43 protein-coding genes, 1 riboswitch and 1 other annotated feature are annotated in these 41,766 nt (G+C 49.4%); of the genes, 35 read left to right on the forward strand and 8 right to left on the reverse strand.

What is annotated here, in order from left to right; all coding sequences use genetic code 11:
* Positions 1-709: 709 nt before the first annotated feature.
* Entirely contained in the window at positions 710-886 is a 177-nt protein-coding gene (locus EDC14_RS26965; protein ID WP_165908275.1) for a hypothetical protein, read from the reverse strand.
* 126 nt (positions 887-1,012) lie between these two features.
* Positions 1,013-1,225 (forward strand) — a binding site (T-box leader).
* Between the two features lie 48 nt (positions 1,226-1,273).
* Here EDC14_RS26965 and EDC14_RS23790 point away from each other — a divergent pair.
* The 11 genes from EDC14_RS23790 to EDC14_RS23840 all read left to right on the forward strand — a co-directional run bounded on the left by EDC14_RS23790 (position 1,274) and on the right by EDC14_RS23840 (position 12,218).
* Positions 1,274-2,575, forward strand: a complete 1,302-nt coding sequence (locus EDC14_RS23790; RefSeq protein WP_243663098.1) for a homoserine dehydrogenase — start codon at positions 1,274-1,276, stop codon at positions 2,573-2,575.
* Positions 2,576-2,902: 327 nt separating this feature from the next.
* A complete protein-coding gene (locus EDC14_RS23795; RefSeq protein ID WP_165908276.1) occupies positions 2,903-4,660 on the forward strand; it encodes an ABC transporter substrate-binding protein in 1,758 nt (585 codons plus the stop codon).
* A gap of 12 nt (positions 4,661-4,672) precedes the next feature.
* Complete coding sequence (locus EDC14_RS23800) at positions 4,673-5,701, forward strand: ABC transporter permease subunit (protein WP_132017149.1); 1,029 nt, start codon at positions 4,673-4,675, stop codon at positions 5,699-5,701.
* Positions 5,702-5,713: 12 nt separating this feature from the next.
* A complete protein-coding gene (locus EDC14_RS23805; protein WP_132017151.1) occupies positions 5,714-6,748 on the forward strand; it encodes an ABC transporter permease subunit in 1,035 nt (344 codons plus the stop codon).
* Position 6,749: 1 nt separating this feature from the next.
* Positions 6,750-7,715 carry an ABC transporter ATP-binding protein gene (locus EDC14_RS23810; RefSeq protein WP_132017153.1) on the forward strand — a complete coding sequence of 322 codons (966 nt, stop codon included), beginning with the start codon at positions 6,750-6,752 and terminating at the stop codon, positions 7,713-7,715.
* A gap of 32 nt (positions 7,716-7,747) precedes the next feature.
* Positions 7,748-8,719: an ABC transporter ATP-binding protein gene (locus EDC14_RS23815; RefSeq protein ID WP_132017155.1), complete on the forward strand. Its 972-nt coding sequence runs from the start codon at positions 7,748-7,750 to the stop codon at positions 8,717-8,719.
* Between the two features lie 18 nt (positions 8,720-8,737).
* Positions 8,738-9,238, forward strand: a complete 501-nt coding sequence (locus tag EDC14_RS23820; protein ID WP_132017157.1) for a hypothetical protein — start codon at positions 8,738-8,740, stop codon at positions 9,236-9,238.
* A 388-nt stretch (positions 9,239-9,626) separates the two neighbouring features.
* Positions 9,627-10,196, forward strand: a complete 570-nt coding sequence (locus EDC14_RS23825; protein WP_165908277.1) for a carbohydrate-binding protein — start codon at positions 9,627-9,629, stop codon at positions 10,194-10,196.
* A gap of 363 nt (positions 10,197-10,559) precedes the next feature.
* Positions 10,560-10,781: a hypothetical protein gene (locus tag EDC14_RS23830; protein ID WP_132017161.1), complete on the forward strand. Its 222-nt coding sequence runs from the start codon at positions 10,560-10,562 to the stop codon at positions 10,779-10,781.
* 389 nt (positions 10,782-11,170) lie between these two features.
* Positions 11,171-11,434, forward strand: coding sequence for a hypothetical protein (locus EDC14_RS23835; protein WP_132017163.1), 264 nt, complete (start codon positions 11,171-11,173; stop codon positions 11,432-11,434).
* 130 nt (positions 11,435-11,564) lie between these two features.
* The gene (locus tag EDC14_RS23840; protein ID WP_132017166.1) at positions 11,565-12,218 is read left to right on the forward strand and encodes a D-sedoheptulose-7-phosphate isomerase; all 654 of its coding nucleotides are present in this window, start codon (positions 11,565-11,567) and stop codon (positions 12,216-12,218) included.
* On the opposite strand, the gene EDC14_RS23845 is transcribed toward EDC14_RS23840, so the two are convergent.
* Positions 12,176-13,372 (reverse strand): lactate racemase domain-containing protein, encoded by a 1,197-nt coding sequence (locus EDC14_RS23845; RefSeq protein WP_132017168.1) that lies wholly within the window; start codon positions 13,370-13,372, stop codon positions 12,176-12,178. The two genes, EDC14_RS23840 and EDC14_RS23845, sit on opposite strands and share 43 nt — an antisense overlap.
* 268 nt (positions 13,373-13,640) lie before the next feature.
* Between EDC14_RS23845 and rd the strand changes: the two genes are divergently transcribed.
* Together rd and EDC14_RS23855 are read left to right on the forward strand one after the other, a co-directional pair.
* Positions 13,641-13,802 carry a rubredoxin gene (gene rd, locus EDC14_RS23850; RefSeq protein ID WP_132017170.1) on the forward strand — a complete coding sequence of 54 codons (162 nt, stop codon included), beginning with the start codon at positions 13,641-13,643 and terminating at the stop codon, positions 13,800-13,802.
* 55 nt (positions 13,803-13,857) lie between these two features.
* Positions 13,858-14,178 carry a hypothetical protein gene (locus tag EDC14_RS23855; protein WP_132017172.1) on the forward strand — a complete coding sequence of 107 codons (321 nt, stop codon included), beginning with the start codon at positions 13,858-13,860 and terminating at the stop codon, positions 14,176-14,178.
* Between the two features lie 54 nt (positions 14,179-14,232).
* On the opposite strand, the gene EDC14_RS23860 is transcribed toward EDC14_RS23855, so the two are convergent.
* On the reverse strand, positions 14,233-14,715 hold the full coding sequence (locus EDC14_RS23860) for a DsrE/DsrF/DrsH-like family protein (protein ID WP_132017174.1): 483 nt from the start codon (positions 14,713-14,715) through the stop codon (positions 14,233-14,235).
* Positions 14,716-15,012: 297 nt separating this feature from the next.
* Here EDC14_RS23860 and EDC14_RS23865 point away from each other — a divergent pair, with 297 nt between their 5' ends.
* The 18 genes from EDC14_RS23865 to EDC14_RS23950 all read left to right on the forward strand — a co-directional run bounded on the left by EDC14_RS23865 (position 15,013) and on the right by EDC14_RS23950 (position 33,157).
* Positions 15,013-15,915 carry a DUF2156 domain-containing protein gene (locus EDC14_RS23865; RefSeq protein WP_165908278.1) on the forward strand — a complete coding sequence of 301 codons (903 nt, stop codon included), beginning with the start codon at positions 15,013-15,015 and terminating at the stop codon, positions 15,913-15,915.
* A gap of 29 nt (positions 15,916-15,944) precedes the next feature.
* The gene (locus tag EDC14_RS23870) at positions 15,945-16,436 is read left to right on the forward strand and encodes a YajQ family cyclic di-GMP-binding protein (protein ID WP_132017178.1); all 492 of its coding nucleotides are present in this window, start codon (positions 15,945-15,947) and stop codon (positions 16,434-16,436) included.
* Between the two features lie 18 nt (positions 16,437-16,454).
* A complete protein-coding gene (gene yqeK, locus EDC14_RS23875) occupies positions 16,455-17,027 on the forward strand; it encodes a bis(5'-nucleosyl)-tetraphosphatase (symmetrical) YqeK (RefSeq protein WP_132017180.1) in 573 nt (190 codons plus the stop codon).
* Positions 17,024-17,356 carry a ribosome silencing factor gene (gene rsfS, locus EDC14_RS23880; RefSeq protein WP_132017182.1) on the forward strand — a complete coding sequence of 111 codons (333 nt, stop codon included), beginning with the start codon at positions 17,024-17,026 and terminating at the stop codon, positions 17,354-17,356. The genes yqeK and rsfS overlap by 4 nt, the downstream gene beginning before the upstream one ends.
* A 258-nt stretch (positions 17,357-17,614) precedes the next feature.
* On the forward strand, positions 17,615-20,065 hold the full coding sequence (gene leuS, locus EDC14_RS23885; protein WP_132017184.1) for a leucine--tRNA ligase: 2,451 nt from the start codon (positions 17,615-17,617) through the stop codon (positions 20,063-20,065).
* 127 nt (positions 20,066-20,192) lie between these two features.
* Positions 20,193-21,458 (forward strand): SpoIVB peptidase, encoded by a 1,266-nt coding sequence (spoIVB, locus tag EDC14_RS23890; RefSeq protein WP_132017186.1) that lies wholly within the window; start codon positions 20,193-20,195, stop codon positions 21,456-21,458.
* An 88-nt stretch (positions 21,459-21,546) separates the two neighbouring features.
* Positions 21,547-22,344: a sporulation transcription factor Spo0A gene (gene spo0A / locus EDC14_RS23895; protein ID WP_132017188.1), complete on the forward strand. Its 798-nt coding sequence runs from the start codon at positions 21,547-21,549 to the stop codon at positions 22,342-22,344.
* Positions 22,345-22,357: 13 nt separating this feature from the next.
* The gene (steA, locus tag EDC14_RS23900) at positions 22,358-23,479 is read left to right on the forward strand and encodes a putative cytokinetic ring protein SteA (protein ID WP_132017190.1); all 1,122 of its coding nucleotides are present in this window, start codon (positions 22,358-22,360) and stop codon (positions 23,477-23,479) included.
* A 48-nt stretch (positions 23,480-23,527) separates the two neighbouring features.
* Complete coding sequence (locus tag EDC14_RS23905) at positions 23,528-24,421, forward strand: copper transporter (protein WP_132017192.1); 894 nt, start codon at positions 23,528-23,530, stop codon at positions 24,419-24,421.
* Positions 24,422-24,436: 15 nt separating this feature from the next.
* The gene (locus tag EDC14_RS23910) at positions 24,437-25,123 is read left to right on the forward strand and encodes a glycosyltransferase family 2 protein (protein WP_243663100.1); all 687 of its coding nucleotides are present in this window, start codon (positions 24,437-24,439) and stop codon (positions 25,121-25,123) included.
* A 6-nt stretch (positions 25,124-25,129) separates the two neighbouring features.
* Positions 25,130-26,023, forward strand: a complete 894-nt coding sequence (locus EDC14_RS23915) for an MraY family glycosyltransferase (protein ID WP_132017194.1) — start codon at positions 25,130-25,132, stop codon at positions 26,021-26,023.
* A complete protein-coding gene (locus EDC14_RS23920) occupies positions 26,020-26,856 on the forward strand; it encodes a deoxyribonuclease IV (protein ID WP_165908279.1) in 837 nt (278 codons plus the stop codon). Before EDC14_RS23915 ends, EDC14_RS23920 begins: the two co-directional genes overlap by 4 nt.
* A 3-nt stretch (positions 26,857-26,859) precedes the next feature.
* Entirely contained in the window at positions 26,860-27,321 is a 462-nt protein-coding gene (rnhA, locus tag EDC14_RS23925) for a ribonuclease HI (RefSeq protein ID WP_132017198.1), read from the forward strand.
* 145 nt (positions 27,322-27,466) lie between these two features.
* Positions 27,467-28,294, forward strand: coding sequence for a transketolase (locus EDC14_RS23930; RefSeq protein ID WP_279388793.1), 828 nt, complete (start codon positions 27,467-27,469; stop codon positions 28,292-28,294).
* A 30-nt stretch (positions 28,295-28,324) separates the two neighbouring features.
* Complete coding sequence (locus tag EDC14_RS23935) at positions 28,325-29,269, forward strand: transketolase family protein (RefSeq protein ID WP_132017200.1); 945 nt, start codon at positions 28,325-28,327, stop codon at positions 29,267-29,269.
* Between the two features lie 72 nt (positions 29,270-29,341).
* Entirely contained in the window at positions 29,342-30,454 is a 1,113-nt protein-coding gene (locus EDC14_RS23940) for a 6-phosphofructokinase (RefSeq protein WP_132017202.1), read from the forward strand.
* Between the two features lie 93 nt (positions 30,455-30,547).
* Entirely contained in the window at positions 30,548-31,549 is a 1,002-nt protein-coding gene (locus EDC14_RS23945; protein ID WP_132017204.1) for a ketose-bisphosphate aldolase, read from the forward strand.
* A 76-nt stretch (positions 31,550-31,625) separates the two neighbouring features.
* Positions 31,626-31,712, forward strand: a riboswitch (NiCo riboswitch).
* Between the two features lie 41 nt (positions 31,713-31,753).
* On the forward strand, positions 31,754-33,157 hold the full coding sequence (locus EDC14_RS23950) for a cation diffusion facilitator family transporter (protein WP_132017205.1): 1,404 nt from the start codon (positions 31,754-31,756) through the stop codon (positions 33,155-33,157).
* 145 nt (positions 33,158-33,302) lie between these two features.
* On the opposite strand, the gene EDC14_RS23955 is transcribed toward EDC14_RS23950, so the two are convergent.
* On the reverse strand, positions 33,303-33,650 hold the full coding sequence (locus EDC14_RS23955) for a hypothetical protein (RefSeq protein WP_132017207.1): 348 nt from the start codon (positions 33,648-33,650) through the stop codon (positions 33,303-33,305).
* Positions 33,651-33,921: 271 nt separating this feature from the next.
* On the opposite strand from EDC14_RS23955, the gene ylqF reads away from it, so the two are divergent.
* Positions 33,922-34,776, forward strand: coding sequence for a ribosome biogenesis GTPase YlqF (gene ylqF, locus EDC14_RS23960; protein ID WP_132017209.1), 855 nt, complete (start codon positions 33,922-33,924; stop codon positions 34,774-34,776).
* Here ylqF and EDC14_RS23965 read toward each other — a convergent pair.
* Complete coding sequence (locus tag EDC14_RS23965; protein ID WP_165908281.1) at positions 34,709-35,752, reverse strand: lysylphosphatidylglycerol synthase transmembrane domain-containing protein; 1,044 nt, start codon at positions 35,750-35,752, stop codon at positions 34,709-34,711. The genes ylqF and EDC14_RS23965 overlap by 68 nt on opposite strands.
* Positions 35,753-35,941: 189 nt before the next feature.
* Between EDC14_RS23965 and EDC14_RS23970 the strand changes: the two genes are divergently transcribed.
* Genes EDC14_RS23970 through EDC14_RS23980 form a run of 3 tightly spaced genes read left to right on the forward strand, consistent with a single transcriptional unit; the run spans position 35,942 to position 38,995 of the window.
* A complete protein-coding gene (locus tag EDC14_RS23970) occupies positions 35,942-36,634 on the forward strand; it encodes a ribonuclease HII (RefSeq protein WP_132017213.1) in 693 nt (230 codons plus the stop codon).
* Positions 36,621-38,675, forward strand: a complete 2,055-nt coding sequence (gene fliK / locus EDC14_RS23975) for a flagellar hook-length control protein FliK (protein ID WP_132017215.1) — start codon at positions 36,621-36,623, stop codon at positions 38,673-38,675. The genes EDC14_RS23970 and fliK overlap by 14 nt, the downstream gene beginning before the upstream one ends.
* On the forward strand, positions 38,672-38,995 hold the full coding sequence (locus tag EDC14_RS23980; RefSeq protein ID WP_132017217.1) for an EscU/YscU/HrcU family type III secretion system export apparatus switch protein: 324 nt from the start codon (positions 38,672-38,674) through the stop codon (positions 38,993-38,995). Before fliK ends, EDC14_RS23980 begins: the two co-directional genes overlap by 4 nt.
* 32 nt (positions 38,996-39,027) lie before the next feature.
* Here the strand turns inward: EDC14_RS23980 and EDC14_RS23985 are convergent, their stop codons facing one another.
* The 3 genes from EDC14_RS23985 to EDC14_RS23995 all read right to left on the reverse strand — a co-directional run bounded on the left by EDC14_RS23985 (position 39,028) and on the right by EDC14_RS23995 (position 41,601).
* Entirely contained in the window at positions 39,028-40,554 is a 1,527-nt protein-coding gene (locus tag EDC14_RS23985) for a YifB family Mg chelatase-like AAA ATPase (protein WP_132017219.1), read from the reverse strand.
* A gap of 13 nt (positions 40,555-40,567) precedes the next feature.
* The gene (locus tag EDC14_RS23990) at positions 40,568-40,963 is read right to left on the reverse strand and encodes a YraN family protein (RefSeq protein WP_165908282.1); all 396 of its coding nucleotides are present in this window, start codon (positions 40,961-40,963) and stop codon (positions 40,568-40,570) included.
* A 227-nt stretch (positions 40,964-41,190) separates the two neighbouring features.
* Positions 41,191-41,601, reverse strand: coding sequence for a phosphoribosyl-AMP cyclohydrolase (locus tag EDC14_RS23995; RefSeq protein WP_132017223.1), 411 nt, complete (start codon positions 41,599-41,601; stop codon positions 41,191-41,193).
* Positions 41,602-41,766 lie beyond the last annotated feature (165 nt).

Here is a 41,766-nt window from a genome sequence, read left to right on the forward strand (position 1 = left end):
AGGTTTTGTGAAGAACGGATCTTTGATAAATTGCTCAGAGCTTGCGTTTCTCATGTCCCGATTACCTATGCGGATCTAACTTTATAATCATCAGCTTGTTTAGCGACTGAATGAGCTTTCTCAGTCACCCAAAGCGATCCGTGATTCACAAAACGTTCTCCTTGAGCTCCTCGATCCGGTCACGTATCCGCCAAACGACGCCATGACTTATCCTTCGATCCCTTCGTGAGTGAGCGGAGCTAACTTGATAATCGTCTAAAAATAAAAGGGACCTACAATAACCTTATCTCTGGCTACCGCACCACGTTTCGTGGATACCTGCAACCTTTCGGCTACAAACACCCATTACACGTACTACGATAACCTTTGACCGACTATTATTGAGATTTAGGGATCTGCCTGCAATCTTTCGACTGCAAACACACCCGGTCACCCCAATAATAATCTGGGCTCGACTGCCACCGATAGGTTTCCCTACCCCGACGATCTCATCAACCGCCGGAATAAGTTGGCCCACCGATAACAATCTGGCTCAGACCCATATGGATCCCCTGCGGCTTGCGGCAGAACCCATATGAATCAGTTGCTCGACTGATAGCGACCCACATTGTCCTTGGGACGGAGCCGCTATCAATCTGCGCCTCGGCTATTGCAAATCCCTGAGTATAGAATCCCCGCTTCATTCGAAATTATACAAAAAAAATTTGCTTCATGGTTTACCTGATTGTCTCGTGGCTCGGTTGTCCCGGATCAAGAGAAGGATCCCTGAGATCATCCAGGCGGTGCCGAATCCAATCAGGAACCAGCCGACGCCGCCGGGGCGAGTAAAGTAACCGAGAAGGGTGACGACGATTCCGAAGCTGATGACGATATAATCGGTAGTCATTTTGCGCTCCCTTTCTTTTGCTTATGACAGACGAATTCATTCCATAGTTGTAGTTTGAACACCGTCAGGTTAAAAGTTCGGTAGGGTTATTGACTTTTTTGGAAAGTCGTGTTATAAATATACAAATATAAATCAATGATAGGGATATGTCCTTGGGAGTTGGTTCACAAGAGAGAGAAGGCCGCGGCTGAAAGCCTTCTTTGAAGCATTCCAGCGATACCACCCTTGAGTGGCGGTCGGAAATTGGAGTATGACTGCCCGGAACGGCCGTTACCCGTATCAAGTGGGTCTGCACCAAGAAAGGTGGAACCGCGGAAGCTAAAATCTTTCGTCCTTTCAATCGATAAGGATGAAGGATTTTTTTATTTTGGCGAAGGAGTGATAGACGTGCAAGATCATCATGTGAATGTGGGAATTCTAGGACTGGGGACCGTGGGCACCGGCGTGGCTCGAATCTTACTTACGCAACAGGATCTATTACGGACTCGTTCGGCTTTGACTTTTACCTTACATACGATCGTGGAATTGAATTGGGACAAAGAGCGGGATTTGGATCTCAGCGGCGTAGAATGCATTACGGACGCGCAAAAAATGCTCGAGAATCCCGAGATTGACATCATAGTGGAGACCATCGGGGGTTATGAACCAGCCTTCACTTTTATCGCAACCGCCTTGCGCAATCGAAAGCATGTGGTTACCGCCAATAAGGCTTTGATTGCCACCCGGGGCCGGGAATTATTCCAAATTGCCAAGGAGAACGGCGTGGATTTATTGTTTGAGGCCAGCGTCGGCGGGGGCATCCCGATTATTAAGGGCCTGCGGGAGGGACTGGTTGCGAACCAGATTGAACGCGTTTATGGGATATTGAACGGGACTTCCAACTATATATTGACCCGGATGCATCAGGAAGAGCTGGAATTCGGCCAGGCGCTCGCCGAAGCGCAAGCCAAAGGATTCGCCGAGGCCGATCCTACGCTGGATGTGAGCGGCGGAGACGCCGCTCACAAACTGACGATTCTGGCGTCGATCGCTGCTTCCGGTTTTGTCAACTATCAGGACCTGTATATCGAGGGTATTCAGAATATCACCAAGCTGGATATCAATTTCGCCAAGTCGTTTGGCTATACCATCAAGTTGCTGGCGGTAATGCGCCGGATGGAAAACGGACTGGACTTGCGGGTTCACCCGACCTTGGTGCCAAATAACCATCTCTTGGCCGCGGTGAATAATGAGTTGAACGCAGTCTTTGTCAAGGGCGATTTCGTCGGCAACACCATGTTCTATGGTCCGGGAGCCGGGGAACGGCCGACCGCCAGCTCCATTGTGAGCGATATCGTGGATCTGTCCCGCGACTTGTTGCTCAAAGAAGGGGAGCAGTTCAGCTGCCGGACCCTCAACCCCGAGCAGGGGATTCCGGTGGTGCCGGTGGAGCAGATCAGGAACCGTTTTTATCTGCGTTTCTTCACGCTGGATGCCCCGGGAATCCTGTCGAAGATCTCCGGCGTGCTGGCGCAGAATGGTATTTCCATCTCATCGATGGTGCAATTGGAGACCCACGGTAAGGATAATTATGTGCCAATTGTGCTATTGACGCACGAAGCTTCCGAACAAGCGATGAAACAGGCGTTGGATGCCATCGGTAAATTTGACTTTATTCAGGAGAATTATTTACGAATTCGGCTTTTCTAAAAGCGTTGCGATAAACCCCGTCCGAAGGTCGGGGCGTTCACAAAAGCTCAGAGAAGCAAGTGATAAAGTCGCTTTAAATCTGTTGACAAGTCGAGTCCAACTAAAAAGAGACTTTATCACATGGCTTCTAAAACCACTCATTTTCTCATATTTATTCATAGTAGGGAACGAATATCGCAAAAGGGCTGTCGCCGGTGATCTAAAGTGGCAGTCCTTTTCGCTTATATCCCGAAGTTCCCAATAACAACTTCCTCCTCGTTTGACAGGGATTTTGCGACGGATGTCGAATGTACCTCGAAACATTATCAATCGTGAAGGGTGATGAGCATGAAAAAAAACAGGCTGCTATTCCTCTCGATCTTGATGTTGGCGGCTTTCACCTTGGCCTTTGGCTTCCAAGCCAGTTCGGCTGTTAGCGAGTCGTTTGGCGATCCCAAGGCTATCCGGGGAGGCCAGCTTAATTTAAATACACCCGAATTCCCTAAATCCTTCAATTATTATGTCAATGGTGCGCTTGATGCGCATGAAGTTTTCGCGTTTGTCTATGACACGTTACTGGAGTGGAATCCGACTTCCTTGGAATACTCTCCGCTGTTGGCGAAATCTTGGAACATCTCCGCCGATAAAAAGGAGTTTACCTTCACCCTCGACCCCAGAGCTAAATGGGCCGACGGGCGGCCGGTGACCACCGCCGACGTCCAATTCACTTATGATACAATCATGAACCCTAAGAACCTCACTTCGGTTCAGCGTATGGCCATGGGACGATTCACTCCGCCCCAGGTGGTCGATAAATACACTATTAAGTTCAAGGCCAAGAATGTTCACTTTAAGAACATGGAAGTTTTGGCCGGCTTGAACGTTCTCCCAAAGCATCGCTTCGCCGGAAAGGATTTTAACAGGGCATTTAACATGAATCTCCCGGCGGGGAGCGGGCCGTATATGCTAAGCGAGGTTAAGGAAGGTCGCTATTATGTGATGGCCCGCAATAAAAAATATTGGGCGGCCAGTTTTCCCCAGCATAAGGGCATGTATAATTTCGACCGCATTAAAATCCGGGTGATCGCCGACACTGCCGCGTTCGAAGCTTTTAAAAAAGGCGATTTTGACATTTATCAAGGGATCTCCGCCAAGGATTGGGTGACCCGGACCCATGTGAAGCCGTTCCAGAATCACTGGATCATCAAACAAAAAGTCTATAATTACTCCCCGCAAGGGTTTACGGGTATGGCTTTCAACCAGCGGTTGCCCATCTTCCAGGACCGGCGGGTCCGCTTGGCCATCTGTCATCTGATTGACAGAAAGACGATTTTAGACAAGATTACTTTCAACCAGTATCAGCCGCTGACTTCCTACTTCCCTTCGCTGTATGGTTCCGACCCGTCCAATCCGCTGATCGGGTATGATTCTACCAAGGCGAAACAATTATTGAAGGAAGCCGGCTACACCCGGCTCGATAAAGACGGCTATCTCATCAATCCAAAAGGACAGCGGATGGAATTCACCATCTCCTATCAAGGTGAAAGCCTTGAAAAACATCTGACCTTAATCAAGGAAACTTGTCGGCAGGCTGGAGTGAAAGTCAATCTGGAACTCTTATCCTGGGCAACTTTATTGAAAAAAGTGGACGAGTTTAAATTTGAAGCGGCGCTATTCGCTTGGACAGGAACGCTCTTTGAAGATCCAGAGCAGCTTTGGCATTCGAAGCATGCGAATGAATCCGGCAGCAGCAATCTCCCAGGTTACAAGAATCCCGAGGTTGACCGGCTGATTGATTCCTTGCCGCCGATCTTCGATGTCGCGCAAAGAAAGAGCATCATGAAGAAGATTGATGCGCTCATCTACCAGGATGTGCCGTATGCGCTGTTTTGGGGAGCCAATTACAACCGGGTGCTCTATAAAAATATTTTTGGGATGCCCCGTACGGTTTTCACCAAGTACGGAGAGGGTATCATCGAAATCATTAGCTATTGGTGGATTGATCCGGCCAAGGAAAAACGTTACCGGGAAGCGGTCCGCCGGAACCGGGCGTTGCCCGGGGTTCCGGAAGAGATTTATTACGACCGGATCACCGGAAAAAAATAAAGGACCGAGCCAATGCGCGATTACTTGATCAAGCGTCTTTTGTTAATGATTCCGACTCTGTTGGGGATCACCATGGCCTGCTTCTTGATCATGCAGATGGTCCCCGGCGGTCCGGTGGAGCAGGCGCTCCTGAAGATGAAGCGGGCCTCGGTCAGTGAAGCCGGGTCCCCTGGCAGTGGCGCCATCAGTTCGGCTATGACCCGGGAGGAATTGAATAATATCCGCAAGTATTACGGATTTGACAAACCGGTGCTGGTCCGGTACTTCGATTGGCTGGGCAAACTGGCCCGGCTGGATCTCGGGACGTCCTATATCTATGAGAAGCCGGTGCTGGAGCTGATTCTGAATCGGTTGCCGGTCTCATTGACCTTCGGATTGACGGGATTATTCTTTACCTATCTCGTCTGCATTCCGCTGGGGATCCAGAAAGCCCTGCGCCACGGCACCGCATTTGACAGCGGGACCAGCATCCTGATCTTCTTGGGTTATTCGATTCCCGCCTTTGCCCTGGGCGTACTGTTGATCGTCCTGTTTGGCGGGGGGAGCTTTTGGAATCTCTTTCCCGTCAGCGGAGCGGTATCGGATAATTTCGAAGAATTATCCCTGCTGGGCAAGATCATTGACTTTGGCTACCATATGATCTTGCCGATTCTCTGCTATACCATCGGGGGCTTCGCTACCTTGACGTTGCTGATGAAAAACTCCCTCTTGGAGCAGTTGAATCAGGATTATGTCCGGACCGCCCTGGCCAAGGGGCTCCCATTTAAACAGGCCATCTTCCGCCATGCCTTGCGGAACGCTTTGATTCCGATCGCTACGAATATCGGGATGATCCTGAGTGTCGTCTTGTCGGGCTCGCTCCTCATCGAGAAGATCTTTACCATCGACGGAATGGGCCTTTTGAGCTATCAAGCCATTGTCGACCGGGATTATCCGGTGGCCTTGGGGATCATCGTGATCTCCAGCTTTTTAGTGCTGTTGGGCCGGATCATCTCCGATATTTGTTTGGCCTTGGTCGACCCGCGCATCAAATTCAAGTGAGGAGGCGGAAAGTTGTTCTCCCCAATCACGCTCCGCCGCATTCAAAAATTTAAGAAGCTGAAACGGGCTTACTATTCACTGTGGATTTTAGCAGTGCTCTATGGATTGTCGCTCTTTGCCAATGTCCTGGCCAATGATCAGCCGCTGGTCGTCAAATATGACGGAAAATTCTTTTTTCCGGCCTTCCGTTTTTATAATGGCGCCAATTTTGGTTTGTCAGCGAGCGAAGTGCCCCATTATAAAATATTGCAGAGGAGCGAAGCCTTCCGGAAAGAAACCGGCAATTTTATGATCTTCGCTCCGATCCCTTACGGCCCCAACGAGTCGTTACTGGAAACGGTGGGGAATCCGCCCACGCCGCCGAGCCGGGCCAATCTGCTCGGTACCGACGATCGCGGCCGCGATATCTTGACTCGCCTGATTTACGGTTACCGGATCAGTTTCAGCTTTGCGCTCTTAATCACCTTGGCCAGCATGATCGTTGGAATCGCCATCGGCGCGTTACAAGGTTACTGGGGCGGATTTTTCGATCTGTCGCTGCAACGTTTGATCGAGATCTTCTCGGCGCTGCCTTTTTTATACGTGGTGATCATTATCGGCAGCTCTTTGGGAACCAGCTTTTTGACGTTACTGCTCATCTTCATTATTTTTGATTGGGTCGGGATCTCTTATTTTATCCGGGCGGAGTTTTTAAAGCTCCGGGAGTCCCAGTTCGTGGAGGCTGCCAGGGCTCTAGGGGTGAAGGATTGGAAGATCATGTTTCGCCATATCCTGCCGAATGCGCTGACGCCGATCATCACGTTCCTGCCGTTCGATCTGATCGGCGCGATTACGGCCTTGTCGGCCTTGGACTTTCTCGGCTTCGGGCTGCCGGCCCCGACCCCGAGTTGGGGAGAACTGATGCGCCAGGGAATGGATAATATCTATTCGTACTGGCTGTCGGTGTATCCGGTATTGGCGTTGTTTCTCGTACTGCTGTTGATCGCCTTCGTGGGCGAAGGAATCCGGGATGCCTTCGACCCCAAGGAATATCAGAGGATGGAATAGCATGGCTGACTTGCTGACGGTAAAGGACTTAAAAGTAAGCTTTCGTACGGATGGCGGGATCATCCCGGCGGTGGACGGAGTTTCATTTTCCATGCGGCGCGGCGAAATTCACAGCCTGGTCGGCGAGTCGGGGTGCGGCAAATCCGTGACGGCGCTCTCTTTGCTGCGGCTGATCCCCAATCCGCCGGGCCGGATCGAAGGCGGCGCCGTCCGGTGGCAGGGCGAACGTGATCTGCTGGCTGAACCGTTGCCCGAGATCGTCCGGCTGCGCGGCCAAGCGATCGGCTTGATCTTTCAGGAACCATTGACGAGCTTCAATCCGGTGCAGCGAATCGGGGAGCAAATCGCCGAAGTGCTGCAGATTCATAGCGGAGCGACCAAGGTCGAGAGCCGTGAGCGGGTTCTAGCAATGCTGGCCCGGGTGGGTTTGCCTGACCCGTTGCGGCAGTATCAAGCCTATCCTCATGAACTGTCGGGCGGCATGCGCCAGCGGGCGATGATTGCCATGGCTTTGATCGGCCGTCCCGATCTATTGATTGCCGATGAGCCGACCACGGCCTTGGACGTGACGATTCAAGCTCAGATTATGGAGCTCATTCGCGAGTTGCAGGCGGAATTTCAAATGTCTGTCCTTTTGATCACCCATAATTTAGGGTTGGTGGCCGAAACCGCGCAGCAGGTATCGGTGATGTATTGCGGCAAGATAGTGGAGCAGGCTCCGGTCCATGACCTTTTCAAAAAGCCGCTGCACCCGTATACGCAAGGCCTCCTGGATTCGGTCCCCCAGATTACCGATGACGGAGAATTACGGGCGATACCCGGAATGATCCCCGATCCGCTCCAATTGCCGGCCGGCTGTTATTTTGAGCCCCGTTGCGGCCGGGCGAGGGAGATCTGCCGGCGGCAATATCCGCCGGAATCGGTTCAAGACGGCTGCCATCGGGTATCCTGTTGGCTGTATGAATAAAAAAGAATTCCAATCATCACAGGTGGGATAGCATGACCGATCTGTTGCAAGTGAACGATCTGCGAAAATACTTTCCGGTACGTTCCGGTCTCTTGGGCCGGGTCACGCGGTGGGTCCGCGCGGTGGACGGGGTCTCCTTTACCATTGGAGCGGGTGAAACCCTGGGCCTGGTGGGGGAGTCGGGCTGCGGCAAGACCACGGTGGGCCGGAGTATCTTGCGGCTCACCGAACCGACCGGCGGCGAGATCCTCTTCCGGGAGCAGGTCCGGCTCGACCGGTTAACCAAGGGCCAATTGCGCCAGTACCGCCCGGAACTGCAGATCATATTTCAAGACCCCTATTCCTCGCTGAATCCGCGCCGGATCGTGCTGGATCTGGTCGGGGAGGGCTTGAGCGAGCATCGTCGCGTCAAAAACAGCCAAGAAACGAAAGAGCGGGTGGTCGATCTGCTGGAACAGGTCGGATTGCCTAGCGGGATCCTGTACCGCTATCCTCACGAGTTCTCCGGCGGACAGCGGCAGCGTTTGGCCATTGCCCGGGCCTTATCGCTGGACCCCGAACTGATCGTCTGTGATGAAGCGGTCTCTGCGCTCGACGTCTCGATCCAGGCCCAAATCATCAACCTGTTGCGGGAATTGCGCGAACGCCTGGGTATCGCCTATCTTTTCATCGCCCACGACTTGGCGGTGGTAAAACATATTTCGCACCGGATCGCCGTCATGTATTTGGGACAGGTGATGGAGATCGCACCCACGGCGGAACTGTTCCGCCAGGCATTCCACCCCTATACACTGGCGCTGCTGTCGGCGATTCCGGTGGCTGATCCCGATTACCGGAGGCCGCCGCTTCAATTGGCCGGAGAAGTGAAAGCATCCGATCTGTCAACGGGCGGTTGCCGGTTCGCGCCGCGTTGCCCGTCCCGACTGGAAGTTTGTCTGAAGGAAGAACCGCCCTTCTGCGCGAAAGGCCCTGGACACTACGTGAAATGTTTTTTAGCGCAATAAGAGGAGCAGGATAGGAACATGGCCGATGTCATCATGTTACAATGGATCGACCGGATCCTCCAACCGGAACGTTGGTACGAAGTGGCTGACTTGAACTTGGAGGGATACTGCATGATCGCCACCAAGGAAGACCAACGGCTCGCGGGAACGGTTCGCGACCGGGAGAGTGGCGCCAGCCGGAGCCGGCAATTCGGGCGGAATCCTTTCAAACCGTACCGCGATTATTATGGGAAATTTCGCTTGACTACCAGGTTGTTGCCGGAGTCGGTCGAGGTCAAATTCGCCGTCGGTTATACCCTCAACTCCAAAGTGGTCACCGTCGATGATTATTCCAATCTGGGTTGGTTGCGGCTGGCCACCGGCGTGGCGGACATGCTCTATCCCAACTTGAGCGATCAAAAGCAATTGCTCCAATACATCATACAGCGCACTACGTATCCCCGTTTCGTGACCACCCGGGTCTATCACTATTTGCAAAACGAGTTATACCGGGAGTTGGCGGCGGCGATCAAAGTATAACGGAAAACAAACCGGGAAAACTGCGCGGGATTTTATCCATTGGCTGTCCGGAGCTTGATAAATGGCTTACTCCCTTGTTGAGGGGATCTGAACTTTCAACGATGATCAATCGGATGATGTTCGGATCTTTTTTATTGCGCATGAAGGCATAGAACCTGAGGGACCGGACGATATCCATTTATGGTATATCTAGGAACAAGGAACGGTCGTTTTTCAAAGGGTGAATAGGCCCTTTTATGGTCGGATACGTCGATGGAAAATTCCGCCATTCGTTTTAACCGTCAGCTGAAGAATTGTCGTAGAGTGATAGAAAACTGTCCCTATATTTTGTCAACTATTTCTTTTACAATAAAAAATGAGAAATGGAGGCAAAAGGGGAGGAGTTATTGTGAAAAAATACTGGCCACTGGCATTCTTCGGAGTTTTCTTATTGATCTGGGCATGTTCCATCTCTTGGGGCGCGGACCTGAAGGTGATCGTGGAAGCCGAAAACTTTTTGCGCGAGGAGAACGGTGCGGTGACCAAGACCGCCGGGCGGATCGAGTCCTCCGGCAATAACTGCCTTTTGGGTTGGAACAATAAAGGCCACGCCATCGAATGGGAGGTAGTCATCCCGGAAACCGGCCAGTACAAAATCGTCCTGCGCTATGCCAACGGCCGGAATTGGACCACATTGCGCAGCCTGACCGTGGACGGCCAAGTCCCGGCCAAGGCCTTCGAAAGAATCGAGTTGCTCCCGTCCGGCGGTTTCGCCAAGACCGAGAATAACTGGCAGAACCTCACGGTGGTCGATGAGCGGCACGAGCCGGTCCTGGTGGAAATGGCCCAGGGCAAACATCAGGTGCGTATGGTCAATCTAGGTGGCATTGGCAACGATGATGGCGCCACCAATCTGGACGCCATCGGTTTCCTCGGCAAGACGGTCGATCCCGATGTACTTGGTAAACCCGGTAAATAAAACCCGTGGGAAAGATAGGGCTAAAAAGCATAACTGTAAAAATGGGACCGTTTTAGAGCGTTGATTCTGAAACGGCTCCTTTTTTCTTGCCACGGTTAGCCGCGACTGCATTCCACACCTGCGGAGATGATATTTTTTTAGCTGGAGCCTAGTCACCAAAAACAGATCTAACTTTTATCGGAATATACCCGTCCAAACCAATTTGAAAAAAATCCTTGGAATCCGGAGTATTTTTTCCAAACTGAGTATCAACTTAAGCTCCGCTCACCCTCTGACTTTACCCGGTTTTAGCCGCACTTCCCGACTTATCCACAGCCAAAACCATTGACCGCATTAAACGGATCCGTTTATCCACAAAAATAGATGACTGATTCACAAAAAGAGCTTGCTGAACAACTGAGCAAGCTCTCCCATTCACAAAACAAGCTTGCTTATCCACAAAAAGAGCTTGCCGAGCGACTGAGCGAGCTCGCTTATTCACAAAACCAGCTTGCTGATTCACAAAACAAGCTCACTCATCCACAAAAAGAGCTTGCTAAACGACTGAGCAAGCTCTCTTATTCACAAAACGAGCTTGCTGAGTGACTGAATGAGCTTTCTCAGTCACCCAAAGCGATCCGTGATTCACAAAACGTGCTCTTTCAGCTCCTCAACCCGGTCATGTATCCGCCAAACGACGCTACTTATGACTATAAAGTTAAATCCGCAAGAAAGTCCGTAAGCATGAAGAGATTAGGTTAGCATCCAGCCTCTCTCCTGGCTCTCCACGGCGGTAATCCATCCATGGACCGCCGTGCTTAAACCATCCTGGTTCTGGCCCGGCGGTAATCCATCCATGGACCGCCGGACTTGAACCATCCTGGTTCTGGCCCGGAGGTTCCCCCTGCCTGATTCGGGAAGCTAGAGCCAGGATGGCTTAAGCTTGCGGCGTCCAAGGACGGACATCCCGTAAAGAGCTGAGGGTAGGAACATAGTTGAACCAGACCGCCCTGCTGCTGGCCGGTCTTTCGGCCCATGCGGAGCAGCTTGCCAAAAGGGGGCTCGACGCCGCCTTCGTCGCCCAATTCAATCTCGATCATAACAAGCACTTCAAAGCCCGCCTGATGGAGAAGACGACGGCCGAACGCGTGGAAAAATCGGCCCGCGTCGGCGAACGTTACAGCCTCGCCAAGTCTTTGATCAAACTGGAACTGCCTCCGGAAACCTGGCGGGAATTCGGGATCGTCGATCAGCGATAGGGGGACCGCCGCCAAAGGTTGATTTTTCTGAAGCGGTGTGCGGGGTCTTGGGATAAAGAGCCCTTTAAAATCGGGAATGCATCGCCAAATGATACCGGCCTTCATATGCTACAGGTATGGAGGCCAATCGATGAATACAGTGAAGAATTTGTTTCAGGCATCTTCATGGCTGGATGATCTGTGCCAAAGATATCCGATGCTGACGACGTCGCGGCATTCCTTGTTGAAGGCCATGGAATTGCTGCGGGCGACTTTTTTAAACGGCGGTAAGCTGCTGGTGTGCGGGAACGGCGGCAGTGCCGCCGACGCAGAACATTTGAGCGGCGAGTTGATGAAAGGGTTCTTAAAAAAGCGTCCACTCGTACCCGATCTGCGCAATAAACTGTTGGGGATCGGAGCCGAATCCAATTGGGTGGACCTGCTGCAAGAAGCCTTGCCGGTCATTCCGCTCAGCGTGAATGGGGCTCTGGTTACGGCCATCAGCAACGATTTGGGCGAGGAATTAATCTTTGCCCAACAAGTTTTGGGCTTGGGAAGGTCTGGCGACTGTCTGTTGGCGATCAGCACCTCCGGCTCATCGCTCAACGTGGTACGCGCGGTGTTGGTGGCGAAGGCGCTAAATCTGACCACCATCGGTCTGACCGGCGGCACCGGCGGCGAATTGGTCGCTTTATGCGACGCCACCGTGGTGGTCCCGGCGACGCTAACTTATCAGATTCAGGAATTTCATCTTCCGATCTATCATACCTTCTGCGCCGTACTGGAAGAATGTTTCTTCGACTGAATCAAGGCCAGCGGCGCGTGGGCGAGGATGATGCTGGAAGAAGCGGGCTCCTTGCAAATGGACAGCAGCTCGGCCGGGGTCCCCACCCAGGTGAGATCCTCCGGAAAGAGCTTGCGGGACTCCGCAATGGCTGCATGGTTGGTCAGGACTATCACCCGGTAATCTTGGAGCCGATTCCGCCAGTATTCTTTCTCATTTTCGATCACGAAGGGATCGAGACGCCAATGATGGCTGCCGATTCCGTGGCACGCTTCATTAATGACGATTGCCGTTTCGCCGGGTTTGAGCAACAAAGGGATCTGATGGAGCGTTTTAAAGGTTCCCACCATATTTTGGTGAAACGGCCGGCAATCCAGATACAGCCGGTCGCAGAGCTCCGGCGGTTGTTCCAGGGAGACCATGGGCAACAACTCGGCGATGGCCGACTCGAAAGACTGAAGATTAGCTCCGGAGTGAATTCTCACGATCTCGCCGGCGCCGTTGGAGATGAGATGCCAACAATAGGTGAACGGTAGCAGGGCGACGACCTCTTCAATCAATTGCCGCATCGGAGTGACGCGCTCGCCGGGGTGGCCCTTGGGCAATTGATGAAACGCAGCGATGGTCGCCAGACCGGCGACGCCCGGAACCAACAATTTTCCGCCGCCCGAGAATCCCGCCATAGGATGAATGTTGACCGTGGCGATGGCCAGGCGCAGATCCGCCCCAACAACATCGCGTTGAAAGATGAGAGGAATACCGGCCCTGCTGGTCCCCACCGGAACGAGCTGCGATTCATCCAGGCAATGATGGATTCGGGGAGTCAGCGTATCCCCGGTCTTATGTTCCAGGACCGAGGGATCCATCCTATCATGAGCTCCGGCCGCTACGATCACCCGGAAACCGGAGGGACCGCCCCGGATTGCTGAAATCTGGCGGTGAATCGCCGTAACCAGTCCGGCGGTATGAGTGACCCGGGAAGCATCTTCCACGACCAAGACAATCCTCCGGGCAGCCTGCAGCTGCCCGGCGATGCTCTGGAGATCCGTTTGGACCCGCGCCTCAATATCAACCGGACTCAAAGGCGGCGGATAAACGGGTCCAAGCAGAATGGCGGGTTCTTCCGGGACTATCGGCAAATTGAGTTTGGCGGAGCGCCATGGGATGCCAATCATCGAAAACTTCCTAATCAGAAAAAGATCATGGGTACTACGAATAGTATCCGCGGGAGTTGCCGGAATATGAAACCACCTATTGCCGGGATGAAATTGTTAAAAATTCATCAAATATGCAACGGAGGGTTGACTTCCCAATGAAGGTATATTAAAATTTAACCATGTTAAATGAAACCTCACTAGAACTTTCGTAACCTTTCGGGTATACTATAAATATCCTTTATATTTTGGCAATAAAAGGCTACCAACAATCCAGGAGGTAATGATCATGAAAAAATGGCAATGTACGGTCTGTGGTTTTATTTATGATCCGGCGGTCGGCGATCCGGATTCCGGCATCGAACCCGGCACGGCCTTTGAAGATGTTCCCGCCGATTGGGTCTGCCCGGAGTGCGGCGTCGGCAAAGATATGTTCGAGCCGGTTGATTGAGCTGAGTTTATCGTGAAGTCATTGCCGAGCTTCGGATGGCGGTGGAACGGAACTCTTGATTCTGATTGCGCGTTTTTGGCATCATCATCCGGGCCGGGCAATGGGACAAGTTGCAACTCATATGTGGCTTTCTTGGTCACATTTATGCCGCTCCGATGTGTTCGGCGCTCTGACTTTCGATTTTCAGGATGATTTAAATACCGCTTCGACCACCATGAGCCTTTTCGGCTTACGTTTTACGATCGCTTTTGTAGTGAAAGATGGTGGCTCCGGGGTATGGTCCCATTTGAAACGGCTCTACAAGTTGCGTTGGGTTTGGTCGGACATTCGGCAAAGCGGTTTTGGAGAAGGAAGCCAACTAAAAAGTCTTACTTGAAAAATGCTGGACCCTGTATTGATACTTGGTTCAGCATTGATATGACCTGAGAAATTAGATAAAAAAAGAAATTTGTGACTCGCGGGCGTTTTGGAGAAACTGATCAACGCCGGCGATTTGAAGATGATCGTAATGGATCAGCTCATCCGGCCGGATGCCTAAAAGTTTTAGAGAGGCTTCACAAGCTACGAAATGGATCTGCCGTTCCATTGCCATCCGAAAAAGGTCCGCTGCCGTCTGACCGTCTTTTTGACGGATTAATTTTTTCATGAGCCAGGGACCGACTCCTCCAAAATTCATTTTTGATAAACCGATCTTTTCAACGCCAACTGGCATCATCCTCTTAAAAAGGGCTTCCAGGAAGCGGTTGCTCTCAAGGGTGGTGCGCCGGAGCAAATTCATTCCCCAGAAGGTGAAGAAAATCGTGACTTCCATTCCTTGACCGGCCGCGCCGTTCGCCAAAGTCAAGGCCGCCATGGCCTTATCGAAGTCACCGCTAAACAAAATCATGCTTAATTTGGGCTTTGCTTCAGGCATTTCGTACCCCCTGGAGAATTTGGTTGGGCATGCTGGACAGTTTGAGGATTAATTTAGCATGTTCCGCCAGGAATTCTGGCAAGTTTTTCGAATATCGTTTAGAAGCGTTGTGATAAACCCTGTCCGAAGGCCAGGGTGAACACAAAAGCTCAGAGAAGCAAGTGATAAAGTCGTTTTGAAATCCTCTTGCCAGTCGAATCGTTTGGAAAGACTTTATCACATGGCTTTTAGTTTAGCCGACTGCACCGGCGATAAACTGGAATATCTTAGTCTATACTAAAGGACATGAATAACGTTATGATAAAATATCGCCAACTCAACCTCGATGATAAACCTGGCTTTGATCGGGCGCTCCAGTTGCTTCAACCCGCGTCATCCGATCTGACATTTACGAATCTCTTTATGTGGAAGCATAATTATGGTTTAGAGGTCTATTATGATTCAGCCACGGATTTTTGGATTCTTTTCGCCCGACCTCCGCTGCCCAAATGGAAACCGTTTTTCTTGCCGCCTATCGGCGCTTGGTCTGATTCGGGGAAATTAGGTGGTGCCCTCGCGCTGATGGAAGAAACGGCCCAACTTGAAAAATTCCCGCTGCGGATTCGTCGCGCGCCGGCCCAATTGTTAGAATCTTTACAACGGCTCGATTCGGCTTTTACCGCCAAGGAAGAACGCTATACTTTTGACTATCTTTACCGCAGCGCGGATTTGATTAACTTGGCGGGACGAAAATATCATGCCAAGCGGAATCACTTGAACCAGTTCATGCGGAAATACCATTGGGAATTTCAGACGATCACCCCGCAGATCGCCGCCGAATGCCTGGAGCTGGAGGAAGAATGGTTCAACATCTCCAAGCACCGGGAATCGCTAACGGATGAGGAATGGGCCATGGCCACAGTCTTCAATCATTTTTCGGAGTTAAAAGTCACTGGCGGCGTCATCCGGATCGACGGTCGAATTCAGGCGATCGCTGTCGGAGAACCATTAAATCAAAATACCGTGGTGGTTCATATTGAAAAAGCCAATACCGAGTTCGACGGTATTTATGTCGCGATAAACCAGCTATTTGTGAAGGAATGTTGGTCGGACTGGGAGTTTATCAATCGTGAGGAAGATATGGGGATCGAAGGCCTTCAAAAAGCCAAATTATCCTATCATCCTTGCGGCTTTGTGGAAAAATACAGCATCATGAAATAATCTGGAAAAACAGGAAGGAGCAAGGAAGAATGGCCACTGAATCTTCTTTCGATATCGTTTCGAAAGTCAATATGCAGGAAGTTGATAATGCGGTAAATCAAACTTTAAAAGAGATCAGTCAACGGTATGATTTTAAAGGGAGCCACAGTGAGATCGTGGTCGACGCGGACAATATGAAAATTACCGCGGAGGATGATTATAAATTAAAAAGCGTTATCGAAATTTTAAAGACAAAGCTTATCAACAGAAAAGTGCCGGTACGGAATTTGGATTACAGCAAAATCGAGGAGGCCAGCGGGGGCTCCAAGCGTCAAAACATTAAAATCAAACAGGGAATTGAGAGCGAGGCCGCAAAAAAAATAGTCAAGGACATCAAAGGGCTCAATTTGAAGGTGCAAGCCCAGATTATGAGCGATCAGGTGCGGGTGACCGGCAAAAACAAAGATGATCTCCAAAAAGTCATCGGGTTTTTACGAGAGAAAGACTATGGCTTGGAATTGCAGTTCATCAATTACCGCTGAAGGTCGCGAGGTCTACTGATGGATCGCACGGAGATAATCAATTATTTAAAGGAGCATGTGTCGTCCGCCCGGTTTCAACATTGTTTGGGGGTAGAAAAGACGGCGCTGGAGTTAACTTCCATGTTCGGTACCGCTCCGGAGCAAGCCAGTCCTGCGGCCTTACTTCATGATCTTTGCCGGGAGTATGCGCCAGATTCTCTATTGCAACTCGCAACCAATTTTGGTATAGTTATAGACGATATCCAACGCGCCGAGCCTTTGCTGCTGCACGGTTTGGTCGGAGCAGAGCTGGTCAGGAGGGAGTTGGGAATCACGGAGCCCTCGGTTCTGGAGGCAATTTCCTTCCACATTACCGGTGCTGCGAATCTTACGCCGTTGGCTCGTTCGATTTTTGTGGCAGATTTTATCGAACCGGGACGGAGTTTTGAATATGCCCGGGAATTACGCAGAAAACTACCGATGTTATCTGCCGATCAATTACTGTTGAGAGTATATAATCAAACAATTTGCTATGTGGTGAATCGGGGCTATTTAATCGATCCGAAAACTGTTGAGGGTCGGAATGAATTAGTGTTTAAGGGAGTTCAATGAATAAAATTTTAGCTATTGCCAAAGCAGCTGCGGAAGAGAAGAAGGCTCACAATCCGCTTTTGTTGGATCTGCGGGCCATTTCCGGCGTTACCGATTATTTTTTGGTATGCTCCGGCAATAATCCGATTCAAGTGCGGGCTATTGCCGATAATATTTTGGATCACTTCCAGAAGGAAGGGGTTCCGCTTCCTTTTAAAGAAGGTTATCATGAAGGACTCTGGATTTTATTGGATTTAGGTGAAGTCGTCATCCATATCCTGCGCCAGGAAGAACGGGAATTTTATGCTCTCGAACATCTTTGGCATGACGCTAAACCTTTGGTGTTATGATCCATTAGAAGAAAATATCTTCAAAAATCGATTTACGAATATTAGCTGCGAATAGGCCTAGTAAGTTTCTCTACAGAGATTCAGAGAGCCGTACATGGTGAGAATCGGCACTCCAGGGAGACTGAACTCAGCCTGGGAGCTAGCCCCGCCCGGGGTCACCGGGCTTTGAAAGGGTTCCTCGAACCGAATCAGGGTGGTACCGCGGATTGCTCGCCCCTGGCTGTGGCCGGGGTATTATTTTTTATAGGAGGATTTACAATGGGAAAAGTGGAGAAATATCATCATCTCGAAATTGAGCCGCGTTGGCAAAAAAAATGGGAAGAAGACGGTTTATATCAATCGGATATTCGTAACGATCGACCCAAATACTATGCGCTCACCATGCTTCCATATCCCAGCGGGGATCTCCACATTGGCCATTGGTATGCTTTTACTCCCTCCGACGCCTTCGCACGATATAAAAGAATGTCCGGCTTTAACGTGTTGTTTCCGATGGGTTTCGACGCTTTTGGCTTGCCGGCGGAAAATGCCGCCATCAAGCGAAAAATTCACCCGTTCCACTGGACCATCAAGAATATTGAGAACATGCGTATGCAGCTCCGCTCCATGGGGGCGACATTCGATTGGCGTCGGGAAGCAGTTTCCTGCTTGCCCGGATTTTACCGCTGGACCCAATGGTTCTTCTTGAAATTCTATGAAAAAGGGATAGCTTATCGCCGCTATTCGCCGGTAGATTTTTGTCCTTCTTGCAATACTACGCTGGCCCGGGAACAGGTTTGGGGCGAAGACCGTCATTGTGAACGCTGTAATACTCCGGTGATCAAAAAAGAATTGAATCAATGGTTCTTTAAGATTACGGATTACGCGGATGAGTTATTGGATTTCTCGAAGATCGAATGGCCGGAACGGGTTATTACCATGCAGCAAAATTGGATCGGTCGCAGCGAAGGCGCGGAAGTAGTTTTTCATACCGAAGCGGGCCAACCGATTAAGATTTTTACGACCCGTCCCGATACGCTTTGGGGAGTTACCTTCATGGTCCTCGCACCGGAACATCCTTTGGTAGCACAGATCACGACTCCCGATCAACGAGATTTGGTGAATGAGTATGTGGCACAGGCCGGCCGGCAAAGTGAAATTGAACGTTTGGCCACGACCAAGGAAAAAACTGGGGTGTTTACCGGAGCCTATGCCATTAACCCGGTGAATGGAGAACGAGTTCCTATCTGGATCGCCGATTATGTTATGATGGGGTATGGTACTGGCGCAATTATGGCGGTTCCTGCCCATGATGAGCGAGATTTCGCCTTCGCAACCAAGTATCAACTCCCGGTGAAGATCGTGATTGCCCCGCCGGGCTGGTCGGGGTCTGAACCATTAAGCAGTGCTTATACGGGAGTCGAAGAAGGTTTGCTGGTCAATTCCGGTCAATTCAACGGTACATTGGCGCAAGACGCCAAATCTCTAGTGACTCGATGGCTCGAGGAAAAAGGTCTCGGGACTAAAGCAGTCAATTACCGTTTACGGGACTGGTTGATCAGCCGTCAACGTTATTGGGGCGCTCCGATTCCTATTGTGTATTGTGAAAAATGTGGCACTGTCCCAGTTCCAGAAAAGGATCTCCCGGTGCTGTTGCCGGAAGACGCTGAATTTCTGCCGACTGGTGAGTCGCCGCTTCGATATCATGAAGGGTTCCGGAAGACAACGTGTCCGAAATGCGGCGGTCCGGCAGAAAGAGAAACCGATACCATGGATACTTTTATGTGTTCTTCCTGGTATCAGTATGCCTATTTAAGCCCGTATTATCAAGGGGATATTCCGTTCGACAGGAAAGAAGCGGAATATTGGCTCCCGGTCGATATGTATACCGGCGGAGTCGAACATGCTTGTATGCATCTTATTTATACTCGGTTTTTTACTAAAGCAATGCGGGACCTCGGCTTGGTCAATTTCGACGAACCCATGCTCAGACTCAGAAATCAGGGGATCATTCTGGGCGAAGATAGCGAAAAAATGAGTAAGTCCCGCGGCAATGTGGTGGCACCCGATGATTTGGTCCAAAAATATGGCGCCGATGCGGTCCGGACGTATTTAATGTTTGGCTGGCGCTGGGAACAGGGCGGACCCTGGGATAGCCGAGGCGCCGAGGGAATGTACAGGTTTATGAATCGAATTTGGGATTTGACTTTAGAGCCGGTGAGTCCCAACCAGAATGAAGAGAGCGCCAAAATATTACGGCGCAAGACCCACCAAACTATCGCGAAAGCGACTCGTGATTTGGAAGGTTTTTCATTCAATACCTATATTGCTGCACTAATGGAATTTTCCAATGTAATGGCCAAATATAAGGCGGACACTTACGGCTCTGAGGCCTGGAATGAAGCGGTACAAGCGATTCTTCTGCTTTTGGCTCCCGCTGCGCCGCATATTACGGAGGAGATTTGGAACCGTTTGGGCCTGGGTTACTCGATTCATTCCCAGAAATGGCCGGAATCGAACCCGGAATTGGCAGCTGAGGAAACAGTGGAGATCGTGCTACAAGTCAACGGTAAAATACGTGAAAAAGTTGTCGTTGCTGTGGGAAGCAGCGAAGCTGAATTGCGTGAAATCGGCGTAAATCATCCAACCATAGTCAAAGCTACTGAAGGAAAGACCGTAAAGAAAGTGATCATCGTTCCAGGACGTTTAATCAATATTGTTATCGTCTAAAAATACGAAAATCAATTACCAAAACAGTAAGCCCGGGGCAACCCGGGTTTTTTTTGTTTGAATAGAACCCCAGCGCTAAGGGGAATTTATCAGGGAGTTTTCGTATTTCAACGACGAGGTGGAAGATTTGAAAACCGGCAAAAAACTGAAACCGATTATCATAGGTTGCCTTGTTTGCGTTATCGGTTATCTAATGGTGATTAGCTATATTCAATCTACCTCTTTTCCAAAATATATTCAAATAAGCCCCGGTCAAAAATTAAACCTTCCGATTCACTATCCGCTCAGTTTTCATCAAAAAAAAACTGATCATTTTCGCTCTGGAACGATAGGGCATTACGATCTCCAACTCAAATTGTTAGGCGCCATTCCCATCAAAACTTTTCATGTTGTTGTCAAAAAACCATTACTAGTGGTTCCTGGAGGCCAATCAGTAGGAGTCCTTTATTCGAGTCGCGGCGTAGTAGTAGTTGGATTAGTATCCCTCAAAAATCAGGAGGCTAAGGAATGCTCACCGGCCCGGGATGCCGGGCTTAAACCGGGGGATATTATATTGGAACTTGATGGTAAACCGGTAAATGTCGTGGAAGAAGTGGAGGAGGCAATAAAAAAGTATCAGGAATCTCAAGCTAAAATCGTTTTGACCATTAAGAGAAACGAGCTGGTCATGCACTTGCCGATCCGACCTGTTTTAGCGGAGAACCCAACCGGATTTTCGAAGAAAAAATATATGCTAGGCATTCTGATTGAAGATCCCGCTGCGGGAGTGGGTACGCTTTCGTTTTATGACCCTCTGTCTGGACGGTTTGCGGGGCTTGGTCATCGTATCTCGGATTTTGCCGGGAAAAAAGAGATCCCTTTTCAAAATGGAGAAATTGTGGTTGCGAACATTACTGGATTAAAAATGGGGACCCCCGGTCGACCGGGGGAGAAGATTGGACTGTTTAATATTAATACCAGCCCCATAGGGAAAATTAATAAAAACACCCAATTCGGTATCTATGGAACCTTGTATCCTCATTTCAATCATAGCCAAGATCAAACGACTCCAGTCGCTTATCTTTCTGAAATAAAAAAAGGTGCGGCGGAAATATATACAGTCATTCAAGGAACAAAGGTTGAAAAATTCGAAATTGAAATTATTAAGGTTTACCCGCAGGATCGTCCCAGAGATAAAGGGTTAATCATTAAAGTCACGGACAAGAGGTTGTTGAATTTGACTGGGGGGATTATTCAAGGCATGAGTGGAAGCCCGATCATTCAAAACGGTAAATTAGTGGGGGCTGTCACCCATGTTTTTGTGAATGATCCAACGAAGGGTTACGGGGTCCTGGCAGAATGGATGGTACAAGAAATGAGCCGCAAAACAAAGAAAATGTCCAAAGCATCTTAGGATGCTTCTTTTTTTAGCTGAAATTACCCCATAAAAAGGAATTTGTGAATTGGATAGCGAAGTAAAGTAAAAAATGGGGGTGTAACATTTGCAAGCGATTAACATCGGGATAGTTGATGACAATCGGGAATTTTGTCAGTTGTTATCGGATTATTTTTCAACGAAACCCGAGATCAACGTAGTAGCGATAGGATATACCGGTTTAGACGCCATTTCCATTTTGCAACAACAAGAAATTCAAGTTTTACTTTTAGACATGATTATGCCTGAACTTGACGGCTTGGCTGTACTTCAATGGGTGAAATCCAATCAACTAAAGAACCGACCGAAAATTATCATTTTTTCCGCCTTTGCTCAGGAAGAAGTCGCCCGCAATGCTTTACAGCTTGGTGTAGATTATTATATACTTAAGCCTTTTGACTTGAATATTCTATCTCAGCGAATGATCGAGATCGCCAACGGCCCGTCCAAAGAGGTTATTTCCAATCGCCAACCAATTTACCCCAAAAATTCTGAAACCGCCTTCAATGAATTGGAGGTTGAAGTCACCAAAGTCATTCAACAGCTGAGAATTCCCCCAAATTTTAAAGGGTATTCTTATTTACGACACGCGATTCTGATGACCATTAAAGAGCCAGGATTGATCAACGAAGTCACAAAGCGATTGTACCCGATGATAGCCGAGCATTATAATACCACGAAGCACCGGGTGGAGCGCTCTATGCGTTTTGCCATTGAAACCGCTTGGAGTAAAGGCGATGTTGATGTGCTTCATGAACTATTTGGTTACTGCGTGGACGATAAAAAAGGAAAACCAACCAATGCCTCTTTTGTGGCGAAAATAGCGGATAAAATTCGTCTCGAAAAGAAAATGAGAGCCATCTGACGGAGGGATTGATTTGGATATCAAGGCGAAAGCCCGTCTCGATCCGCGGACCAAAAACCTTGTAAAGCGGATTCAACCGGGTGAAATCGCAATCATTAATCATGCCGATCTCGATCATGTCGCAGCAGATTCTTTAGTGAAAGCTCGAGTAAAAATGGTTGTCAATGCGAGTCCTTCCATTACCGGCCGTTACCCCAATTTGGGCCCTTCTGTTTTGCTCAACGAAGGGATCAATATCCTCGACAATGTTGGGAAGGACATTTTCCAGAAGATTCACGAGGGAGATTTCATTGAAGTTAGGGAAAATCAAATCTGGAAAGATAATATCATCGTCGCCCAGGGGCAATACCTCGAATCGGAATCGGTCAATAAACGGTTGCGGGAAATTCGTGGCAACTTGGCCGAAGAGCTAGAAAAGTTTTTACAAAACACTTTAGAATACGCTTCGAAAGAGAAAGATTTAATCCTTGACACTTTGGCAATGCCCGAAGTAAATGTTAAATTCGAGGGCAGACCGGTTTTGGTAGTCGTTCGGGGCCAAAATTACAGGGAAGACTTGACGATTATCAAGCCTTATATTGATGATGTCAATCCGGTTTTAATCGGTGTGGATGGCGGCGCTGACGCACTGCTTGAATTCGGTTATAAACCAGATCTCATTGTGGGAGATATGGACAGTGTCACCGATGAAGCTTTAAAAAACTGTCCAGAGATAATTGTTCATGCTTACCCTGACGGAAGAGCGCCTGGGTTAAAACGTATTGAAGACCTGAATCTAACGGCAAAGCTTTTTCCTGCTCCTGGTACCAGTGAAGATATTACGTTATTGTTAGCGTATGAAAAAGGAGCGGATTTGATTGTGGCGGTAGGAACTCATTCCAATATGATCGACTTTCTTGAGAAAGGCCGGGCGGGAATGGGAAGTACTTTTCTCGTCCGCTTAAAAGTGGGTTCTATTCTCGTTGATGCCCGGGGTGTTAGCAAAATTTATCAAGGCAGATTAAAACTTCGTTATTTAGTACAATTAGCGATGGCAGGAGTGTTGGTGATCATCACAGTCCTCTACCAGACGCAATGGTCGCGTGACTTTCTTCGCGCTTTATGGTTGCAAATGAAAGTACTATTTAATCTTTAGCTGAAGTGAAAAAACAGAAATCGTTCACTGTTATGTAAGGTGGTTAAAATGATTGTAGATATTCGTTATCACGTTGTTTCCTTGGTCGCAGTTTTTTTGGCATTGGGCTTAGGAATCGTTGTTGGGGCTAATCTGGGACGAAACGTCAACCTCGGATTCGAAAAACAGATTCAAAATTTAGAAACCACATATGAAAAAATTCGGGAAGATCAAAGGGTTTTACAAGCGACGATCGATGCCAAAGATTATGAATTGGAAGTAGCGAATCAATTTCAGAAAGCAATTGTCCCCAATTTAATCGGCAACAAATTATTGGGAAAACGAGTTGCGATTCTGCGCACCAATACTTCCGTAGACTTTCGTTATCCCAAACAACTTGTGGATTTGCTGCGCCAGGCAGGGGCGGAAGTCACTTCGATTACGAGCTTTTCGAAAGCAATGAATTTAAGCGATCCCCAATTCAAAAACGAACTTATCCAAGCTTTTGACTTGCATGAAGCGGATGATGCCAAACTTTTCCCGGCAATATATAATAAAATCGTAGATATTATCGTGAAAGGACAGGGTTCATCCCAGTTGGTTTATTTGCAAAATAAAGATATGGTTCAATTATGGGGCGATTATAATCGTGGATACGCAGATACGCTTATTTTTTGGGGAGGCGGAATGATTTTTGAAAATAACTTTCAGAAAGATATTGATGTTCCTTTGCTGGATGCCGCCCGTAATCAGGGTATAACCTTTATTGGGGTTGAACCAAGTTTCGCAGTCGATTCCTACATGAAATTATACCAATCCAAATGCCCGAATACGATCGATAATATTGATACTCCTCCCGGACAGGTTACGCTAGTTTATTTATTGGCTTCAGGAAAAAAGGGTCACTACGGAATCAAGGATACGGCGCGGGCATTGATTCCGGAGATAAGACTCAATTATTAATGGGGGTATATAATCGTGGAAGAGGGGAAAAAAGAACTGATCACCGTCTTAATCCCGGCTTATAATGAAAGCGCCAATATTGAGGCGACGATTACGGCGGTGAAGAATACCGGAAAAGTGGATCAGATCATCGTAATCAATGATTGTTCCAGCGATCAAACTAGTGAATTGGCTCGGCGGACCGGAGCTGATGTGTTGGATCTCCCTAAAAACATGGGTAAAGGGGGAGCATTAAATTACGGTCTTCAAAACGCCAAAGGTTCCATCATTGCCTTGCTGGACGGCGATTTGGGCAAATCCGCTGCAGAAGTGGAAAAGTTAATTGAACCAATTATCAATAACAAAGCGGATATGACGATTGGTAAATTTCCGCCCGCCTTGAGAAAAGGCGGGTTTGGACTGGTAACGACCTTAGCGAAGAAGGGAATCCGCTGGTTTACGGGGCTAGAGGTTGCCAGTCCGCTGTCCGGTCAGCGAGTCATGCGTTTGGCGGTAATTCAAGCGATTGGAGCGTTTGAGTCAGGATTTGGCGTGGAAGTTGGTTTGACCATTGACGTTTTTCGTCATGGTTTTCGAGTCAAAGAAGTTCCAGTTCAAATGACTCATGCCGAAACGGGCCGGGACTTAGCCGGTTTTTTGCATCGCGGCCAACAGTTTTGGGATGTCGTCGCCGTTTTAACCAAAAGACTATTCAAGAGGTGAGAACGAGTGGAACTTTCCGATTTTTTTAGGCCGCTGTTATTGTCTTTGAGCCGGTATTTATTGATTTTATTGGTGTCATACGTTTTAGCCTGGGGGACTATGCCGGTATTAATGAAAATGATTATGAACGCCGGCTTTCATAAACTAAATTACCAAGGTGAGCAAATTCCCGTCTTCGGAGGGTTGGTCTTCATTTCTCTCCTTCCTTTCATTACTGGAATCGGGTTGTTGGTTGGGGCCGCATCGTATACCAATGTGAAAGTCTTTTTGTTTTTGACCGTTATCTTTGGAATGGGTTTCATGGGTTTTTTAGATGACCAATTAGGCAATCATGCAGTCAAAGGGTTTCGAGGCCACTTAACGGCGCTAATTAAGAATAAGGAGTTAACGACCGGCGGATTTAAACTTTTGTTCGGGGCCGTTATCGCTACGGTTTTTAGTATCGGTTCCGCTGAATTGGTCCAAGGAGCTTGGTTCATCTGGCCGCTTCTGCTCAATTTCTTTTTGATTACCTTAAGCGCGAACACCATTAATCTTTTTGATCTGCGTCCCGGACGAGCCGGGAAGGTTTACATTTTAGGCTTTATTGTAATTCTCATTTTTAGTAAGCAATTCGAGGATTCCTTGGGATTATTTCTACCGATTTTGGCGATCATGTTAGTATATTTGCCTTATGACCTGCATGCCAAAGTTATGATGGGAGACCTGGGATCCAATATGCTCGGTGCTTCTCTGGGAATGATGATGGCGTGGATGTTCAGCGATCTTGGCAAAATAATTGCTGTAGCGTTATTGATCGTCATTCAATTAGCGGCGGAAAAGTATTCCTTTACCGAGATTATCGAGCGCTACCGCTGGTTAAAAACCCTGGATCAACTTGGGCGGAGGAAGGAAAATTGAAAATTGGGGTCCATGTTTCAATTGCTAACGGTTTGGCGGGTGCTGCAAAAACTGCCAAAAGCATTGGCTGTGATGGATTTCAAATTTTTGCGGGTAATCCGCGCGGTTGGGCGCGCAAACCGATCGCCGACGCTGGTTTTGCGTCATTCCGGACAGAAAGGGAGCGGGCCGAACTTTGGCCAGTGGTGGTTCATCTGTCGTATCTTCCAAATCTGGCTTCGAGTGATCAGGAATTATATGAGAAGTCGGTTCTTACTCTCGTTGAAGATTTTGAACGTGCGAATCGGTTGGGGGCGGACTTTTTCGTTTTTCATCCCGGAAAAACGAAAGCGGTGGATGACGGTTTGAGGAGAATTTCGCTCGCAGTCAATCAAGTCTTAGAGAGAATTTCAGGAAAAACCGTTCTTTTATTCGAAAATCAGGCCGGAGCCGGCGGCGAGGTGGCAGGTTCATTGAAAGAACTGGGCCAGCTTGTCGCGACAGTAAAATTTCCCGAAAGAGTGGGAATTTGTTTTGACACTTGTCACGCCTTCGCTGCCGGGTATGATCTCCGAAGTGAGAGCGGCTGGAAAAAGACCTTGCAGGAATTGGATCAATATGTCGGTAGAAATTTTCTCAAAGTATTTCATCTCAATGACTGTAAAGGGGAGCTGGGATCCCATTTGGACCGCCATCAACATATCGGGGAGGGACAGATCGGTCTGGAGGGCTTCCGCTTTTTAGTGAATGAACCTTTCTTGTCCAAGCTTCCAGGGATCTTGGAGACTCCCCAGATTGCAGATGGAGATGACCGAAAAAACTTAGCAACATTACGAAGTTTGATGAAGGGGTAACCAGTGAAACAGATTCAAATTTATACCGATGGAGCTTGTTCGGGGAATCCCGGGCCGGGCGGCTGGGGAGCCATTCTCATCTATAACGGAGTCGAAAAAACGCTTTCCGGGTTTGCCCCTGAAACCACCAATCAACGGATGGAGCTCACGGCGGCGGTTGAAGCGTTAAAAGCATTAAAAGAACCTTGTCAAATTAAGCTTCATTCCGACAGCGCCTATCTAATAAACGCGTTCCGTCAGAATTGGATCGGGAAATGGCTGGCGAACGGCTGGCAGAACGCTCAGAAAAAGCCCGTTGAAAATCAGGATTTATGGCAAGAGCTCATCACCTTGAGCCGTATCCAACAGGTCGAATGGATTAAAGTCCCCGGGCATCAGGATAACATTTACAATAACCGGTGTGATAGCATTGCCCGCGAAGCCATCAGCAAAAACCAGACTAGCAAAGCCGAAGCGAAGAATTAGGATCCTCTCGAGAAGTCGGCGATGAGTCGGTTTTCCTGGACTCCGGCAACTTTATTTCATAAAAAATGACCATCCAAAGCAGGAAATATTCCCAGGATTGGCGAACCATAGTTTTCGGTAACAAAAAATGAGGGAGTGAAGTACTTTGCTTACATCAGCTCAGCTTGCTGAGTTAAATGAACACGCCAGACAGATGAGGGGCCATATTATTCGGATGTTGGCCGCTTCCAAATCAGGCCACCCCGGCGGTTCCCTCTCTGCTGTCGAACTCCTTTCCTATCTGTATTTTTATAAAATGAAGATCGATCCTCAAAATCCTACTTTACCCGATCGAGACCGGTTCGTTTTAAGTAAAGGACATGCGGCACCCGTTCTTTACTCGGCTTTGGCGGAAAGAGGATTTTTTGATAAAGAACTGCTCCAAACCCTGCGGCAGTTCGGCAGTATTCTGCAAGGCCATCCCGATATGAAGCGTATTCCGGGAGTCGATATTTCCAGCGGCTCTCTGGGCCAAGGCCTTTCGGTGGGGAATGGGATGGCGCTCGCGGCCAAGTTAGATCGAAAGCCTTATCATGTGTATGTTCTCTTGGGGGACGGCGAAATCGAAGAAGGTCAAGTTTGGGAAGCGTTAATGACTTCCGTTCATTACAAGCTGGACAACTTAACGGCGTTCCTGGATTATAATCACCTGCAAATCGACGGCACGATCGAGGATGTCAAATCGCTGACCGATCCGGGAAAACGGTTTACAGCTTTCGGCTGGCGCGTCGTCAGTGTTGACGGGCACAATATTGCCGAAATCGATCGGGCCGTTGAGGAGAGCGAAAGCGTAAAAGGCCAACCGACCATGATTGTCCTGAATACCTGCAAGGGAAAAGGTTGTTCGTTTATGGAGAACCAGGTTGGCTGGCATGGGGCGGCTCCTAAACCCGAAGAAGCGGAAAAAGCACTCCAAGAGCTTGGTTTGGCCTAAAATTTTATCAATAATGTGAGGGATCAAACAATGGGTGATAGAATTGCTACCCGTGATGCATATGGTAATGCTTTAGTCAAACTTGGCGAGACCAATCCGAGTATTGTGGTTTTGGATGCCGATCTCTCAAAATCCACGAAAACCGCGGGGTTTGCCAAGAAATTTCCGGAACGGTTTATTCAAATGGGAATCGCGGAAGCCGATATGATGGCGACGGCCGCCGGATTGGCTACTTGTGGCAAGATTCCATTTGCCAGCACTTTCGCTATCTTTGCTACCGGCCGGGCTTATGACCAGGTCCGGAATACCGTCGGTTATCCCCATTTGAATGTTAAAATAGCCGCCACCCACGCCGGTATAACCGTCGGCGAAGACGGAGGCTCCCACCAATCCATCGAAGATATCGCACTCATGCGGGTGATTCCCGGAATGACCGTGCTCAATCCGGCGGACGCGGTGGAGGCGGAAAAGCTGATTCTGGCCGCTGCGGAATATCAGGGTCCAGTTTATATCCGGTTAGGCAGAGAACCGCTGTCCAAAGTCTTTACCGATGATTATCAGCCGGAAATCGGCAAAGCCGTCCGTCTCCGGGATGGCAAAGCCGCCACGATCATCGCCACCGGGATTATGGTTGAAAAGGCCTTACAGGCAGCCGACATTCTGGGGCAGAAAGGCACCACGGTCCGGGTGGTGAATATTCATACCATCAAACCGATCGATGCCGCGGAGATTATCAAGGCAGCCTGGGAGACCCGGGCGATCGTCACCGCCGAGGAACATTCGATCATCGGCGGATTGGGCAGTGCCGTATCGGAAGTGGTCGTTCAGAATCATCCGGTACCCATCGAATATGTCGGAGTGAAGGACCGTTTCGGTCAATCGGGCATCCCTGCAAAACTGTTGGAGGAGTATGAACTCAGCCCCGAACACATTGTGGCTGCGGTTGAAAAAGCGATCGGACGCAAAAATCCCTAAAGCCGCAATGCGGGTCGAAATCTATAATGGTGCTATTTTCTCAATCGAATCATTGGGATAGGAGCGAATGCCATGATCAAAAAAATTGCTTTCATGACCGGTGGCGGCGATTGCGCGGGAATCAATGCTTTTATCGCTGCGGCGGTACGTCAGGGGATTCATCAGTATCAGGCGGAATTTGTCGGGATTAAGAAGGCTTTTGAAGGGGCATGCTCGGACCGGATCGAAGACCATTTATTGCCGTTAAACCTGGAAGCAGTGAACGGTCTGGAAGTGAAGCCGAGCACGATTTTGGAATCGTCGCGTTTTAATCCTTTCTCCAAGGATAATGTCGAGAAAGGCTATCCTCAAAAGTTGCTCGCAAACCTCAAGAAGATCGGTGTCGACGCGGTTTTAGCCACGGGAGGCAATGATACCATCAAATCGGGGATGGGCCTTTCTAAACTCAATTTTCCGGTGATATCCGCTCCCAAAAGCATCGATAACGATGTCTCCGGGACCGACACCATGTTGGGTTATAAAACCGCGATCACTTTCGGAACGGCGGCAGTGCGAAGCACCGTCGATTCTGCCAAGACGCACCGCCGGATCTCGATTGTCGAGATTATGGGGAGAGAGGCCGGCTGGCTGACCCTTGAGATCGGCATCGCCGGCGGCGCCGATCTGATTCTGATTCCCGAAAAACCGGTTGACCTTGCCACGCTTTGTGATCGGATTGTCGCGCTCAACCAACGGCAGCAATATGTGAATCTGGTGGTTGCCGAAGGCGTCCGCCTGAAACCGGACGATCCGGTTTTACTCCGGGCGAAAGCTGAAAACCCGGTGGTGAAGGCGTTGGTTGAGGAAGACCTGGGGATCGATTCCCATGGGAATCCCAAACTCGGCGGAATCGGGCAAATCCTGCGCCGGATCATCCGGACTCAGCTTGGACTGAAAAAACTGGAGGATGTCCGGGCGACGGATTTGGGCTTTACGTTGCGCGGATTGGCTCCGGTGGCAGATGATATCGTCTTGGGCACCCGCTTTGGGATTAACGCAGTGGACTTGCTCTTCGCCGGAGTGTCCGGGAAGATGGTCGGGTTGCAAGGAACGCGGATCGTTACCGTGGATTTCGCCGATGCTTTGGTCCAAAAACAGGTTAATTGGTCCGAAAATGATTTGCGAAGCGTTGGCGTAGTTTTTTAAAAGCGTTGCGTTCATCCCGTCCGAAGGTCGGGTGAGCACACAAGCTCAGTGAAGCAATTGATTATTATTAGAATATTAAAGGAGTGAGTTTCAATGTTAGTAACGTCAAAAGCTATTTTGGAAGCAAGTTTGAATGGTTTCAAGGAAGGAAAGCCCTTCGCCATCGGCGCTTATAATGTGAATAACATGGAGCAGATGCAGGGTATCATGAAAGCGGCGCGGGAGACTCAATCGCCGGTCATCGTTCAGGTGAGCCGCGGCGCCCTCAAATATGCCGAGGATAAATACTTGCGCAATATTGTCATGGCCGGCGTCGAGTTAAACCCGGATATCCCGGTGGCGCTTCACTTGGACCACGGCAATAACATGGAAAGCGTGAAAAGAGCCATTGATCTCGGCTTTACTTCGGTCATGATTGATGGGTCACTGATGGAAGATTCCAAAACGCCTTCCGATTTTGCTTACAACGTCAAGATCACCAGCGAAGTGGTGAAGTATGCTCATGATCGCGGCGTATCGGTCGAAGGCGAGATTGGTACGTTGGGAGGAATTGAGGATGGAGTCGGTTCCGGCCAAACCCATCTGACCAAACCCGAGGAAGCGGCCGAGTTTGTGGAAAAGACCGGGGTCGATTCGTTAGCGATCTCCATCGGAACTTCCCATGGGGCTTATAAATTCAAAGGCGAAGCCAAAATCGCCTATGATGTAATCGAAAGCTGTCGTAAATTACTGCCCAATGTGTATCTGGTATCCCATGGTTCCTCCAGCGTTCCCAAGGAATTGATCGACATCATCAACCAGTATGGCGGCAAGATGGAACATGCGGCCGGAATGCCTCTGGAAGCGCTCCAAAAAGCGATCCAGGCCGGGATCAATAAAATCAATGTGGACACCGACATTCGTCTGGCTGCCACTGCGGCCACCCGGAAATATTTGGCCGACAACCCTTCCAAGTTCGATCAGCGGGATTATGCCGGCGCGGCGCGCGAAGCGGTCGCTCAGGAGATCATGGTCCGGATGAAAGGCTTCGGAACGACCGGTCACGCCAAAGACGTTCCCAATTGGGGCTTAGCTGAAATGAAAGCGAAATATTGAGAATTTCTGAAAACGATAAAACTATTGACAGCCACCATGCCATGATCATATGATAAAGAAGAATCCATTGGATATATCGGTTGATTATGAGCAGGCGATGTGCTGAAAAGCATGTGGGGCTGGGCCCGGCAGGGCAGCGGTGTAATTTACCCGTGGGACATAATATTTGTCCTACGGGTCATTTTATATCTGGAGGGAAATGGATTGTCCCATGAAAAGCAGACCGTGGCGTTGAGCTCGGTATTAGCGGCAATTTTTTTGACCGGCATGAAGATCGTGATCGGGATCTATACGGGTAGTCTGGGTATTCTTTCGGAAGCGGCCCATTCCGCGCTCGACCTGGGCGCGGCGGTGATTACCTTTTTCGCGGTAAAAATCTCCGACAAACCGGCGGATATCAATCACAATTACGGCCATGGCAAAGTGGAGAGTTTTTCTGCTTTAATCGAGACGCTGCTGCTTTTGGTGACTTGTATTTGGATTATCCGGGAAGCGATCCAAAAATTATTTTTTGGAGGAACGCTTGAGATCTCCGGGAGTGGCTGGGGTATTGCCGTAATGCTGGTCTCCATCATCGTCGACATTTCCCGGTCCAGAGCATTGAAACGCGCCGCCCAGAAATATGGCAGCCAGGCCTTGGAAGCGGATGCTTTACATTTTGGTACCGACGTTTGGAGTTCGAGTGTGGTCATTGTCGGGCTCATCTTTGTCAGCCTCGGCGATTATTTGAAGCTTCCGTTCTTGCATTATGCCGACCCCATTACGGCGCTCGGAGTCTGCGGCATCGTTATCTATGTGAGCCTCGCCCTCGGCAAACGAACCATCGATGTCCTGCTGGATGCCGCCCCGGCCGGAATGCCCGAGAACATCGCGCGGATCGCTCAGTCGGTGGAAGGCATCAAAGAAGTCGAGAGCGTCCGGATCCGGCCGTCCGGGCCCACTTTTTTCATTGATTTGCAGGTGGGAATCAGTAAAAACGAGAGCCACCGGGTCGTTCATGCGCTCGTAGAAAATATCCAGCAACAGGTCCAAAAAGAGTATCCTAACAGCGATGTCACGGTGAGTACCTATCCCATCTCGCCGCTGGAAAAGGAAGACCGCGAAGTCTATCATACGGTCAAAACGATCGTGGACCGCTTTCCGAAATGCACTAATATCCATAATATCCACGTCTTTGAGATATCGGGCAAGAAACGGCTGGCCATCCATTTGGAAGTGAAGGAGAACTTGAGCTTGCAGGAGTCCCATAATCTTTCCCACGAGATCGGAAACTTGGTGCAGCTAAGTTTCGCCGATGTCGAGGAGGTCAGCGTAAATTTTGAATATGTGAAACAGCAAAACATCGTGGCCGAAGATATCACTGCGGACAGCCAGACGCTGATCAGCGAGATTGATACGCTAATCAACCGCGTACCCGAGAAACTGAACTGCCATGATGTCCGGGTATACCGGCAGGGGGAGAAATTGACGCTGTTTCTCCATTGCGAATTATCCGGAAATTACGGCACGGAAACCATTGAGAAAATTTCCAACGGCATTTCCCAGAGAATTCGCAAATTGGTCTCAAATGTCGATGATGTTTTTATCCATGTCGAGCCGATGAGTTGAGCCGCGGTTTGACACCCGTCGCCGCGCCGCCCCTGCCGAACTGAACCGCTGGGACCGGGCGTGCCACTTTCGATCCGGCTCATCGGTCCGGATTTTTTTTGGGAACCTATTCGCCGCTCCAGATCGTATTTTTTCCATCCGTGGTTCACTCCCGGCGGAGCGGCCGCCGGGAAGCCGTCCTCGATGCCAATCCGGATCCGGCGGAACAGGAAGCCCGGAAGCCGAACCGGCGAAGGGCAGTCCCCGCCACTGGAGCGCCAATGGCAAAATGAACAGTGGCGCTCGCCGCCACCGCATCTTCAGTCGGAAAATGATCATGGGCTGTCCCGGCCACTGCATCTTGAATGGCTAGAGGAACAATGGCGGCCCTCGCCATGGTTTCTTGAATTCGATAAGGAATGGCGGCGCTCGTCGCCATCGAAGCGTAAATTGCCCAACGAACCATGGCGGTCGCCGCCATAGCACCGGCAGGGACAGCATCAGCTCCGGCCATCATCGCCGCCTCATCCTCAAGGCTCCAATGATCCGCGGCGGTCCTGCCCGAAATGGGATGGGGCGAGCGGAGCAGCCCTGGACCGGGAGAGCCTTCATCCGTGGAAAGGATGCAGACTGAAAGAGAAATCCCCGGACATTCCACGAAAGAAGAATTATTTCAATGGTTTTTTTGGTATAATGTTGATGTTTGACCATCGGAGAAGGCATAAGACGCAGACCCGGCTTGAAAAACGGGGTCAAACAGATTGTGAGCGACGGAGGAACCTATCTTGCAGACGATTCACTGGTATCCCGGTCATATGGCCAAAGCTAAACGGCAACTGACCGATCTCATTCAATATCTGGATATTATCATCGAGATTCGCGATGCGCGGCTGCCGTTGATCAGCCATAATCAGGACTTGGAGCCATTATTGAAAAAACGGCCGAATCTGGTTTTGCTCAACAAAACCGATCTGGCCGATCCCGAAGTTACGGGCCGATGGTCGGATTGGTTTGCCGGGAAAGGAGTAAGCGTCGTGCAGGTGAACGGCAGGAATGGACAAGGGGTGCAGGCGATTTGGCCCAAACTCACCCAGCAATTTGCCGGAAAACAAACTCCGCGCGCTTTACGGATCGGAGTGGTGGGCATCCCCAACGTCGGGAAGTCTTCCATTCTCAACCGCATCACCGGTTCGGGCTCCGCTAAGACCGGCAATCTGCCGGGTGTCACCCGGGGCAAACAATGGATCAAGAGAAACGGTTTTGAAATCTTGGATATGCCGGGCTTGCTTCCGCCCAAGATCAACAATCAGGAGGACGGAATCAAACTGGCGCTGATCGGCACGATCCGCGAGGAGATCATCCCGACTTACGATTTGGCTCTGGTTTTGCTGGAAAATTACGGCGAGCAGCTGTTTGGGTGGAGCAAGGAAAGGATCGTCTTTGAGCATATTGAAGAGAAACTGCAATGGTATGCCAAGAAGCGCGGGTTTCTATTGAAAGGTGGCGCGATCGATCTTAACCGTGGCGCTTCGGCGCTGCTCAATGATTTTCGCAATGGGCAGCTGGGACGGATCAGTTTAGAGCTTCCGCCGCTGGATTCCGGCGCCGAATCATCCTCAATAGCACCAGCCCCCCGATAAAGGTGGAGATATAGTAGCTCAACAAGCGCCAGAAAAGGACGAAGATCGCCCGTAAATTGGCGGGGATAAATACCAGTATCGAGTAGAAGCTCAGCTCCATGACGCCGCTCCCCCCCGGAATGGGAAGATAGGAAATGATGAACACCAGGATGAATTGGAAGAAAATAATTTCCCAAAATAGATTGGCGACGTTGATTCCCAGGGCGAACATCACAAATGGGGCGATGGCGAAGAACAGTGTCCAGTAGAGAAACGAACATAAGATGACCAGATATAGGTTGATCCCGCGCCGGAACTGTTGAATCGCCTGGTGAAATACATCCAGCTCGTTCAACAGGTGTTCGATGCGGGGCAATATTCTTTGAAAGAACTTAAATTTTTCGAATTTGTTGATCAAAAACGAGCAGCCGACCTTGGCGATCTTCGGCTTGACAATCAAGCCGATGAGCACCGCCGAAACCAGAAACGCCAAAGGAATTGCCACCGAAGTCGCCTGGCGGACAACTCCCACCGAAAACTTGGCATGATAGAAAAGGAGCAAAAAAGGCACGGTAATGGTGAATACCAGCGTCGAAAAGGTGACCCGGATGGTAACTACGGCGCTGGCTTTGCCCGGTTGCATCCCATTTCTGCATAAGAGATAGATTTGGGTGGGAACCCCTCCCGAATAAAAGGGAGTGATGTTTCCCGAAAACGTAGTAGCTAGGTTAATGCCGAAGATTCGTCGCAGCGGGATCTCTTCCCCCAAACCCGTCGTGATCAAATGAATCCGGACCGCTTCCATCAGCCATGAGCCCAACAGAACGAGGCAAGCCAGGAAAAAGGCCAGAAAGTTAAACTGGCCCCAATTGAAAGCATGCTTCGCGGAACTCGAAGAATGGAAAAAAATGAACAGCGTACTCGCCAGGGTTAGGATTAAGGCGATCGTCAAGCCTTTGGTCAACCATTCTTTGAGGGGTAATGAGTTCTGTTTCACCGGGAACCTCCCACTCGTGATGTACAATAATTTCTGGCTGGGTTACGCAATATCCTGCATGTAAAATCTGATTTCATTCCTGGAGATTGCCATCTTTCCCTCATTTTAAAGTTTTTTGGCAATTGTGTCGATACTCAAAATATTATTAGTCTGTGACTTTTTTAAAGGCCCATCATTGAGGAGCAATGAATGAGACAGAGTGCCCAAAGTGTAAACCGCCCGCGACGCTTGCCCAAACTCTCCTGGGAAGAGCGGTTAAAGGCTGAGCGGGAATGTTGGCAAAATGGCTTTCAACGGGTCGCCGGCCTGGATGAAGCCGGTAGAGGCCCTTTAGCCGGACCGGTTGTGGCTGCGGCTTTTGTAATACGCCCTGATTTTCAGATCGAAGGAATTAATGACTCAAAACAGCTCACGCTCAAACAGCGCCAGAAGTTTTTTCCTTTGTTAACATCGGGCGAATGGCAGTTTGGCGTCGGCATCGTCGAACCAGAGGAGATCGACCGAATTAACATTTATCAAGCATCCCGGGTTGCCATGCGGCAGGCCTTGGAAGCAGTGGACCCTCGACCCGACTTCCTGCTGGTGGATGCCCTGGTTGTGCCCGGAACCGACATTCCGCAGCATTCGCTGATTCATGGCGATGCCCTTTCGGTCGCCATCGCCGCGGCATCGGTAATCGCCAAACATACCCGGGACCAATTGATGGAAGAGTATGACTCGCTTTATCCCGGTTATGGGTTTGCCAAACATAAAGGCTATCCGACCTCCGAGCATTATGCGGCTTTGCGGCGATTGGGGCCTTCTCCGATTCACCGCCGGTCATTTAATTTAGGAAATCCATCGACAGAGACCATGGAGTTGTTCACGGATGATGAAAACTGACGTTATAAAAATCAGCGACCTGACAGCGTTAAATCAGGTCTTCAATGGCAAACAGCTGAAGCTGTCCGACGGCGACGTGGTGGCCGGAAAGATCCTCCAAGTCTCCTCCGGGACGGTTAAGTTGACCATGGCCGGAGAGACGATCCAGGCCAAACTGGAAGGCGCTCCTCCGTCTGTCGGCTGGTGGTTGTTCCAAGTCAACGTGGATGCTCAGGAGCAGATCTCCTTGCGCATCATCAGCGCTTTGCCGCAGCCCGATTTGAATGAAGCCTCTCCGCAGCTTCAAAACATAACTTTTGACCCTCAAGTTTTTCTCAGGCAAGGTTTACCGCTCTCCAAGGAGAATATTCTGAAATTCTTCGAGTTGATGGAGCAATTTCAGGCCAAATACGGCGTGTTGCCCGACCCTAAGGCAGTCGCGCTGCTCATCGCCAGGGATTGGCCCAATACTCCGGGAACCATGCTTTCGGCTTGGATCGCCCAGGATCCCCAGCTGCGGAATCAATTATGGAATACAATCAGCGATGATTCCCTGCTGGGGCAGACGGTACGGATGAACGATCCGCCGGAGGCGGTATTCAATCAGCTGACAAAGATGGAGCAGGGGATCTTCCAGACCCTATTCCGGGACTCATCAGGGATGGGCGATCTCGGACCGAAAGTCGGGCAGCAGGCGATTGGTCCCCAAATGCCGGCGGTTGCGGAGGAGCACCCAACCGTTTCGCCGGCGGCGGATTCGGAACAGGAAACGAGTTCCATGCCTTTCGCCCAATTATTTAAGGGCATCCGGGAGTCATCATCCCAGAATCGTCCAACTCTACCCCAGGGTGCGAACGAATTCCGGTCGGGAATTCCCGCAGCGATGAACAACCGTTTGGATCCGCCTGCGGTTCCCGTTGCCAATGCCGCGCCCCCGGAGTCCGTTATTCCTGGGGAATCCCCCAGAGACATCCAAACATTCGTCATGCAATTATTGAATCGCACGTCGATTCCTGGGAATCCCCAGGACCCCGGTTCTGCGGTTCCAGTCCCGAAGGCTCCGGACCAGGCAGCGGCGGTGCAACTTTTAATGAGCCCGATGGCGCCGGACGGCAAGGTTTCACTTCCGGGACTTTCTCCAAATGAGGATTTGGAAACCATTCTAATTCAATTCCTGAAGAATCGTTCCGAATCTTCCGTCACAGACCCGGAAAGACCGGCGGCCAAGGCATCCTTTTCCGAAAAGGCTGATCTGGAATTGGCACTGCAAGCCTTGACGCCTACCCTGATGGCGGGGGAAGGAGGAGTTCCGGCTCAGGGATTGGGGCAAAAGGATACGGTGGAGAAAGTCTTGACCCAGTTATTCAAGTTTTTCCAGAGCGACGCTCCAGCGGATTCGGAGAACAAGCCGATTATACCCGTGGAGGTAAAAACCTCGGAACCTGAAGCTGCAGCGGTGTTCCAGGAGAATTATCCCGCTTCCAGACAGAAAACGCCGATTCAAGAGGGGTCCCTCAAACAAGTTCCGCCAAGCAGGGAAGCGGACCCGAATTCATTAAAAATGTTTCAAAACGAAGTGTCCCAGGAAACGGGCGCGGATAAACAGGGGCCCATCCGGACAGTCGCCGAAAAAGAGCAGATTTTATCTTTGTTGCAGCAAAACAATACAGTTTTGCAGAAACTTGCCACACCCCAGGAATCCGGCAATCTACTGAATATCATTCCTTTGCTGGTGATGGATTCCCGTAAGAACATCTATGAACTGAACGTCGAGTGGCAGCGAGAGTACGGTCCTGAACGGGCGCCGGAAGAATCGGAAGAGCGGATTCGGGTGGCAATCCCTACGGAAAACATGGGGGAGATTGGACTCAATGTAACCATGAGCCGTCAAAAGATAAAAATCCATTTTGAAGTCGGATCGAATGCGGTACGTCAATTTTTCATGCAGAACTTAAGTCTTCTGCGCACCACCGTCCAAGAACGGGGCAGGATTGGAATCGCCGTGACCGTGCGCCAGGAACCCATCGATCATTCCGGAAATGGAGTTGACCTCCGTCTATGAATGATTTAAAACGAAAGTATGCCGCAGCGCTGCGCTATCAATCCGATCGGGACCAAGCGCCGGTGGTGGTGGCCGCTGGCAGAGGCTTGATAGCCGAAACGATTATCAAATTGGCAACCGAAGCCGGGATCCCCAATTACGTGGAACCGGGATTAGCTCGGATTTTGTCAGGAATGGAACCGAGAACCCCGATCCCTAGGGAAACCTACGAACTGGTCGCCAAGATCCTGACGTTTATTTGGAATATGGATCAGAAATACCATGTGCAAAACGATCTCCAGAGGGAACTCGATTCGTATATTGGGAATAATAATTCATAGCGATTTCGATATGATTGCTTGAGTTTGAAAACTTACGCAAATCTTTTCCGATCCAAACTTCGGTATTGTATAGCTTCGGCTAGATGCGCCAAACCAATTATTGAAGCGCCTTCCAAATCGGCAATCGTTCTGGCTAATTTAAGAATGCGGGTATAGGCTCGAGCGCTCAGAGAGAACCGCTGTACAGCCTGGCGAAGTAAATCCTTGCCCGCCTGATCCAATTGACAATATTCGTGTAACTCCTTACTATTCATATACGCATTGCAAAAATGTGGCGTATTGGCGTAACGAGTTCGTTGAATTTGTCGTGCGCGCTCCACCCGCTGCCGAATGGTCAACGATGATTCGCCTTTTTGCAATGATTCAAATTCAAATTCTGCCAAACGGGGAACTTCGATTTGCAGGTCAAAACGATCGAGCAAAGGGCCGGAAATTCGATTCTGATATCGTTGGATACCAACTGGGGAACAGGTGCATGCCTTCACTGGATCCCCGAAAAACCCGCACGGACACGGATTCATAGAGGCCGCCAGCATGAAACGTGCCGGAAATGATAAGGTAGTGGCTGCTCGAGCAATGGTAACTTTGCCATCTTCTAAAGGTTGTCGTAGTACTTCAAGAACATCTCGCGGAAACTCTGGCAGCTCATCTAGGAATAAAACCCCATGATGCGCCAGGCTGACTTCACCAGGGTGTGGAATTCGTCCACCGCCGATTAACCCCGCTGAACTTGTGGTATGATGGGGCGCGCGAAAGGGACGCTGTTGAATTAGCGAAACTCCGGGAGACAACAGCCCGCTTACACTGTAAATTTTAGTGATATCGATTGCCTCCTTTTCGCTAAGCGAAGGCATGATTCCAGGAAGCCTCCGTGCTAACATGGTTTTCCCCGAACCCGGGGGACCAATCATTAGGATATTATGACCTCCCGCGGCAGCCACTTCTAGCGCTCGTTTGGCTTGCTCCTGTCCTTTCACATCAGCCAAATCATCCTCTTCAAGAGCAATCGCATGGTCCATATTGGTAACAAGTTTGAGCTCCGGTATGCTATCGTTATTGAGAAACTCTTTAACCTCGCGTAAATTGTTTACGGCAACCGGAACAATACCGCTAATCACCGCTGCTTCAGCATAGTTTTCGGCCGGAAGCACGAGATATTTTTTCTTCCCCTCGCGGGCAGCGAGGGCCATCGGAAGAATTCCATTGACCGGTCGTACGCTACCGTCAAGCGCTAATTCTCCGACGAATGCCGCATCCGTGAAATGGTCCGGCCGGAGATCTTCTTTGGCAGCTAAGATCCCAATCGCGATGGGAAGGTCAAAGCCGGATCCTTCTTTTTTTATATTTGCGGGAGCCAAATTGACAGTTATCCGATGCTCATAAAAACTAAAATGAGAATTCTTAATCGCGGCCCTTACGCGTTCGCGGGCTTCCTTAACAGCGGCATCCGGAAGACCGACAATATCAAAACAAGGGATTCCAAAACGTAAATCAACCTCTATCAATACTTGAAATGCATCGACTCCATTAATGGCCAAACTTTCAATTTTGGCAAACAAACAAATCCCCCCGCTATAGACAGAACGCATTTTTAATCAGCTTAATCCGAAAATCTCCTTTTGAATCAAAATCAATCGAGACTACGTCAAAGCGAAATGGAACATCGATTAACTGATGCTCCTGTAAATAATTGTAGGCCGATTGAATCAAATGCTCCTTTTTGGCTCCGTTCAAGGCCTCGTATCCAAAACCAAAATAATGGTTACGACGGGTTTTTACCTCGATAAAACACCATATTTCTGCTTCTTGGGCAATAAGATCGATCTCTCCAAAACTGCAACGATAGTTTTGCCTTATCATTCGATATCCTTGGGAACAAAGATACCGAAGGGCTTCTTGTTCACCCCATCTTCCAAGCTCTGTACGATTTGTAAAATTTATCATAAAACATATTTCGATACTATCCATGATTTTCCTGCAACAATCATGGCTTACTAAGGATAGGCCCATTAAAATGATGAAAAACGGTAGTTAAGGTATTAAAACAATTTCAGAAGAAAAAGGATATTACCTGCTCCCATTATTTTTATTACTCCATAATAGTTCCTCGCTTGATAAAGAATTCAGATGCATAAAAATAAAAGGACCCTTTGGTATCGGAGGGTCCTATTTCTTTAATATATGGTTCTAGTCTTTTATGGATTTAAATTCTCCAACTCCCACGTTTCAAAATTCAACTTACGATAGTAACAGTTCCGAGCTTCTCCCGCAGAATTCTTCGTATGACAGATCCCGCCTTTGCGAGGACGTACTTTGAAAAGCAATGAATTCTGTTCGCAATTCACCAAAACTTCCACTAAGTCGTAAACTTCTCCAGAGGTTTTTCCTTTTTCCCAGAGTTCATTGCGTGAAGTAGACCAAAAGACGGCAGTCCTAGTTTCTACTGCTACTTTCAATGCTTTCTCATTGGTGTATGCTACCAGAATGACCTCTTGCGTATCAATGTTCTGGACAGCCACCGGGATTACATCAGTACATTTAGCGGCGATTTTAGCAATTTTGCCAAAATCTAGCTGAAGCGTTTTTCCTTCTTCTAATGGATTCATACAATAACCTCCTTGCAAAACTTGAAAATGTTTTTTCAACTATACCATAAAGAAACCGGTTACGGCTAGAATAATTTAACCTGTTGTGCTATTTGAACTGAAAAAAGGTATAAGAAATCCAGCAAAAAAGTCCGACTTATCAAATGGCTAAAAGAGATAAGGAGA

It is taken from the genome of Hydrogenispora ethanolica, assembly GCF_004340685.1.
GTDB lineage: Bacteria > Bacillota > UBA4882 > UBA8346 > UBA8346 > Hydrogenispora > Hydrogenispora ethanolica.

Coding starts and splice junctions, on each gene's coding strand:
- EDC14_RS26965 (WP_165908275.1), bottom strand. CDS start 886: ATGACTACCGATTATATCGTCATCAGCTTCGGAATCGTCGTCACCCTT.
- EDC14_RS23795 (WP_165908276.1), top strand. CDS start 2,903: ATGAAAAAAAACAGGCTGCTATTCCTCTCGATCTTGATGTTGGCGGCT.
- EDC14_RS23800 (WP_132017149.1), top strand. CDS start 4,673: ATGCGCGATTACTTGATCAAGCGTCTTTTGTTAATGATTCCGACTCTG.
- EDC14_RS23810 (WP_132017153.1), top strand. CDS start 6,750: ATGGCTGACTTGCTGACGGTAAAGGACTTAAAAGTAAGCTTTCGTACG.
- EDC14_RS23815 (WP_132017155.1), top strand. CDS start 7,748: ATGACCGATCTGTTGCAAGTGAACGATCTGCGAAAATACTTTCCGGTA.
- EDC14_RS23820 (WP_132017157.1), top strand. CDS start 8,738: ATGGCCGATGTCATCATGTTACAATGGATCGACCGGATCCTCCAACCG.
- EDC14_RS23830 (WP_132017161.1), top strand. CDS start 10,560: ATGACTGATTCACAAAAAGAGCTTGCTGAACAACTGAGCAAGCTCTCC.
- EDC14_RS23840 (WP_132017166.1), top strand. CDS start 11,565: ATGAATACAGTGAAGAATTTGTTTCAGGCATCTTCATGGCTGGATGAT.
- EDC14_RS23845 (WP_132017168.1), bottom strand. CDS start 13,372: ATGATTGGCATCCCATGGCGCTCCGCCAAACTCAATTTGCCGATAGTC.
- rd (WP_132017170.1), top strand. CDS start 13,641: ATGAAAAAATGGCAATGTACGGTCTGTGGTTTTATTTATGATCCGGCG.
- EDC14_RS23860 (WP_132017174.1), bottom strand. CDS start 14,715: ATGCCTGAAGCAAAGCCCAAATTAAGCATGATTTTGTTTAGCGGTGAC.
- EDC14_RS23865 (WP_165908278.1), top strand. CDS start 15,013: ATGATAAAATATCGCCAACTCAACCTCGATGATAAACCTGGCTTTGAT.
- EDC14_RS23870 (WP_132017178.1), top strand. CDS start 15,945: ATGGCCACTGAATCTTCTTTCGATATCGTTTCGAAAGTCAATATGCAG.
- yqeK (WP_132017180.1), top strand. CDS start 16,455: ATGGATCGCACGGAGATAATCAATTATTTAAAGGAGCATGTGTCGTCC.
- rsfS (WP_132017182.1), top strand. CDS start 17,024: ATGAATAAAATTTTAGCTATTGCCAAAGCAGCTGCGGAAGAGAAGAAG.
- leuS (WP_132017184.1), top strand. CDS start 17,615: ATGGGAAAAGTGGAGAAATATCATCATCTCGAAATTGAGCCGCGTTGG.
- EDC14_RS23905 (WP_132017192.1), top strand. CDS start 23,528: ATGATTGTAGATATTCGTTATCACGTTGTTTCCTTGGTCGCAGTTTTT.
- EDC14_RS23935 (WP_132017200.1), top strand. CDS start 28,325: ATGGGTGATAGAATTGCTACCCGTGATGCATATGGTAATGCTTTAGTC.
- EDC14_RS23940 (WP_132017202.1), top strand. CDS start 29,342: ATGATCAAAAAAATTGCTTTCATGACCGGTGGCGGCGATTGCGCGGGA.
- EDC14_RS23945 (WP_132017204.1), top strand. CDS start 30,548: ATGTTAGTAACGTCAAAAGCTATTTTGGAAGCAAGTTTGAATGGTTTC.
- EDC14_RS23955 (WP_132017207.1), bottom strand. CDS start 33,650: ATGGCCGGAGCTGATGCTGTCCCTGCCGGTGCTATGGCGGCGACCGCC.
- EDC14_RS23970 (WP_132017213.1), top strand. CDS start 35,942: ATGAGACAGAGTGCCCAAAGTGTAAACCGCCCGCGACGCTTGCCCAAA.
- fliK (WP_132017215.1), top strand. CDS start 36,621: ATGATGAAAACTGACGTTATAAAAATCAGCGACCTGACAGCGTTAAAT.
- EDC14_RS23980 (WP_132017217.1), top strand. CDS start 38,672: ATGAATGATTTAAAACGAAAGTATGCCGCAGCGCTGCGCTATCAATCC.
- EDC14_RS23990 (WP_165908282.1), bottom strand. CDS start 40,963: ATGGATAGTATCGAAATATGTTTTATGATAAATTTTACAAATCGTACA.
- EDC14_RS23995 (WP_132017223.1), bottom strand. CDS start 41,601: ATGAATCCATTAGAAGAAGGAAAAACGCTTCAGCTAGATTTTGGCAAA.